Annotated in this window: 31 protein-coding genes; 8 read left to right on the top strand and 23 right to left on the bottom strand. The window is 46.7% G+C overall.

Annotated features, from left to right (window positions below; translation table 11 throughout):
• Nucleotides 1-1112 precede the first annotated feature (1112 nt).
• From QZ323_RS14460 to QZ323_RS09770, 8 genes are all read right to left on the bottom strand, one after another.
• Complete coding sequence (locus QZ323_RS14460) at nucleotides 1113-1367, bottom strand: BF3164 family lipoprotein (RefSeq protein ID WP_363174940.1); 255 nt, start codon at nucleotides 1365-1367, stop codon at nucleotides 1113-1115.
• 318 nt (nucleotides 1368-1685) lie between these two features.
• Entirely contained in the window at nucleotides 1686-2867 is a 1182-nt protein-coding gene (uxuA, locus tag QZ323_RS09800; RefSeq protein WP_294634471.1) for a mannonate dehydratase, read from the bottom strand.
• A gap of 72 nt (nucleotides 2868-2939) precedes the next feature.
• Entirely contained in the window at nucleotides 2940-3749 is an 810-nt protein-coding gene (locus QZ323_RS09795; RefSeq protein ID WP_294634470.1) for an SDR family oxidoreductase, read from the bottom strand.
• 202 nt (nucleotides 3750-3951) lie between these two features.
• Nucleotides 3952-6315, bottom strand: coding sequence for an alginate lyase family protein (locus tag QZ323_RS09790; protein ID WP_294634469.1), 2364 nt, complete (start codon nucleotides 6313-6315; stop codon nucleotides 3952-3954).
• 18 nt (nucleotides 6316-6333) lie between these two features.
• The gene (locus tag QZ323_RS09785) at nucleotides 6334-8979 is read right to left on the bottom strand and encodes a glycoside hydrolase family 2 TIM barrel-domain containing protein (RefSeq protein ID WP_294634468.1); all 2646 of its coding nucleotides are present in this window, start codon (nucleotides 8977-8979) and stop codon (nucleotides 6334-6336) included.
• A gap of 41 nt (nucleotides 8980-9020) precedes the next feature.
• A complete protein-coding gene (locus tag QZ323_RS09780) occupies nucleotides 9021-9650 on the bottom strand; it encodes a hypothetical protein (RefSeq protein WP_294634467.1) in 630 nt (209 codons plus the stop codon).
• Between the two features lie 41 nt (nucleotides 9651-9691).
• Nucleotides 9692-11347 carry a RagB/SusD family nutrient uptake outer membrane protein gene (locus tag QZ323_RS09775; protein WP_294634466.1) on the bottom strand — a complete coding sequence of 552 codons (1656 nt, stop codon included), beginning with the start codon at nucleotides 11345-11347 and terminating at the stop codon, nucleotides 9692-9694.
• Nucleotides 11348-11390: 43 nt separating this feature from the next.
• Nucleotides 11391-14504: a TonB-dependent receptor gene (locus QZ323_RS09770; protein WP_294634465.1), complete on the bottom strand. Its 3114-nt coding sequence runs from the start codon at nucleotides 14502-14504 to the stop codon at nucleotides 11391-11393.
• A gap of 345 nt (nucleotides 14505-14849) precedes the next feature.
• Between QZ323_RS09770 and QZ323_RS09765 the strand changes: the two genes are divergently transcribed.
• Nucleotides 14850-17723, top strand: coding sequence for a transcriptional regulator (locus QZ323_RS09765; RefSeq protein WP_294634463.1), 2874 nt, complete (start codon nucleotides 14850-14852; stop codon nucleotides 17721-17723).
• Nucleotides 17724-17858: 135 nt separating this feature from the next.
• Here the strand turns inward: QZ323_RS09765 and QZ323_RS09760 are convergent, their stop codons facing one another.
• From QZ323_RS09760 to dapB, 4 genes are read right to left on the bottom strand one after another with little or no spacing between them, the layout of a single operon-like run.
• Nucleotides 17859-18491 carry a WbqC family protein gene (locus QZ323_RS09760; RefSeq protein ID WP_294634461.1) on the bottom strand — a complete coding sequence of 211 codons (633 nt, stop codon included), beginning with the start codon at nucleotides 18489-18491 and terminating at the stop codon, nucleotides 17859-17861.
• Nucleotides 18492-18522: 31 nt separating this feature from the next.
• Nucleotides 18523-19455 carry a signal peptidase I gene (gene lepB / locus QZ323_RS09755; protein WP_294634459.1) on the bottom strand — a complete coding sequence of 311 codons (933 nt, stop codon included), beginning with the start codon at nucleotides 19453-19455 and terminating at the stop codon, nucleotides 18523-18525.
• A gap of 20 nt (nucleotides 19456-19475) precedes the next feature.
• Entirely contained in the window at nucleotides 19476-20948 is a 1473-nt protein-coding gene (locus QZ323_RS09750; RefSeq protein WP_294634457.1) for a S26 family signal peptidase, read from the bottom strand.
• 33 nt (nucleotides 20949-20981) lie between these two features.
• A complete protein-coding gene (gene dapB, locus QZ323_RS09745) occupies nucleotides 20982-21743 on the bottom strand; it encodes a 4-hydroxy-tetrahydrodipicolinate reductase (RefSeq protein ID WP_294634455.1) in 762 nt (253 codons plus the stop codon).
• 96 nt (nucleotides 21744-21839) lie between these two features.
• Between dapB and QZ323_RS09740 the strand changes: the two genes are divergently transcribed.
• The gene (locus tag QZ323_RS09740; protein ID WP_294634454.1) at nucleotides 21840-23114 is read left to right on the top strand and encodes a DUF2851 family protein; all 1275 of its coding nucleotides are present in this window, start codon (nucleotides 21840-21842) and stop codon (nucleotides 23112-23114) included.
• Between the two features lie 897 nt (nucleotides 23115-24011).
• Nucleotides 24012-24590, top strand: a complete 579-nt coding sequence (locus QZ323_RS09735) for an epoxyqueuosine reductase QueH (protein ID WP_294634453.1) — start codon at nucleotides 24012-24014, stop codon at nucleotides 24588-24590.
• On the opposite strand, the gene QZ323_RS09730 is transcribed toward QZ323_RS09735, so the two are convergent.
• Entirely contained in the window at nucleotides 24581-25831 is a 1251-nt protein-coding gene (locus QZ323_RS09730) for a pitrilysin family protein (protein WP_294634451.1), read from the bottom strand. The genes QZ323_RS09735 and QZ323_RS09730 overlap by 10 nt on opposite strands.
• Before the next feature lie 300 nt (nucleotides 25832-26131).
• Between QZ323_RS09730 and QZ323_RS09725 the strand changes: the two genes are divergently transcribed.
• The 4 genes from QZ323_RS09725 to QZ323_RS09710 all read left to right on the top strand — a co-directional run bounded on the left by QZ323_RS09725 (nucleotide 26132) and on the right by QZ323_RS09710 (nucleotide 30803).
• On the top strand, nucleotides 26132-26737 hold the full coding sequence (locus QZ323_RS09725; RefSeq protein WP_294634450.1) for an SIS domain-containing protein: 606 nt from the start codon (nucleotides 26132-26134) through the stop codon (nucleotides 26735-26737).
• Nucleotides 26725-27654: a carbohydrate kinase gene (locus QZ323_RS09720; RefSeq protein ID WP_294634449.1), complete on the top strand. Its 930-nt coding sequence runs from the start codon at nucleotides 26725-26727 to the stop codon at nucleotides 27652-27654. Before QZ323_RS09725 ends, QZ323_RS09720 begins: the two co-directional genes overlap by 13 nt.
• 101 nt (nucleotides 27655-27755) lie before the next feature.
• On the top strand, nucleotides 27756-28823 hold the full coding sequence (locus QZ323_RS09715) for a tyrosine-protein phosphatase (RefSeq protein ID WP_294634447.1): 1068 nt from the start codon (nucleotides 27756-27758) through the stop codon (nucleotides 28821-28823).
• Between the two features lie 75 nt (nucleotides 28824-28898).
• Nucleotides 28899-30803: a DEAD/DEAH box helicase gene (locus QZ323_RS09710; protein ID WP_294634445.1), complete on the top strand. Its 1905-nt coding sequence runs from the start codon at nucleotides 28899-28901 to the stop codon at nucleotides 30801-30803.
• 224 nt (nucleotides 30804-31027) lie between these two features.
• Here QZ323_RS09710 and QZ323_RS09705 read toward each other — a convergent pair whose 3' ends face one another.
• From QZ323_RS09705 to ruvB, 9 genes are all read right to left on the bottom strand, one after another.
• A complete protein-coding gene (locus QZ323_RS09705) occupies nucleotides 31028-31159 on the bottom strand; it encodes a hypothetical protein (protein ID WP_294634443.1) in 132 nt (43 codons plus the stop codon).
• Between the two features lie 23 nt (nucleotides 31160-31182).
• Complete coding sequence (locus QZ323_RS09700; protein WP_294634441.1) at nucleotides 31183-31521, bottom strand: hypothetical protein; 339 nt, start codon at nucleotides 31519-31521, stop codon at nucleotides 31183-31185.
• Nucleotide 31522: 1 nt separating this feature from the next.
• A complete protein-coding gene (locus QZ323_RS09695; RefSeq protein WP_294634439.1) occupies nucleotides 31523-31876 on the bottom strand; it encodes a putative Ig domain-containing protein in 354 nt (117 codons plus the stop codon).
• A 66-nt stretch (nucleotides 31877-31942) separates the two neighbouring features.
• Nucleotides 31943-32119, bottom strand: coding sequence for a hypothetical protein (locus tag QZ323_RS09690; RefSeq protein WP_294634438.1), 177 nt, complete (start codon nucleotides 32117-32119; stop codon nucleotides 31943-31945).
• A 150-nt stretch (nucleotides 32120-32269) separates the two neighbouring features.
• Nucleotides 32270-34408, bottom strand: a complete 2139-nt coding sequence (locus QZ323_RS09685; RefSeq protein WP_294634437.1) for a S46 family peptidase — start codon at nucleotides 34406-34408, stop codon at nucleotides 32270-32272.
• Between the two features lie 20 nt (nucleotides 34409-34428).
• A complete protein-coding gene (locus QZ323_RS09680; protein ID WP_294634436.1) occupies nucleotides 34429-35793 on the bottom strand; it encodes a TIGR00341 family protein in 1365 nt (454 codons plus the stop codon).
• Between the two features lie 41 nt (nucleotides 35794-35834).
• Nucleotides 35835-37280: a lipopolysaccharide biosynthesis protein gene (locus QZ323_RS09675; RefSeq protein ID WP_294634435.1), complete on the bottom strand. Its 1446-nt coding sequence runs from the start codon at nucleotides 37278-37280 to the stop codon at nucleotides 35835-35837.
• A 4-nt stretch (nucleotides 37281-37284) separates the two neighbouring features.
• On the bottom strand, nucleotides 37285-38118 hold the full coding sequence (locus tag QZ323_RS09670) for a hypothetical protein (protein WP_294634434.1): 834 nt from the start codon (nucleotides 38116-38118) through the stop codon (nucleotides 37285-37287).
• A gap of 78 nt (nucleotides 38119-38196) precedes the next feature.
• A complete protein-coding gene (ruvB, locus tag QZ323_RS09665; RefSeq protein WP_294634432.1) occupies nucleotides 38197-39246 on the bottom strand; it encodes a Holliday junction branch migration DNA helicase RuvB in 1050 nt (349 codons plus the stop codon).
• Between the two features lie 161 nt (nucleotides 39247-39407).
• On the opposite strand from ruvB, the gene QZ323_RS09660 reads away from it, so the two are divergent.
• Nucleotides 39408-39617 carry a hypothetical protein gene (locus tag QZ323_RS09660; protein ID WP_294634430.1) on the top strand — a complete coding sequence of 70 codons (210 nt, stop codon included), beginning with the start codon at nucleotides 39408-39410 and terminating at the stop codon, nucleotides 39615-39617.
• Between the two features lie 107 nt (nucleotides 39618-39724).
• Here QZ323_RS09660 and QZ323_RS09655 read toward each other — a convergent pair whose 3' ends face one another.
• Nucleotides 39725-40393 carry a TonB family protein gene (locus QZ323_RS09655; protein ID WP_294634428.1) on the bottom strand — a complete coding sequence of 223 codons (669 nt, stop codon included), beginning with the start codon at nucleotides 40391-40393 and terminating at the stop codon, nucleotides 39725-39727.
• Between the last annotated feature and the right edge of the window lie 184 nt (nucleotides 40394-40577).

The raw sequence follows: 40577 nt of genomic DNA, 5'->3' as shown, positions 1-40577 counted from the left end.
GTCCGACTTATACCCCCAAATTTGATGTTTTCAAATTTTTGTCATCTACTTAAGTCATTCTTAAATCGTCAAGTCTCACTATAGACCGTGGTGAATACGCGGAACCAACGTGCCGGGTACAGCAAACCACTACGTTGCTTTCCCACAAGATGTTTCACCATAAGCACCTGTGTAACAAACAATTGATAGACAAGTGAAAGATATGAGGGGTAAAATATGGTACTTATTGGTTCTTCGTCACTTTTGGGGCAGTTCATGTGTTAAAGCTAGTAAATTTATTGCCTAACAAGGTAATGCTTGTCCTATTGAACATGTGTCTTTTGATAGCTTTAATTTTATTCCCTTAAATAAGCTGGTATAGTCTATAGATAAAGATGTTTAGTATATTTTACTGCCCCAAAAGTGACGAAGAACCTACTTATTTTTGATTGTTATCTTAGTTCGGAGAAGTGTATCACCATACAAAGAAGTAAAAATAAGAAGTAATGCCGGATATCATTACATTACTTGTTATACTTCATAACATTACTTGTTATGCTCCGTTACATTACTTGTTATGCTCCATTACAAGTAATGTAATGTACACAAACTTCTATCTAATTAAAGCTAAGGTTAGCATGGTAGAGCTAAGGTTTAGCATGACAATGCTAAGGTTTAGCGACATAAACGTGAACTTTGGCATGCTTACACCTACATGTAAAAAATACCAATCCGGACATATCCTATCATATAAATAAACAGGCTGCAACTAAATGAACCTTCTTTCAGCCGAATATTTCAGTATAAATCATTATGGAACAAAAGTTTAAGCACTGCCTAAAACTACTGAATACTTTTTGATACCGGTACAAATTCATAGAACCACTTACCCTATTATAAATACTTACCATAGGACAAGTAGTTCTAAAAAGAAGATTTTTGATTCCCTTTCAATTAACTCATGAAGCAGGTTCACCTGGAACCTGTATCATTCCAATGGAATAATCTGGTGTTGCCATGACGCAATAGAATGTAGAATCAGTTTCATCAATACAGAAAGATTCAATCCGGACATCTGCCAGAATCTTTCGCACCGGTCTCCCTTCCCAGTCGAAAACTCAAATCTCACTGTTCTACGTCTCTTTTCTTTTAAGTTCAGCGTTCAATAATTCATAATCTTCTACAAGCCCTACAGCATAAATCATACTATCATTAGGCGAAACACAGATTGTTGTCAGGTCTGTATTGCACATAATTTTTCTCTGTAATGTTCCTCCCCAATCAAATACGTAAATTATATTTCCTGTAAAAGTGGATAATCCAGATTCTTCTATAGATCTTCCTGATAACAATGCATAAACATATCTATCTGTTACTGCAATATCAATATAACCTATAAGAATTATAATAACGTAAACTCATAATACAGGATATGAAAGGATTTGCTTCAAGAAAACACTCCCCGATCTTACTTTCTCAGAGTATTCCCTATCCTTGTGAAATCTTAATCAAGCGGTATGACTATAGATGAAGGAAATCGAATAGCTTACTTTGCCCCCTCAAACCCCTAAAACAAATTTTTCCTGTTTGACTATCACATAATACAGACCCGGCAATCGGAAGAGTAAGTATAGTGAATAATACTACTTCTCCGATTGCCGGGTCTTATTGTTTTTTGAACCGCCTCAAGCGATTCTTAATGCATCTTAGTGCGAGTCACAAAAAAGAGATTTGGCAATACCCATTTCCAATCCGCGAAGCTCTGCCAATCCACGAAGGCGCCCGATGCAAGAATAACCAGGATTGGTCTTCTTCTTCAGGTCGTCCACCATCTGATGACCGTGGTCGGGACGCATGGGGATGGAAACTCCGCGACGTTGCTGCATTTCGAGGAAAGCCTTCATAACGTGATACATGTCTACGTCGCCTTCCAGGTGATTAGCTTCGTGGAAGTTACCTTCTGCATCACGTTGCGTGCTACGTAAGTGAACGAAGTTGATGCGGTCGGCAAACTGCTGCATCATGGCAGCGCAGTCATTGGCACTGCTTACACCGAGTGAACCGGTGCAGAGGCACAGACCATTGCTCTTGTTGGGTACAGCATCGATCAAAGCCTGGAAATCGGCTGCACAACTCATGATGCGTGGCAAACCGAGGATAGACATAGGGGGATCATCCGGATGAATAACCAGTTCTACACCTGCTTCGTCAGCTACAGGGCAGATCTCTTGCAGGAAGTAGATCAGATTGGCACGCAGTTTCTCCGGAGTGATGTCCTTGTAGCGATCCAGTTCATGCTGGAACTGTTCCAACGTGAAACTCTCTTCTGAACCGGGCAGACCGGCAATCATGTTACGCACCAACAGTTGCTTGTCGGCTTCCGACATTTGCTCGAAACGGACTTTGGCTTTAGCTTTCTCTTCGTCAGTATAGTCGTTTTCAGCACCGGGACGACGCAACAGGAAGAGGTCGAAAGCCACGAAGGCGGCACGCTCAAAGCGCAGGGCACGGCTACCGTCGGGCAATTCGTAGGCAAGGTCGGTACGCGTCCAGTCCAGTACGGGCATGAAATTGTAGGTCACGATGCTCACGCCGCATTTACCGAGATTACGCAGGCTCTCCTTGTAGTTGTCGATGTATTTCTGGAAGTCTCCCGTCTGAGTCTTGATATGTTCGTGCACAGGCACGCTTTCCACTACAGACCAGCGCAGGCCGACAGCTTCGATCATCTCTTTGCGTTTCATGATTTCTTCTACCGTCCACACTTCACCGTTGGGTATGTGATGCAGGGCATTCACGATACCGGTTGCTCCGGCTTGCTTGATATCCCACAGGCTGACCGGATCATTAGGACCGTACCAGCGCCAGGTTTGTTCACATAATATCATTGTTGTTTGAATTTTTAATGTTCTGTTCTTAATTGTTTTGTTTTCAAATGTCGGGCTTCTACTTCAAAAAAATTAGATGGAGAAAGCATCGAAACCGCCATCTACTACTGACAGGGCACCTGTCACGAAGCTGGAAGCCTCGCTGATGAGGTAGTGGATAGTTCCGAACAGTTCTTCCGGTTCAGCAAAACGTCCGCACGGAGTATGGGCGATGATCGTCTTTGCACGATCAGTATATGAACCGTCCTCGTTAGTCAGTAGGGCACGATTTTGGTTGGTCAACAAGAAGCCCGGAACGATGGCATTCACACGGAGTTCAGGACTGAACTTAGTGGCAAGTTCAGTTGCCATGTAGCGAGTGTAATTGGCAATGGCAGCCTTAGCTGAACCGTAACCTACCACACGGGTCAACGGACGCAGAGCAGATTCGGAACAGAAGTTAACGATAACACCTTTCTTGTTTTTAGCCATTACGTCCACAAATACCATTGTGGGCAGTACGGTGCCGAAGAGGTTCAGGTCTACTACTTTCTTGAAGGCATCCACTTCCAAGTCGAGGATGGTCTTGTCCGGAGCAATAGTGGCACCTGCCATGTTTCCGCCGGCTGCGTTCAGCAACACGTCGATGGTGCCGAAGCGTTCCAATATAGCTTTCTTGTTTTCTTCCAGTACTTCTTTGTTCAGCACGTCCGTTTTCAGGAACATGGCTTCCGTCTTCTGGCTGAGTTCGTCCTCCAACTCTTTACCAAGTTCTTCTACACGGTCCAAGATTACGATTTTAGCACCTTGCTCTGCGAGATAGTTGGCAATGCCTTTTCCTAAGATACCGCAACCGCCAGTTACGATAATTACTTTGTCTTTAATGTCGAATAAGTTTCTCATCTCTTTTTCTTTTTTATAAAGTTATTCTAAATCTCTATGCTACAAAAATAATAGAAAAGTAGTTTGCTCACCATACAAAACGTCTCAAAAAGATGAACTTCTGTCTCAAAAAAAACGATTTGGATCGAATCAATGGTGACAATCTGCCCTTTTCCGCATGTTTATGAATCTCGTGTCCCGAATTTCCATCAACTTTCGTTATTTATGGACGGAAAGCTCTTTTTCTTGTCAATGCTTCCAAATAATAATAGTCGGCATAGTTGAGCGGAACATCAATTTCGCTGCCTGCCGGATGGTGCCCGGTGGAATGAAGCAGAAGGAATCCGTAGGTCGTTCCCGATTCAGCGCGATAATGCTGATTGAGGCTGTCCACTATTTTGTCTGCGATGGCCCGATAACGTTTGCTGTCTTCTGTCGAAACGTAACCGCAAAGTTCGTACAAGGCAGATGCCATGATGGCTCCGGCTGAAGCGTCGTGAGGAACGTTAGGGATGCCGGGAGCTTTCATGTCCCAATAAGGGATCAAATCCTCGGGCAGGTTAGGCAAGCCAAAAAAGAAGTCAGCAATGTGACGTGCCTGTTGCAGATAGGCAGGATTCTTGGTGAAACGATAACACATGGTATATCCGTACAATCCCCATGCTTGTCCGCGGCTCCAGAAAGAGTCGTCGGCATAGCCTTGTGCAGTCTGACGGGCACGGACCTCACCAGTCTCCGGATCATAGTCTACAACATGGAAGGAAGAGTAATCCGGACGGAAGTGATTCTTCATTGTTGTATTGGCATGGTTGACGGCTATCTTCCAGAAGATGGAGTCGCCAGTCTCCTGAGTTGCCCAAAACAGCATTTCCAAGTTCATCAAGTTGTCGATGATGACAGAGTATTTCCATTTGTCACGGTTGTGGTCCCATGAGCGGATACTCTTCACCTTGCTACTGTAGCGGGTTATCAACGTCCGTGCACTCTGCAACACGACATCTTTATAAGAACGTTCGCCAGTCAACTGATAGGCTTTACCGAAACTGTTGTTCATCATGAAACCGAGGTCGTGGGTACCTTTGTGCCACTTGGATTCTTCTATCAGCCAAGTGTTGCTGATGGCTTGCTGACGCCAGAAGTCATCGTGTGTATAAGCATACATCTGCCACAATGAGCCAGGGAAGAAGCCTGAACACCAGTCATGGGGATGTATCATCGCCAGCGAACCGTCTTTGTTGATGCTGCGGGGCGTAACGCGGTGTTTGCATTGATTATCTCCTTCTTTCCTTGCCTTGTCGGCACATTGCAGGGCAAACTGCAATTGTCCGCGGGCAAAAGCATACGCGTTGTCTGTTTCGGTCGGCTGCATATAAAGCAGATTGAAACGGTCATTCGGAGTGAGGATGCGGTTATCGTCGTACAAGCGGAGATACAGTTTGTTACGGGCACTCTTTTCGGGCGTGCTTTCTGAATTTCCAATGTAGATAGCAGTACGGTATAGGTCCTTGCAAAAATTCTGTTGGGCTTCCGTCCAGTTGCCAATTTCCTGATAGGGCCATTCAGCCAAAGGCTTTCCGGTGTATCCTGCCATATAATCCATGGCTTTGTAGAAGTTACGTCCGTCTGCCGAAGTAGCGTTATCCAAATAGATACCTAACTTCTGCGCCATTGTCATAATGTCTATGATATGGGTCAGGTTGTATTGCGAATAGTGGAAGGCACGGGTACGACGTAGTTCACGTGGCATTGTGCCGTCTGGTTCTATCTGTTTGAACAGACGTTTCTCGGGCAGCGCATTAATGATGTCCCGCGCTACATTCAGATTTCCTACATAGAGTGCGAATGAGATGGCTTGCGCATCGAAAGCAATGCTATGGTTGTTGGTAGCTGCGGCTTCGTCTTTACCTTGCTGACTGGTCAGGAGCCAGTCGAGCAGTTTGCCGAACCATGCTTTCAGTTGCTTGGAATCTTTCGAGGTGAACGCTTTAGACTGTTCCAGCAATTGTACGGCGTCCAGCATCTCTATGAAAGAATATGTGTCGATAACCCCGAAGCTCCGGCCTTTGTTATTGTTGTGTCCCATAGCTACCTGAGCATATTCCAAGTGTGGGTTCATGCGCGTATCCTTATTAAAGAACCATACCCGAATCAGTTCAGTCGCCTTTTGAGCATATCTCTCATCGCCGCTGAAGTACCATGCCAAAGCAAGAGTAGTAACACGTCCGGCAGTCTCTCCCAAACGGTTACGGTCGTATTTATCCAACTCAGGATTCGACTCGCCGTCGCGAGTGATATAAGGAAGTCCGTCCGGTTTAGTCGGATCGGGCCAGAAATAACGTGCCAGACTCATGTAGTCGTGTTTGTTTCCGCTGGCGGGCGCTTTTTCTTTCAACATGACGGAAACCGGTTGTACATCCAACAGTTTGTCCGCTTCCAATTTCAGTTCCTGATAGGCCGTTGCATAGAACGGACTTTGTAATGATTGTTTCACTTCCTCCAGATGTGCTTTGTCCCAGATGGACTGTGCATGTATGTTGCTTGCTGCAAACATCAGACTGGCGATAAATAAGCAGATTTTAGCTTTCATGGCATTTTTATTTTGAAGTTAATAAAGTTTTCTGAGTTTTACACCGTTCAAGAAGCTTTTTCCATTCCGGGTAGAGAAACGTATTTCAATTTTATTTCGAAAGTTTGTAATATTGTATCTTTTCCGCAAAGCATGGAAATAACCGCTCTCACGACAAGGGGAAAAGTCTTCTTCGACAGTTTCATCATTAATGATTATGCTGAAACAGTTCTCGCGGCTTTCTACATCAGAATTTCGTCCCAATTGATACGCTGTGGCAGCATTCTCTCGGAACACATCTGTAAAAAGAAATTCTATTTCATAGACTCCGTTGGGAACGTCGAAGCAATAGCTCTCAATGTCGTTGCGAAGAGTTTGAAACAAGGGACCGTCGTTGGTATTCTCAACCTGCGTCTGACTGTTCTTGCTTTCTCCGCCTACATATCCCCAACTGCCCTTCGTATAGGGTTGGTCAGGTACCCAGGTAAGCTGACTTTCATCGGAAGTATAGAAACAGTTGCTACCTACATTGACGGCAAGCTCCAGACTACGTAAGTTGATCCCGTTCAGTTGCGCAGGAACCGGTGTGAAGCTGAGGTGGATGCCGTCTTCGATGATACAGCCACTTCCAGCAATCTCTCTATTCTCAGCTTTGGCGGAAACATAGTGTTCTTTATGGCTGAACGGCATGTCGAAGATAGCGGTGTAGTTCGTTACTTTTTGTTTGCCCAAAGATTTTCCATCGATGAAAAGTTCCACCTCCGGAAGGTTAGTATACACCTTGATCGGTAGCATTACCGGAGTTTCCCCCTGCTGTATACCGGCACGACGGGTCCAATCGCGGCTGGCAATGTGCAACACGGGGATATCCTTTCGCCAAGCTGCCTTGTAGTAATAGTAGACATCCTTCGGAGTACGGTCTGAGTAGACCAGTCCTTTGTTATTGATGCGCGGCATGGACTCGTCACGTAGGGCAGAAGAGAAATCGATGAAATTCCAGTGCGTTCCACCGCAAACGTAAGGTGTCCCTTCCAACACCGGCAGGTAATGCTCCAGATACTTCTGCTGATACTCTATGCTGAAATCGAAGGCTTGCGGTCGTAACGAATGCAGACGTTTGTCAGAACCTGCACCATATTCGCTGACAATCATGGGATGCGAAGGATACATCTTGTGCTGTTCTTCCAAATACCGTTCGAAGCCCGTAAGATCGCCGCCATACCAGCCTTGATACAGATTCCAGCCAACAATATCGGTAATACTGCCCAGTCCGACTTCATTGTAGCTGTTGCTACCATGAAATGCCATCGTGCTGGCACGGGTACTATCTTCCTCTTTCAACACCTCCTCCAGACGTTTGGCAAGTGCCAGTGTACGCTCCAATACAGGTTTCAGCTCTTCTTCTTTCTGGTAACGCCGTTGGGTGACGAGCAGAATTTCGTTCATATATCCCCATGTGATGATGGAGGGATGGTTGTAGTGCTGACGTATCATCTCCCGCAGGTTACGTTCACAGTTCTCTGCATATCCGGGAGTGTCGGGCACGATGTCGATGATGGGTATCTCTTCCCAAGCCAGCATGCCGAGCTTGTCGCACTGTTCCAGCAGGGCATCGTCTTGAGGATAGTGGGAGATACGGATGAAATTGGCACCCATTTCCTTCATCAGTTTCATGTCGCGACGGTGCATCTCGTCCGTCAGTGCTACGCCGATGGGGTTCTGGTCCTGATGGCGGCAGATGCCACGCAGTTTGTAGGGCTTTCCGTTGAGGCTGAAACCTTGTTCGCCGTCAAAACTGAACCAGCGGAAACCGGTGTGGTGATTGCTCCGATCGAGAATGGCTTTTGTCTTTTTATCGCGCAGAATACTTTCTATCCGATAAAGGTAAGGTGTCTCCGGTGTCCACAACAGGGGGAACGCGATGGGAGCAGTCTCGGTACGAAAAGCGTATAATTCTCCGGCCTTTATCTGTACAGACTGTTTTTGGGTCTGGATAACTGTGTCGTCCGGACCATATAGGATATGTTCCAGTTCAAGTACGGCTTTCTGGGGAGCATCATTCTTTATTTCTCCCCGGATAAGTATGGTTCCTTTTTCTTCGGACACCTGCGGGGTACTGATGAAGATTCCGTCCGATCCGTGGTTGGTCAGATGGAAATGCTGTTTGGGGACTGCCGTGAGCCATACATCTCGGTAGATACCGCCAAAGAATGTAAAGTCCGCCGAGATGGGGGGCACGTCCTGCCTGGCATTATCCACGCGGATGGCAAGGGAGTTTGGAGAATCGAACGAGCAAAACGAAGTGATATCGAATGTACAGGCAGTGTATCCGCCTATGTGTTCACCAACTTCCTTCCCATTGATAAAGATAGATGCCGCCTTGCTGGCGGCATCTATCTTTAAGAAAACCTGTTTTCCGTTCCACGTTGAAGGCAGATTCAACGTCCGGCGATACCAGCATACCCCTCGATAATAATCCTTATCTGTATAAGCATCAGTATTCCAGGTATGGGGCAAGTGGACATCCTCCCACTCTCCGTTGTCGGGAGCGATGTCCGGTGCCGTAACACAATCTGCTTTCAGAAACTTCCAACCATCGTTGATGGTACAGGTCTCATGTTGTGCATATATGGGAAGGGAAAAAGATTGTATAAAGACTACAAACAATTTGAAAAATGTAGTCATTGTATGAATGCATTTATTCCTTCTCATGTCGGTATAGCGTATTATTTAATAACTACTGTCACACGATAGTTTTGCGTAAAAATACGCACTGTATACTTATCGGTCTTGTTCTGAACAGTACTTTCCACATCCTGGTTTGACGGTTTGGTTTCCGAATTCGGGTTTGCCGTCAGCAGGTTGAATGCGCCTTTCTTACCGTTCAAAGCCTTTATATAGATGTTCTGGACTCCTTTCTTGGCATTAGGCCATGCCATAGTATAGGCTCCGTCGGAGTTGGGAGAGAGCTTGTTGCCTTGGGCATCCACTATCTCATAGTCTACCCCACACACCAGTTCCGTGCCGTCGTAAGTAATCTGATCCTTGTTGACCTCAGGAGTGGAATAGTATTTCTCTCCTGCCGGTTTCGGGGCTGTATAATAGAATGTCTCTACATCGTAACTGCGTACAAACTCACACCAGAACTGCATCGGGATTTCTATCTTTTCACCCTGATTTACATTATAAGTAACCACATTATTGTTGCCAAGCTTGCTTCCGTCGTATCCCCATACCTGAGGGCCGAAGAAATAGACATGTTCTTGGCTGTGATCGTAATCCCAATCATCGTCTCCGCAAGAGACACATGACAGACAGCACATCATTGCTACAAGTATATTGAATATCTTTTTCATTTGAACTTTTCTTTTTAAAGTTTATACATTAATCACTTTACTTATTTCCAACCGGGGTTCTGAGTTACATTGTTTCCGGAAAGAGTAATTTCTTGCAAGGGAACCGGATAGAGATAATCTTTGGCAGGATCAAACTTACGGTTTTCGGCAAATTCCAGCACATACATGTCATCCTCCTCATAGCGTTGCTTGTTGTTCAGCATGCCACCATTACTGGTAAGACGGTTCTGCAAGTCTTCTTTATCCTTATTTGCTTCCGATGTGTATTTGGCTCCTATGATATCTACGGGTAATACCTTCTCGGCAATTTTCCAACGGATGATATCGTCATACCGCTTGTTTTCGTCAACAAACTCGATAGTACGTTCGCGATGAATCTCTTCCAATATGTTCAGCCCGTTAGCCTGTGCAAAAGCATTGGTCAACTTGGCAGGCATGCCGGCACGTGCACGCAACGCATTGACCGTCTTGTCCAACTGATCATCGCTAATGCTTCCGTTGTATTCGTACAGGGCTTCAGCATACGAAATCAGGATTTCGCCATAACGGATAATCATCTTGTCGGTATACTCCTTGCTGTTAGTTCCCCATTGTACCAAGTCGAAACCTTTTTTCAGATTATAACCATAACGGAATGCGAAAGGAATAAACGCACCTTTATAGGCTTCTTCGCCCACTTTGTAGATAGTCATACCCAGGCGCGGGTCACGGTCAGTGAAGATATCATCATAGCTGGTTTCCGGTGAAACTTTCAACGGAGATTTCTCGCGAGGCAAACCATCTGTATAGAGGAACAGGTCTACGATGTTGCGGGTCAATGAGGCTGCATTCTCCATCTGGCGGCTGTTTCCGTGAGTAGTACTTGCAGCACTTCCATTAGGGCCATACACTTTGACAAAGATATTTTCCTTGTTCTGTCTGCCTTCGGCAACCACTTGGAACAATTGTTCGAAATCAGGATACAAATCGAATTTGCGGCTGTTCATCAGAGATTCCGCTGCATCGATACTCTTTTTCAGATGAGCCTTATAGTCGCAATTAGGCAAGTTATGGTATTTTCCGAAAGTTCCTTCATACAGTCCAACACGTACAATCATAGCTGTAGCAGCCTGTTTAGCTACGTGACCCCAGTTGGAAGTAATCTCACTGGCATCAATGTCCGGTAACCATGTTGCGGCAAATTCCAAGTCTTCGTACACTTGTTTCATGACCTCTTCGCGTGGAGTACGCGGCATTTCCAAGCTTGGGTCTTTGGTATTGTTTACGGCTTTCAGCATCAAAGGTACATCACCGTATTTCTTTACCAATTCAAAGTAATAATAAGCGCGGAAGAAGCGAGCTTCTGCCTGATAACGGTTCAACACGCTCTCGGTCACGTCGGCTTGAGCAGATTTCTCCAAGATGTTGTTGGCTATGAAAATACGCCAGTAAGCATCGGTCCAGGTGCCGCTGGTGGAAGGAATGGTCCAGCTTCCGTCACTTGTACTGTTAGCTGCGCCGTTATTATTCAACTCGTCCGAACGATAATCGTGAGCAAATCCTCCGCCTAAAGCATTATTACCATTCAATTGTTCATAGAAACGGTTGCAGGCACCGCGCAAGTCGTTTTCTGATTTCCAATAGGCCGCATCGGTCATTGTACTTTCGGGAACCAGATCCAGATTACAGCTTGCCATCATCAGGGCAACGGTCCCCATTCCTATTATATGTTTTGCTATATTTTTCATTTACTGTCTAAGATTAAAGAGTGATATTTAAACCGATTGTCCAAGTGCGGAAGAACGGATAGTAATTAGCCGAAGGCTTGTTGCCTACTTCCGGGTCGAATACTTTCAGCATGTTGGTATGTTCCCAAAGGTCATTTCCGTTCACATAAATACGACACTGGTCGATCTTGAATTTCTTCAAAGGAATCGTGTAACCTAAAGAAAGGTTTTTCAGACGGATGTAAGAGGCATCTTGTACCCAACGGTCTGAGGGGTTGTAGTTGAACGTATTGGCACTGAACAGACGAGGCCAGTATGCGTTGGGGTTGTCTTCTGTCCAATAGTCGCGATGGATAGTCCACGGCATATCGGCAGTTCCTGCAAACGGAGCCAGCTGACTGGCTTCGATTAACACTTTACGCTTAGCTACACCCTGGAACATAATTGAGAAATCGAATCCTCTCCATTTCAATCCGAGATTGAGACCGTACATATAACGTCCGTTTGATGAACCCAAATAAACCAAGTCGCCTGGATTATCAGGAGTACCACCTCCAGCGCTAACGGTATGGCATCCGTCGCCTTGTGCCAGATACTTCACGTCACCGCCCGATACTTTCGCATCGTTGAATGACTGGTAACCCGGATGAGCTTTCTTATAGGCTTCATATTCTTCGCGACTCTGCCACAAACCATCGGTCTTGTATCCCCAGATTGTGTTCAAAGGATATCCTTCCAGAATGTCTACCGAACCTGCCGAAATGGCATTTTTTCCGTCGTAATGAGTTACTTTGTTATCGCTGTCGCTCAAGTTGAAGGTGACGTTGTATTCCAGGTCTTTAAACTTATTACGGTAAGAAATTTCAAATTCCCATCCCCATGTCTTCAGGGTTCCTACATTGGATTTCGGTACAGTGATACCTACAATATGCGGCAATGTCACGTCGGCAAGCATGTTGTCGTTCTTCTTCCAATAATAGTCGGCGGTAATGTTCAGTTTATTATTGAACAATCCCATATCCAATCCGACATTGGTAGAGGTGATGATTTCCCAAGTCTTGTCTACAGACGCCATCTCACTCTGATAATAACCGGCTTCACCCATATTGAGACCGCGTGAGATTTTGGCAATGTAGTCGTAAAGTCCTAAGATGGCACCGTTACCCAACTGTCCCCAAGATGCACGAAGCTTGAAATTGGAGATTACCGGCACATCAAACCATTTTTCTTCGTTCACGCGCCATGCAGCGGAGAATGAAGGGAAAGCGTGCCAACGTTTATCCGGAGCCAGACGTGAACTACCGTCATAGCGGACATTGGCTTCCAACAGATAACGGTCGGCAAAATTATAATTGATACGTCCGAAGTAAGACATAATGGCCCATGTCTCAATGTTATCGCTCACCGTTGTGTTAGTAGCTTCTGAATTGTCATAATAGTTAAAGGAGAAGAAATCGTTGTTATTGAGATTCTTCACTGTTCCAGACATTTCATCCTTGCGATAGCGCTCATAAGAAGTACCCGCCATTGCGTCCACTCCATGCTTTTTGAAGTCTCCGTGGTAAGTCAGAAGGGCTTCAAAATTGTCATGATAGTCATTGTTCTTCTTGCGCTCCATCGAGTTGGGGTTGTTGTATTGGAAACGTACAGTCGTACCCAAACGGTCGTTCCAAACTACTGTACGTCTGTTTATGGTCTGGCTATAATAGCCGGCACGACGGCTTGCACTCAATTTCAGACCCAATCCTTTGATGAAATAGTCCTTGATATTTAATTCACCTTTACCTGTGAACGATTCATATTGGCTTTTCGTGATTCCACCGTTTTTCATCAGGTCGATGGCATTCTGCTGCAAGTCACCGTTGTAGGGACTGTCGTTGATATCTTCTTCCGGGTTGTAGATAGGCTGGCGGCCGCGAACACGGAAGAGACGACTCAACAGCCATTTGGAACCGTTCGGGTTCTGCTCCAGGAACTTTCCTTCGTAGCTGGCAAGCATGCTGAGTGAGATGTGTTTGTTCAGTTCAGAATTGATTTTCATGCGCAGGTTGTAACGGTCGTTGCTGTCCGGACCATACTTCAAGATACCGTTCTTGGTATAATATCCTGCCGAAAGTAAGTAGTTCAATTCCTTCTTTCCTCCACTGAGGCTGACATTGTGGCTTTGTTGGGTTGTGAAGTCACGTGTACCCTCTGCCACCCAGTTGGTAGACTGGAAGAGATCCCAACGTCCGTTTGTATTATTCGGACGGTAGTTGAAGTTCGGGTTACCTACCCATGAACTTTGTTCGGGATTCCATTCCGGATTTCCGTTTGCTTGTCGGCGGCTTTCGTTAATCATTTCCTGCTCTTCCCATGCAGTGACACGTTCGGGCATGGCACCGGGGAGGTTGAAGCCTACATAACCGTTATAGTTCAGGCGGACTTTGCCCTCGCTTCCGTTCTTGGTGGTTATCAATACGACACCTGCAGCAGCACGTGCACCATAGATGGCACAGGCGGCAGCATCTTTCAGCACGGATACGGATGCGATGTCGTTGGGATTAAGCAACGTCATGTCGCCTTCCACACCGTCAATCAATACCAATGTAGAGGTTGAGTTTGCCGAAGAGAAACCACGGATACGCATACCGCTTGTTTCAGCTCCCGGCTCACCACTGCTACGCAATACTTGCAAGCCCGGCACTTCGCCTTGCAATGCGGTAAGTACGTCGGTAGTCGGTTTGTTGGCAATCTTGTCCCCTTCGATGGCAGACACGGCACCCGAAAGATTCACTTTCTTCTGTACACCATATCCCACGACCACTACTTCTTGTAAGGTTTTGGAATCTTCAGACAACTTGATGAAACCTTTCACTTCAGAGGCTTTCATCTCCACAGATTTGTATCCTATATAAGAGAATACGACAGTAGAACCTGAAGCCACTTGCAATGTAAAGTTTCCGTCCATGTCTGTGATGGTACCGTTGGTTGTACCCTTTTCCAAAATGGATACGCCAATAAGCGACTCTTGGTTTCCCGCATCCACCACCTGTCCTTTAATGGAGATGCTGTTCTGAGCGAGTGCTCCTAAGCTTGAGAAGAAGAGCATGCAACATATAGGTAATAGTAGTTGCATCATCCTCCAAGAAAAAAAAAATTTTCTCATAATACATAGATTTTAATTAATACTGTTGCGCTTTAAGCACGGACAAAATTAATCGTTTTGGCATTGGATAGAACAAAATCAGCTACATCACAAATTTCTCAAGGAGTATTCTCGACTACATCAGGGTAAAGCAAGCCACGAGCATACATCATTGATTAACAAAGTATTACTAGTTTCAAATTGATACATCAAGCCCTATTTTCCAACCCTTCTTTTTTTATGGAGGAAAATATTGTTTTATGCAAGACTACAGTCTTCTTTACACCATCCGAATAATTTTTCTTTTGTTTTTTTGAATGAAATATTCTATTTTTGCTTCTTACTAAGAATAAAATGTTAACTACTATGATACAAAAACTCTTATGCTTTTATATTCTTCTCATTTTTATATCTCCCGCAAATGCCGGATGGCAACGGCCTGTGAGTAATTATACGCGTCATGTTTATAAAGCAGGCAATCAGAATTGGGACATCCAGCAACACGATAACGGTTGGATCTATTCGGCAAATAATAACGGATTGTTGGAGTTCGATGGTGTGGAGTGGAACATATATCCGATTCATAATGCCAAGACGCGTGCGGTAAAAGTAGGCGACCGTGGAAGGATTTACATCGGTGGAATGGAGCAATTCGGCTATTTCACCCCGAATCATCTGGGTGGACTGGAATACACTTGCCTTTCCGACAGTTTGTCTCCCGATGTGAATGTGGGGATCATCTGGAATATCCTTGTAGACAGGGATCGGGTCTATTTTCAGTCGGACCGGCACTTCTTCTATATGGAAGAAGACGTGATAAAGAAAATCAGCTGTTCATCGAAAATTTACACGTCACTGATATTACATAATAAACTGTATATCGTGACCGACGAAGGTCTATTGGCACTGAATGGAACTGAATTTAGGAAAGTTTCAGAAAGTTCAGGGGTAGGTACTGTAGTCAGAATAGGGGGATTATTGCCTTATAAAGACAGGATGTTGGTTGTAACCTGTGATAATGGACTTTTTCTCTATGACGGCACATCTTTCAAGAAATATCCCACAGTGGCCGAAGAGTTTTGCCGCAAGAATCGGGTATTTTGTGCAGCATTGCAGGATTCACTGCTGGCATTGGGCAGCATTCAGGGTGGAGTGTGCCTGTTGAATCTGGAGACAGATGAAATGGAGGTGATATCTACGGAGAACGGCTTGCAAAACAAAACGGTGTTAAGTATGATGTTTGATAAGGCTGGCAATCTTTGGTTGGGCTTGGACAACGGTATTGACTGTATTCATTTGGATGCGAAGATCACCTCTCTTTATGGGGGCAAGCCGGTGATAGGTTCGGGATATGCTTCCTGCAGTTACAAAGGTAAATTCTATTTTGCTACCAATCAAGGGCTTTACCGTTCTGACCTTCCCGAACAATTGAGTCAGAATAGTTCCATAGACTTTGTACCGGAAACGAGTGGTCAGGTGTGGTCGCTCTATCCTTATGACGACAAACTTTTCTGTTGTTCGAACAACGGTATCTTCATCATGGATGGCGAGCATTTGGAACATCTCAGCAATCCGAAAGGAGTATGGGGAGTGATACCGGTAAGTGCTCGGAAAGATGTATTGATAGCAGGAACATACAGTGGGTTATATCTGTTGATGAAGAAGGGAGAGAGGTGGATTATGGAGAGTTACATCAAAGGCTTTGTCCGCTCATGCAAAGATATGCTGATGGAAGATGCAACCCATACCCTGTGGGTGGGAAACAAGCAGGACGGCATTTCGCGTCTTATCCTGTCGGAAGATTTACGAACGGTAGAAAAGGTAAAAGACTACAACCACACAGACTTCCCACGCGGCTACAATGCCTGCCTGTTGCGTGTGAAGGATGAAATAGTCGTAGCTTCGCACTATGGTCTGTGGCGTTATGACCAGAACCGCGACAGCCTGGAGCCGTACACCTGGCTGGAGCAACTGCTGGAAGGGAAGACTGACTATACCTACATGAAGATAGATTCATTACAGAACATCTGGTATGTGACGGATGGCAGTTTGAAGGTGTTGCATTATGATTCGACAAGAAAAGAATATCGCCGTCTGAACGATGAATTGTTCTTGAAGGGATTACTGATAGAAAACTTTGAAGATGTCTATCTTTATAATGCAGACCAGGCAATTGTAGGAACAGAAGAGGGATTCACGCTGATAAAGACCGACAGCCTACCCTCGCAACGCGCACCGCTGACCTTACAAATCAGAAAAGTATATCTGACGGGGCTGCGCGACTCGCTGATCTATGGACGCAGTTATTTGTATGATACGGCTCCGGTAGTGATTCCTTACGCTCAAAATTCGTTGCGAATAGAGTATAGTGCAAACAATTACAATAAGGCACGAACAGTCTTATATTCATATCGGTTGAACGCGAACGGCGAGAAGGAAGTATGGAGCGAATATAGCGAAAACAACATAAAGGAGTTCACCGGTTTGCACGAGGGTAAGTATGTATTCAGCGTAAAACTACTGACCGATGGAGACCAGGAACCAATAGAGACCTCTTTTGCCTTTGAAATCCTTCCGCCATGGTATCGCACGTGGTGGAGTTATCTTGCCTATTCGATGCTGGTGTTGCTGATGTTCTTCTATATGTACTACCGCATTCAGGAGAGCCGCAAGAAACTGTTGATGCAGAAAGAGTTGGAACTTTACCGACAAGAGCAGAAGTTCCGGGAAGAGAGTGAACTGAAAGATAAGAAGATAGATATCCTGAAAGAAGAGAACCTGCAGGCGGAACTGCGCCATAAGTCGGAAGAGTTGGTTCGTACGACACTCAATATCGTACGTAAAAATGAAATCCTGTTGGACATCAAGAAAGAAGTAGTGGGCATCTCACATGCCATCAATGAAGAGAATCTTATTGCCCTCCGACGGAAGACACTCCGACTGTTGGGGCAGATTGATACGAACATAGGACACGACAATGATTTGCAGGCGTTTCAGAATACATTCGATTCGGTACATCACGATTTCTTCAAGAGATTGGAGAAGGAGTTCCCCGAACTAAACAACAAGGAGAAATTACTTTGTGCCTATATCCAAATGAACCTGATTTCTAAAGAGATTGCGCCACTGTTGAATATCTCTTTACGCGGAGTGGAGATCAGCCGTTACCGCTTGCGGAAGAAACTGAATCTGGAAGAAGGGGAAAACTTGGCTGAGTTCTTACAGAAGTTCTCGAAATAGCTTTTTGAATTTATAAGTTGGTGAATTTGTAAGTTGGTAAGTTGATGAGTTTGTAAGTTGGTGTACTAATAAGAATAACTTAAAAACTTAAAAGCTTAAAAACTCACAAACTCAAAAGCCTAAAAGCTTAAAAACTCAAAGTCTCCCCTTCAACACCAGCACGCTTTCCGGTCCCATGTTGAACAGCAGGTCAACGATACTGAGATTAGGCAAGAAGCCGAGGCGTTCCTGAAAGACCTGATAATAGGGTTGCGGCGTAAACTGTGGATCTTCTTCACGGAAGTTTTTCTTTGGGTGGATGCGTTCGCGGAAGTCATCCTCATTGGCGGTGAAAGAGGTCTTGTAGGCCGTGGTACGCTCCATATCGGGTTGTATGTCTATCAGTGAACAGACAAGGCGGCACAGGTCTTCGTTGAAATCAACCAAGAACTCATACTTCTTCTCATAGAAGGGGCAGAAGTCGTCTTTGTAGTATTCAAAGAAAGGGGTATGATTATAGGCAGATGATAAGGCATTCCAGTGAAGATGGCGCCAGTTGCCGTGGTCGGAGATGCGTATGTCGCGTAGTGGGCACTTGGGCGTATCGGGCTTCACGGTAGGAATGGAAAGAGCCAATTCACCGTCGGGCGCGGCGATGGTGCAACGATTGCGGTAAGTTTGCTTCACGTAATGGTCGTGTTGTTCGATAAATATTTTATCATAGCCGAGTAGTTTGGTGTAATACTCTATCGGGGCGAGATAGGCAGAAGAAAGATATACGGTTTTCATTTTATTCGGATTTTGGATGATTATTCCTCTTTTACTTTACGGGAGTGAAAAAACGTTTCCACCGGTAACCGCTGAACCAGCCCGAGTCTTTCTCTTTGGAGAACCAAATGAAAGATGCCTTGCCGATGATATGGTCTTTCGGAACGAAACCGAACAGCCGCGAATCGGAGAGATTGATGGAATTGTTGGCACCTACCCAGTAGTAGTCCTTGGTAAAACGGCAATACTGCACGGGCTTACCTTCTATGTATAAGGTGTCATTCTTGACCTCGGCATGCTTATGCTCATGCAATACAAGCGTGTTGCGTAGCAATGTCCGGTTCCAGGAACATACGCGTATCGCCTTGCCCTTACCGGGAATAATGAGCGGACGCAACACTTTGGCGGAATCTTCCTCGTTCAGCAGTTCTATACGGCACTCTTCGCTCATGGCTTGCTCCAACAGATAGATCTCGTAGCGACTGAAGCTACGTGCGTTCCGGTTGCTGTCCTGTCCCATCAGATGGTTGTTGCGTATGGAAAGGACAGCAAGCAGGGAATCGAGCTGTTGCTCTTGGCTCCGCGGATAGGTGTACAGGAACTTCTGGTCGGGGGCGTTCTTCCCCGAAGGGACCACGGCAAACAGGGAATCTACCAGCAGGGTATCTCCCGGCAGTCCGATGCAACGGCTGATGAATACCTCACGCCGGTCTATGGTAGATGTCGAAAGATTGGCGGGATTGTTAAAGACGATGATGTCCTCCTTTGGCACGGGACTGTCTTTCCAGCGATGATAACCCCACAGCGACATGAAAGGAAGGCGCAATCCATAACTCCATTTGTTCACCAGGATACGTTCTCCCCGGAACAGGGAGTTTTCCATGCCCGAAGAAGGGATAAGGTAGGAAGTCACAGCACAGCCCCGGAGTAACACTATGACCAGTATTATTCCGACGACTGTTCCTGCTATTTTCCAACCTTTCATTCCTGTTGCCTTTCTTGTGTTTATCCTACCCACTTGAACAGGCGGTTCCAGCGGATCTTTCCGTCAAACCAGCTGCGATCTTTGTCGAGCGACAACCATACGACAAGCGGCTTGCCCACTACATGGTCTTCGGGCACGAATCCCCAAGAACGGGCATCAGCAGAGTTGTGACGATTGTCGCCCATCATCCAGTAGTAGTCCATCTTGAAGGTATATTCGTCGGTCTTCTCGCCATTGATGTAGATGCCATCTTCTTTCACTTCCAACCGGTTACCTTCGTAGGCTCTGATGGGGCGTTCGTAAATAGGCAGGTTATCTTCGGTCAGCTTGATGGTAGCTCCCTTTTTCGGAATCCAGATAGGACCGTAGTTGTTGCGGTCCCACTTGGTATAGAGGTTAAGCGGGTACATCTGTCCGGAGAAGAGTTCCGGTTCCATGATGATGTGGCTGACCAGTTTCTTGTTTCCTGCGAGAGCCTCGTACATCCGCTTCGTCAAAGGCAAGTCGTACGTAGGAGCAAGGCGTCCTTGGGCATCACGATGGTTCAGTCCCAATTCCACAAGCAGACCTTCGTTGGAGATCAGCGCCTGGTCATCCTTGCTGATACCGAGTTCGCGGAACATCTCTTCGGTGATGTACGGGCCTGTGGTCTGTACCAAGTAGTTGAGCTGCATCTCTTCGGGATTTTCAAGGGGTTTGCCGTCAATGTAGACTTGGGCGTCTTTGATTTCCAGTGTATCGCCCGGCAGTCCGACACAACGCTTCACGTAGTTCTCGCGGCGGTCTACGGGACGGACTACAATATCGCCGTACATGCGGGGATTGGAACGTATCAGGTTTCTTCCGGCGTTGTAGTAAAGGTCGTAGACGGCACGTTGCTGCTGACGGGTCAAACTATCCATGTTCACGGGATTGGGGTAGAGACGCTGTCCCTCAGTATAGGCAAGGGTATAGAAGTCCGTCTGCTGGAAGTTGGTGGCTACGGTATCTCCGGCAGGAAAGTTGAAGACGACGATATCATTCCGCTTCACTTTCCCTAAACCCGGCACACGTTTGTATGCCCATTGTGGCCATTCGATGTATGATTTCGTATTCAGCACGGGCAGGGTATGTTGTGCCAAGGGCATGGAAAGCGGCGTGTTCGGCACGCGCGGACCGTAGCTCAACTTGCTTACGTAGAGGTAATCGCCTACCAGCAACGATTTCTCCAATGAAGAAGAAGGGATCTGGTAGTTCTGGAAGATATAGATATTGACGAAGTAGACAGCCACCAGTGCGAACACGATGGCATCTATCCAGCTCATAATGCTACGTACGGTGGGGTTCTTGGCTTCCTTCCAGAAGTTCCAAGGAATCTTCTTGCTGATGTAAGCATCGAAGATGAAGGGCAGGACAATCAGTCCCAACCAACTTTTCACCCATATCAGGAAGGCAAGGTAGAGTACGGTGACAACTGCAAACTTAATCCATTGGGTGCGGGTTGCTTTTCTCATTTTCAGTTTGATCTTTATGATGGTTTGGGTTCATTATTTCAAGAAAGGGAACAGGTCGTCCATACCCAGATAACCTTCCTTGTCGGCTGTATATTCAGCAGCCAGAACGGCGCCCAGCGCAAAGCCTTTGCGGTTCTTGGCATCGTGGGTCAGGATGATGTTGTCAGCTTCCGATTCGTAACGGATGACGTGAATGCCCGGCACTTCGCCTTCGCGAATAGAACTTACGGGCAGTTCGTCAGCTGCACATTCCGCAGAGCCTGACATACTCCCGTCAGGTGCTTGCAGCGTACCTTTCACCCAACGCTCCTTACGGTCCAGATTCTCAAGTATCTGTTCGGCAAGCGTGATGGCAGTTCCGCTCGGTGCATCCAGCTTGTGGATATGGTGCGTTTCGCTCATCGTCACGTCGTAGGCAGGGAACTGGTTCATGATCTTTGCCAGATACTTGTTGACGGCAGAGAAGATGGCGACGCCCAGGCTGAAGTTAGAAGACCAGAACAAGGTCTTTCCGCCCTTAGCACAGAGCTCTTTGATTTTATCTCCGTGTTCGTTCATCCAGCCCGTACTTCCGGACACGACCTTCACTCCGGCATTGAAAGCCTTCATATAGTTACCGTATGCCACTTGCGGATTGGTGAATTCTATGGCAACATCGGCACTCTTGAATGCCTCCGAGTTGAAGTCTTCCTGATTGTCTACGTCGATAATGCTTACGATCTCATGTCCGCGGCTGAGGGCAATCTTTTCTATCTCCTTGCCCATCTTTCCGTAACCGATTAATGCTATTTTCATTGTTTCCTTTGTTTTTTATTCAGTTTATCAACAAACTATAGGACGCAAAGGTAATGTTTTTCTTACATTTGCGGATAATATTAACGTCTTGTTAACATGGAACAACTGTTACACTACGTCTGGAAGCATAAAATCTTCCCTCTGGAGATGCTTCGGACCACGGCCGGCGACCCGGTTGAAGTGATAGATGCCGGACTGCCGAACAGGAATGCAGGTCCCGACTTCTTCAATGCCAAACTGAAAATAGGCGATACCCGCTGGGTGGGTAACGTCGAGATACATACCTCTTCGTCCGACTGGCTGAAGCACGGGCACAACAAGGATGAGGCTTACAACAACGTCATCCTGCACGTGGCGGAAACCGTAGACTGCGAAGTGTTCCGTGCCAACGGAGAGAAAGTGCCGCAAATGCAACTCTCCTGTCCCGAATCCGTCCTCCGCCGTTACGAAGAGTTGCGCCATACGGAGATTTATCCCCCTTGCTACTCCATACTGCCGTCACTGTCGAAACTAACAGTGCATTCCTGGCTGTCCGCCCTCCAGGTGGAACGCTTCGAGCAGAAAGCCCGTGCCATCACCGAACGGCTGGAGCGTTTCAACCGCAATTGGGAAGATGTCTTCTTCATCACCCTCTCGCGCAACTTCGGCTTCGGACTGAACGGCGATGCTTTCGAGGCTTGGGCAGGTCGTCTTCCTTTCCGTGCGGTGGACAAACATCGCGATGATCTCCTTCAGGTAGAGGCTTTCTTCTTCGGTCAGGCGGGCTTGCTCGACGAGGAACTGCCGGATGCAGACGAGTATTACCGGACGTTGCAACGTGAGTTCCGCTATTTGCAGCATAAGTTCAGTCTGCCCGCTCCTATGCCTGCTTCCCAGTGGCGCTTTCTTCGCCTGCGTCCCGGCAATTTTCCTCATGTCCGCCTGGCACAGTTGGCCAATCTTTACCATAAAGAGCGTTCGCTCTTCTCCCGCATCATGGAGGCGGAGACGCTGGAAGATGTCCGGAAGATACTGGCAGTCTCGACTTCCCCGTACTGGAAAGAGCATTTCACGTTCAGCAAGACTTCCCCCCCGCAGGAAAAGCAGGTAGGAAAGAATGCGCTAAACCTGATTGTGATCAATACGGTTATTCCTTTCCTCTATGCCTATGGCCTGCACAAAGCGAATGAAGTGCTTTGCGAACGCGCCACGCGTTTCCTCGAAAGTCTGAAAGCGGAGGACAACCACATCATCCGTCATTGGAACGGAGCGGGATTGCATGTCTCTACTGCTGCCGACTCGCAGGCTTTGTTGCAGCTCCAGAAAGTGTATTGTGACAGAAAGGATTGCTTACGTTGCCGCTTCGGGTATGAGTTTTTGAAGCAGAAATAACATTATTTGTTATGTCTCATAACAAGTAATGTTATGGAGCATAACAAGTAATGTAACGGAGCATAACAAGTAATGTAATGGAGCATAACTAATAATGTTATGATACCTTCCATTACTTCTTTTGTACGTGATGTATTCTCCGAACCCAAACAACAATCGAAAATAAATGGTTCTTCGTCACTTTTGGGGCAGTTCATGTGTTAAAGCTAGTAAATTTATTGCCTAACAAGGTAATGCTTGTCCTATTGAACATGTGTCTTTTGATAGCTTTAATTTTATTCCCTTAAATAAGCTGGTATAGTCTATAGATAAAGGTGTTTAGTATATTTTACTGCCCCAAAAGTGACGAAGAACCAAATAAATACCATATTTCACCCTCACATCTTTCACCTATCCGTTAATCACATAGAAAACAGCAGCTTATGGTGAAACATCTTATAAAAGGAAGAACTTATTTACCCGTGCTTCCGTCCGTGGTTTATCGCCCCCTTCCACGTTGGTTCCGCGTATTCATCACGGTCTATAGTTGTAGGCATGTACACAAACTTTGTAGTACATACAAACTCTATCAGGCCAAAGCTAAGGTTTGACATGACAATGTTGAGGTTTGGCATGATAATGTTGAGGTTTGGCATGATAATGTTGAGGTTTAGCATGACAATGTTAAGGTTTAGCGACACAAACGTGAACTTTACTTTAGCCACTCCAAAATTCCCGGATACGTGATATTTCAATTCTGCCAAAGAATAAGATAAGATAAGATAGGAATAGAATAAAATATATACTGATTCCATTCCGCCAAAAGGTATATTCCGTATATTTGCAGTCACCAAATTTCAATTATATCCGAGTAATGAATATCTGTTTTTTTAAGTCTATATTGAAATTTAAAGAACTATGCTGAAACTTCAGACTCCCAACAATGAGAACAAAGTATTGCTGCACTCCTGTTGTGCTCCTTGTTCTTCTGCCATCATCGAATGCTTGCTTGCCAACGACATCCGCCCGACCCTGTTCTACTATAACCCCAATATCTACCCCCAAAAGGAGTACGAAATACGGAAAAACGAAGCCATCCGTTACACCCGCGACCTTGGACTTGATTTTATCGACGGCGATTATGACTACCGGCAGTGGCGTTGCTCCATGCAAGGCATGGAAGATGAACCTGAACGTGGTAACCGTTGCCTGCAATGCTTCACCCACCGCCTGACAGAGACCGCCCGTTATGCCTCGGGACATGGTTTCAGCCTGTTCACCACTACCCTCGCCTCTTCCCGTTGGAAAAGCCTCGACCAGATAAACGAAGCAGGACGCCGTGCCGCCGCCCTCTATCCCGGCACCATCTTCTGGGAACAGAACTGGCGAAAAGGAGGATTGCAAGACCGGCGAAACCAGCTCCTTAAAGAATATGGATTCTACAACCAGCAGTATTGCGGATGTGAGTTCAGTATGCGCAGACTCAATCAGCAATAAATCAGCGTCGAAAGATAATCTTCCGCAAACATCTCATTGGCCACTTCCAGCAAGTTTTCCGGAGTGAGTTGTTCGATACGTTCACAGACATCTTCGGGATCCTCGTATTTATCATAATGCAGGAATATCTTCGCCATGCTGAGCGCATTGTTTTCATTGTTATCCGAAGCCACGCCAATCTGTCCTATCAGTTGCTTCTTCGCTGCGGCAAGCTGCATTGAGGTCATCTTGACATCGCGCATCCGTTTCAACTCCTTCATCAACAGCCCGATACAAGTATCCACATCCTTCTGGTCGCAACCAAAATAGGTACAGAAGACTCCGGTATCCGTATAGGAAGTCAAATTGGACTCTACATTGTAAACCAGACCGCGGCGCTCGCGCAAGGCAAGGTTCAGACGGCTATTCATGCCGGGACCGCCAAGGATATTGTTCAGCAGATAAAGTGCGGTACGCTTGTCATCGTGTGCATCATACCCCCGGCTACCTATCATCACATGGGCCTGATGGGTATCTTTATGCACGACAAGCCTTTCAGGGACATAAAGGGGCGGAGGCGTACGGCGATTGTCGACCGACACAGCGGGCACGTCGGCAAGAAGCCTCTTTGCCAAACGGATAATAGGATCGATATCCAAAGTCCCCCATACGAAAAAAATCATATTTCCCGGATGATAGAAACGGGAAGTAAAAGCCGCGGCGTCCTCGCTACGGAAAGTTTTCAGATGTTCAGGATTACCCAGGATGTTACGTCCCAACGGATGTCCGCGGAAAATCATATTCTCGAAATCGTCGAAAATAAGTTCGGAAGGGTTATCTTCGTACGACTGTATTTCATCAATAATCACATCCGTTTCTTTTTCAATCTCACGCTCCGGAAACGTGGAGTGAAATACAATATCTACCAGTAACTCGAACGCACGTCCTAAATGCTCATTTAGAAATGCCGAATAGATAACGGTCTCTTCCTTATTGGTATAAGCATTCAGGTCGCCACCCACATTTTCCATGCGGTTGAGTATGTGCCAAGCTTTCCGTTTCCGGGTTCCCTTGAAGATAAGGTGTTCTACGAAATGCGCCATGCCCTGTTCATGATCCAGTTCGTCACGCGTGCCCGCATCAACAGCAAAGCCACAATAAGTTACGTCCGAAAGGCTCGGATAATGAATGATGCGCAAACCATTGGCAAGTGTATGCAGATTAGGTCTCCCGTAGGGGAGAATTTTGGGTTTCTTTGTCATATCTGAATTTTTAAAAGTGATTGAGAGTGCAAATATAGTGGAAATAGCATACCTTGTTCTCTTATCTGTATGAAAAAGTGATGGAAAATGCAACTTATCTTATTTAAAGAGAGCAAGAACGGGGTTTACAGAAAATTGAAATTGACTTTAAAGAAAGTGGGAACTGACTTTAAAGAAAGCGGAAACTGATGAATCTTGTCCCTATTTGCCTCCAAAAAAAATACAATAAAACCTATTGCCATTTATGGAAAATTACAGATATTTGTAGGCTATAACCTAACTACTAACAAAAATAGTATAATGATTGCATCCATTCAAGAGCTTTTGCAGAAAGAGGCGCAAGCCGTGTTGAACATCCCCATAACGGATGCCTACGAACGTGCTGTAGGACTTATCGTAGAACAAATCCACCACCGGAAAGGCAAGCTGGTGACTTCGGGCATGGGAAAAGCTGGTCAAATCGCCATGAACATCGCCACGACATTTTGCTCTACGGGCATCCCGTCCGTATTTCTGCATCCCAGCGAAGCGCAACACGGAGATTTGGGTATCTTGCAGGAGAATGACCTGTTGTTGCTGATATCCAACTCCGGGAAGACACGTGAGATCGTAGAACTCACGCAGTTGGCCCGCAATTTGAATCCTGACCTCAAGTTTATTGTTATCACCGGAAATCCGAATAGTCCGCTGGCCGACGAATCAGACGTATGCCTCAGCACCGGAAAACCGGATGAAGTATGTGCACTGGGTATGACCCCCACCACTTCGACCACTGTCATGACGGTCATTGGCGATATTCTTGTTGTGCAAGTAATGAAAAAGACCGGATTTACCATCGAAGACTACTCCAAACGTCACCACGGCGGTTATCTGGGTGAAAAATCAAGAAAATTATGCGAAAAGTAATCGGTATTGGCGAAACCATTCTCGACATCATCTTCCGCAACGGACAGCCGACTGCTGCCGTACCGGGTGGTTCAGTATTCAACGGTATCGTGTCATTGGCACGAGCCGGAGTTCCCGTAAGTTTCATCAGTGAAACAGGTAACGACTGGGTGGGTAACACCATCTTGCAATTCATGCAGGAAAGTGGTATGTCTACCGACCATGTCAACGTGTTTCCCGACGGCAAATCGCCCGTGTCGCTGGCACACCTCAACGAACAGGGCGATGCGGAATACATTTTTTATAAGGATTATCCCAAGCAACGTCTGGATGTAGCTTATCCGAAGTTGGAGGAAGATGACATTGTGGTCTTCGGTTCCTACTTCGCCTTGAATCCGGTGTTGCGCGACAAAGTGCTGGAACTGCTGGAGCAGGCGCGCGACAAGAGAGCCATTGTCTATTACGATCCGAACTTCCGCTCCTCGCACAAGAACGAGGCACTGAAGCTGGCTCCTACCATTATCGAAAACCTGGAGTATGCCGACATTGTGCGGGGTTCTGTCGAAGATTTCTTCTATATGTATAATCAGAAGGATGTGGACAAATTGTATAAAGACAAAATCCACTTCTATTGCCCTAACTTTCTCTGTACTGCCGGTGCCAAAGAAATCTCGTTGCGCACGGACAGTGTCGTCAAAGACTATCCGGTCGCTCCGTTGGAAGCAGTCAGCACCATCGGCGCAGGCGACAATTTCAACGCCGGCATTATCTATGGATTGTTGAAATACGACGTGCGATACCGTGATTTGGGCAGAGTGGATGAAGCGACATGGGACAAGATCATCCGTTGCGGAACCGAATTTGCGGCAGATGTGTGCCGAAGTTTCAACAACTCCGTATCGATGGAATTTGCCCGGCAATTGCCTCGCATTAACTAAATCCCCGTTAAAGGAGAAAAAACTCTGTGAAACTCTACGGCCGAGAGTGACGAAAGTCAGCAGAATACATATCTTTGCAGTATATGCCAGATAATCAAACTATGTATCGAAATCTGTTGAATTTGCTAACATGCATGTTGCTGCTGCCCGCTTGCAGCGGCACGACGCCTCACATTTCTGTCGTTTGCGAAGAGAACAACGTAGGAAACAGTATCGTGAAATGGGAAATTACGCCCCTCATCCAAGGGGGCGTAAAAGTATATGCATCGACCGATCCTGACAATATCCCCGAAAGTTCGCCCGTAGCTATGGCAAACATAGCCGACCAGCGCATGACAATTGTCACCACCGACCCGGCACGACGTTACTACTATATGCTGGTATTCAACGACAAGTATCGTGTAAAGCTGGCTACCCGTAATGTCAATATTCCCGGCATACAAAACTTCCGCGACTTGGGCGGATATCCGTCATATCCCACCAAGAAACGGGTGCGTTGGGGCATGCTCTACCGATCGGCGCAAATAGACAGTCTGGAATACTATTCGCGCAGAGAACTGAAGAACATCGGCATCAAGACGATAATCGATCTCCGGTCGGAATCGGAACTGAAGGACCGCGCCACACTGCAACCGGGATTTAACGTCGTCCATATCCCCATTAAAGCGGGAGACATGGAAGACATCCTGCAAGGAATCCAAGAGCAAACGATAAAGAGCGACACCGTCTACCGCATGGTGGAACGAATCAACCGCGAATTAGTGACGAACTACCGCAAAGAGTTCCGGCAGATGTTCGACATCCTGCTGGACAGCGACAACTATCCCGTCGTCATCCATTGCTCGTCCGGCAAAGGACGTACCGGCATTGCCGCAGCACTGATATTGGCTTCGCTCCGCGTGAACGACGACATCATTATGGAGGATTACCGCCTCAGCAACGATTACTTCAACATCCCCAGCGCTTCCCGATACGCCTACAACCTGCCTGCACGCTCGCAAGAAGCCATCACCACCATCTACTCGGCAAGGGAAGACTTCCTGAACGCCGCCAAAGAGGAGATAGAGCGTACGTACGGCGATATGGATACTTATCTGCAAATGGCCATCGGACTGAGTAAAGAAGAGATAAAGAAATTGCAGAAAATCCTGCTGGTGAAGAACGATTAGGAGCCAAGTCTGCTGTGTATCTCAGCATTTATTCCTATCTTTGCGCCCTAAATATAAAAGAGATACAAAGATTTAATGAAGAATTTTGAAGAGCTCGGTGTGTCGCCGGAGATACGCCGCGCCATTGAAGAAATGGGATATGAGAATCCCATGCCGGTGCAAGAGGAAGTAATCCCCTACCTTTTGGGTGAAAATAACGATATCGTAGCACTTGCACAGACAGGAACAGGAAAGACCGCAGCATTCGGACTACCGCTTATCCAGAAGATAGACGTAAAACAACGGATTCCACAGTCGCTTATACTTTGTCCTACACGTGAACTCTGCTTACAGATAGCAGGCGACCTGAGTGATTATTCCAAATACATCGCCGGTCTGCGGGTATTGCCCGTATATGGCGGTTCGTCCATCGACAGCCAGATACGCGCACTAAAACAAGGCGTGCATATCATTGTAGCCACTCCCGGACGATTGATTGACCTGATGGAACGAAAAACCGTGTCGCTCGCCACCATACAGAACGTAGTAATGGACGAGGCCGACGAGATGCTCAATATGGGATTCACCGACAGCATCAACGCCATCCTTGCCGACGTGCCGCAGGAACGCAACACGTTGCTGTTCTCCGCCACGATGAGTCCGGAGATAGCACGCATCTCCAAGAAATACCTCCGCAATGCAAAAGAAATCACCATTGGCCGGAAGAACGAAGGTACCAGCAACGTGAAACACGTAGCTTTCTGCGTTCATGCCAAAGACAAATATGCGGCACTGAAACGCATCGTGGATTATTATCCGCAGATATATGGCATTATCTTCTGCCGTACACGCAAGGAGACACAAGAGATTGCCGACAAGCTGATGCAGGAAGGATACAACGCCGACTCACTGCATGGCGAGCTGAGTCAGGCGCAGCGTGACGCCGTAATGCAGAAATTCCGCATCCGAAACCTGCAAATATTGGTTGCCACGGACGTTGCCGCACGCGGTTTGGACGTGGACGACCTGACACACGTCATCAACTATGGCCTGCCTGACGACACCGAAAGCTACACCCACCGTAGCGGACGTACGGGACGAGCCGGAAAGACGGGTACCTCCATCGCCATCATCAACCTGCGCGAGAAGGGGAAGATGCGCGAAATAGAACGTACCATCGGCAAGAAGTTCGAACAGGGAACAATGCCCACCGGCAAGCAAATCTGCGAAAAGCAACTGCTGAAGGTGATCGACGACCTGGAGAAAGTGAAAGTGAACGAAGAGGAAATTGCCGACTTCATGCCCGACATTTACCGCAAACTGGACTGGTTGTCGAAAGAGGACCTGATCAAGCGTATGGTTTCGCACGAGTTCAACCGGTTTCTGGATTATTACCGCGACCGCGAAGACATCGAGATACCTGCCGACAGCCGCGCCGAACGCCAAAACGGCAGCAACCGGAAAGGCAGCAATGCCAACGCCCGAAAAGCGGAACCGGGTTATACTCGTCTTTTCATCAACCTGGGCAAGATAGACAACTTCTTCCCGCACGAACTGATCACCCTGCTGAACAACAATACCCGTGGAAGAGTGGACTTGGGCCGTATCGACCTGATGAAGAACTTCTCATTCTTCGAAGTGGACGAGAAGGAAGCGAAAAACGTCGTGAAATCACTGAAACGTGCCACTTGGAACGGACGCAAAGTCAACGTCGAGATTGCCGGCGAAGAAAGTAAGGAGGCTACTACCCAAGGAAAACGCAGAAACGATAGCAGAAACGACAATGGTAGCCACGGCAAAAAGGAAAAGAACAACTCCAAAAGCACTCCTGCCGAAAAGAAAAAGAACAAACCGAGCCGTGCAGAACGGGGATATACCCATGCACGCGGCAGAAAAGACGACTGGAAACAGTTCTTCCAAGGAAACAACAAGGAGTTCCGCGACAATGAACCCGACTTCACCGAAGAAGGATGGGCCAAACGGATTTCCAAGAAGAAATAACAGCACAGATAACATCCCGCAGAAGAAGCAAAATCATCTCGTGGGATGAAAAAAATAGTCTCATGAGATGAATTTATTCGTCTCACGAGATAAAAAAACCGTCCCACGAGACAAATTTATTCGTTTCGTGGGACGGTTTTTATGATCTTATCGCATTGTTTTGGCAAACCCTATATCAGAACAATAGAAGCTACCTGCAAAACGCGATATAACAGCATTTTACTTTATTTACCTAAAAGTACTCGGCAAATCTCTTCCGCAATCAGTTTCGCCCCGTCCGCATCAGGATGTACGCCATCTTTCTGGAAACATTCACTATGCCCCGATACTACGGTATAGATGTCAATCAGTTCCATATTTCTCTCCTTAACCACCTCTTTTAAAACAGGAATGACACCTCCCGAAACAACCTCGTCAGTAATTCCATAGTTGCACCACTGAAGACTTTACAAGGAGTACACATAAAGACAGCCTGCGTAGAAGACAGCTTTTCGAACTGCTCAATCAGATAATTGGTGTCATCCTTAAACTCCCCCTTATGCCCATCCCAGTTCATAGGTTTCGTATCGTTAGTACCCAGTTTGACAACTACAATATCCGGTTCAAAGTCGATAGCCTTTGTGTACTCAGCCTGTTTCACATAAGGTCTGTCACCATTTCTCAACATAGTGGCACCACTCTTACCGAAATTGCCTACATCGAATCCTTCGCCCAACATATTACTCAGGTTGCGCCGGATAACAGTCTTTCACCCGATTGGACAACATGGAACCAAATGTGATGCTATTGCCAACACAAGCCACTTTGACCGTTTCCTTTATCTTTAATGAGAAATTCTGTTTAGCCACGATGTTGTTGTTGGTTGCAGTAATCTCAATTTCGTCGGTTTGTACGGCAGACACTTTGGGAGTCGTCCCTGACAGGAGAGCCGTTCCGTCGCCATTATCCTTCAGGGTCAACCAAGAAGGTAATTTTTCCGCTTTGATTTGCGTGTCTCCATCAGCCTCTTCTACAGTTGTCCTGATCGTGTAATTGAATGCATATCCACTGGGAAGCAGCACCGGTACACTCACAGGAACGATGCTGACGACAGTCGGTTTGGGCGTGTATGAAACATTCAGCTTGAATGACTGGATATCTTACGCACCGTTGTTTGTCGCACGGATGACAATGTCCGAAGTGGAAGCGGAAGCCGGAGCCACACCTTCTATCTCTGCCATACCATTACCGGCATCACTGAACGTGACCCATTCGGGTACTCCCGTAGCCGTAATGACAATAGGGCCATCCGGATTAACCGCTTTCGTAGTAATCATATAATAATAAGATTTCTTCCCCTCTACAGCAGTAACCGGAGTGGAAGTAATTGAAATAGTAGTTTCCGACTGTAATCCGTAGTGAATCGGATACCCCTCTTACTTATACTTCTTTCTAAAATCATTTGTCTGTATTGCCAGAAGTGTCTACTATTCGCCGAACTTCAGTTCTCTGACCAGATGCTCCGCCTTTCCGTACTTCTCCATCATAAACAAAATGTAACGCACATCCACTCCGATGGTACGTTGCATGTTCGGATCATAAAGGATATCGCTACTCATGGCCTCCCAATTACCATCGAACGCCAGTCCTAAGAGTTCGCCTTTATCATTGAACATGGCACTGCCCGAATTACCTCCGGTAATGTCATTGTTAGAAATGAAGCAGACCTTCATTTCGCCCTTTTCATCGGCATATTTGCCGAAATCACCGGACGAAAGCAAAGAAAGAATCTCCGGCTGTACTTCAAAATCCACATCACCGGCATGTGCCCTTACTTTCTCCAAAATGCCTTTGGTTGTAGTGTAATAATCATATTCCGCTCCATCGAAAGGCGTATATCCGCATACTGTACCAAAGCTCAGACGCATCGTAGAATTGGCATCGGGATAGAAGTTGCGTGAGGCATACATCCTCCGGATAGCGCTGTTCAGCAAACGTTCCCCTTTGGTTATCTCCGAAGTTGGCAGCTGCATCTGCATATTCATGTCGAACAGCATCGTCAACATATCTATCCCCAACGAGATGGCAGGGTCTTCTAAAATATGAAAAGTGGTATCCTGTTCGAGGAAACGTTTCAAACCACGGGTAGTAACCAGTTCGGAATGAGCATACAGGCTGTCTACGTATGCCTTCTCACTTCCATTATATTGTTGCGCTATGGTACGATAAATGTCCGGAAGGAAAGTGTCGTCATCCACCTTCGAACGGTATTCCTTCAATACTGCAACGAATACCTCTTTATCAATCTCCAAATCCAAGTTGGAATACTGCTCCACAATGTTCTTCAGACCGGCTATCACATTCTTCTCTTCACCCTCAAAGTCAAAGTTCAAGATTTTCAAGGCTATCTGTATCAGTTCCGGGGCATATAGGAACGACTCGACAAAATAAGCCTGAGCGCGATTCACAGCCCGGCGATTCTTATAATTCAGTTCCAAGTCTGTGAACAACTGAAGCAACGTCTCACGCTCTGCCGGATTCTGCTGTATCCAGCGACGGACTTCCTGCTCCATTTCGCGCTTCTTCTCCAAAATGCCCAGTTTACGGATGGCACGGTTCATCCCGATACTGTTCTTCCAATAATTGGAACTTTCATCGTATTTGGAGGCATACTTGATGCGCACACTGTCATTGGAATCCATCTCACGCTTCCAGATGGCCTGCTTTACACCACGGATATCTATCTGTGCCTGATTGGAGTTATTCATCATCTCTTCGATGCCGTATGAGGAAAGGTAACGCTCCGTACTTCCGGGATAGCCCAGTGTCATACAGAAAGAGCCTTCCTTATAACCGTCCAGAGAGATCGGAGCCACGTATTCCGGATGGTAAGGAACATTGGAAGGAGAATATTCGGCAGGCCGGTTATTACGGTCTGCATAGATACGGAATACACAGAAATCTCCTGTATGCCGAGGCCACATCCAATTGTCCGTATCCCAGCCAAACTTACCGACCGAAGAGGGCGGTGCAAAAACCAGCCGTACGTCGTTGAAATCGCGATAAACGGAAAGCCAAAACTCATTTCCGCCATAATAAGCATCGACAACACCTATCAGCGTAGAATCCTTGCGGGAGACCTCTCCGCCTATCACCATCATCACAGAATCCACCGCGCTGGAACGTTCCATCTCGTTCATCGAAGGTTTGACAGCTCCCAGTACGCGCTTCGTCACATCTTCCGTGCGCAACAGGAAACGGACATAAAGTTCCGGATTCGGAAGCTCTTCCTCACGGCTACGCGCCACAAAACCGTTCTTCAGATAATCGTGTTCCACTGACGAATGTTGCTGCACACTACTGAAACCACAATGATGGTTAGTAAACACCAACCCATCCTCGGACACGACCACACCGGAACAGAAACCTCCGAAACTGACCACCGCATCTTTGAGAGAAGGGCGTTTCGGACTATATAGTTTATCGGCAGGCATCTGCAAACCAAGTTCTTTCATTGTCTTGCGGGTCTGTTTGTTCAGGTTACCCAGCATCCACATACCTTCGTCTGCCCGCCCTGTCCATGTGCAGAAGCAACAAACTGCAATCAGGATATACTTTAGCTTCATACTCTTTCAGATTTTCGTCATTATTCTGCTATCAATCTCAACCGTTTCGCCCCTGTCCGTGCTTTTAGCCACTCGGTGATTTTCTCTTTCTCCTGCACACCGGGATGCTTGCCGAATTTCAGTACAGCAAGCGTAATGGTATCCTGCCGTACCGAATCGACCGACAGTTCTATCGCATGGGATAGGGAGATCGTCTTCACCGACGGATAGAGCACCTTCAGTTCGGGAACGATAGTCCTTCCCAATTCGTCAAAAGACTTATATTTCGCGAGGCTCTGCTCCAAGGAAGCGATTTTCTGCGTCTGCTCCATCAGGCGTTCCTCACTGTTCTTGTAGAAGTCTTCCATCACCATAGCGCGAATGGAAGAGATGTCCAACGACTCATTGTTCATACCCTGGAGGATGGTCAGTTTCGTTTCACCCAGCTTATAGTCTTTCATCTTCGCCCGGGCAATGGCAATGGAAGCTTCGGGTACCTCCTGTCCTATCAAGACAATGCGTATCTCGTTATCTTTGGTACCGCGATAATAGATCTTCTTATCCAGCACTTGCGTATTCTCAAAAGAGAGCTGTTCGGCAACAAACCGGTTGGCGGCACCTTCATAGAAGGTACCTTGGATGATGCCTATGGTCAGATAGACAGCCGGACACATCGTAAGCACCGCAATGAGTACGATGTATTGGCGTACTTTCTTCTCCCGCTTTTTGTCTACAAACTCCTTGCGCTGAAAATGCATCACGCGCACTCCGACAAACGTGGCAAGACTGATGAATACCGAATTGATAAAATAGAGATAGAAAGCCCCGAGAAAATAGACCAGATTTCCCGTTGCCAATCCGTAACCTGCCGTACAGAGCGGCGGCATCAATGCCGTAGCGATAGCAACACCGGGAATCACGTTCCCTTTCTCCTTGGTAGAGAGAGCAACCACACCGGCCAAACCACCCATCAGTGCGATGAATACATCATAAATCGTAGGCGAAGTACGTGCCAGCAGCTCCGACTGCCCTTCGGCGACGGGACTTACCAGAAAGAACACAGTGGCCGTGGTCACACTGAACAGCGTCGTGATCAGGAAGCTCTTCAATGAGCGTTTCATCAGTTCAAAGTCGTTCAAGCCGACAGAAAGCCCCACGCCCATGATAGGTCCCATCAACGGAGAGATAAGCATAGCACCGATAATTACGGCAGTCGAATTGACATTCAGCCCCAATGAAGCCATGAATATGGCAAATATCAGAATCCAAAGGTTGGCTCCTTTAAACTCTACTCCTTTACGAATGGACTCTACTGTTTCAAGTTCGTTATCCTTGTCCTTGCGCAGGTCAAGATACTCCTTCAGGAACTTTTTGATAGCAAATGTATTTCTGTTCTTGGAATCCATGATATCTATTATTTAAAATTTAGCGGTTCAGATCGGATTGATTATCTCTTTACCAGTTTGTTGATGACGGGTATCTGGCTGAGCGGCATGTCCCGCTTCACGATATAAGCCACGAAAAGCAGGAGCAACACCGTGCGATATGCCAAACGCAGGTAAATGTTCTCTATTGGTACAAACTCGGCAGCTGCATAAAGCACGGCGGCAAGCAGCACATAACCGCCTATCGCCTTCAGGTCGTACTGGATGGGATACTTCTTCTGTCCCACGAAATAAGACAACAGCATCGCCACACCATATCCGCAGAAGCCAGCCCAAGCGCACGCCATATAGCTGAACTTAGGTATCAGAAGCACATTCATCAGTACCAATACAGTGCACCCTATCAGCGAGAAATAAGCTCCCCAACGCGTCTCGTCAATCAGCTTATACCAGAAGGAGAGATTGAAATAGATGCCCATAAAGATTTCAGCAGCCATGACGATAGGCACTACCCGTAGTCCCGGCCAGTAGTCCCGTCCGATAAGATAGCGCAAGACATCCAAATAGAACATCACTGCCAGGAATGCTAGCAACGTGAAGATGATGAAGAACTTCATGGCCTGTGCATATACCTGCTTATTGTCTTTGTCGCGGCTCTTGCCGAAGACAAACGGTTCGTAAGCATAGCGAAACGCCTGCGTAAGCATTGCCATCACCATAGCAATCTTGCTTGCTGCCCCGTAGATACCGAGTTGCACGGTAGCCCCAGCCTCGTCGGGATAGACAAAGGGAAAGATAATCTTATCGGCAACCTGATTGAGAATGCCGGCCACGCCCAGCACAAGCAGCGGCAGGCAATAGGCAAGCATCCGGCGCAGCAGCTTACGGTCCAGCACATAGGCAAAACCGCGTAACTCCGGAATCAGGCAAAGCATAATGGTAGAAGTACATATCAGATTGAAGAGGAAAGCATACGCCACGTCGTCACCCTTCAGCCAGACATAATAAATCAGGTTCAGAGTGATGTTCAGGAAGATGAACAGCAGTTTGAGTGCCGCAAACTTGATGGGGCGTTTCTTGTAGCGCAGATAGGCGAAAGGAATACTCTGGATGGCATCCATCGCCACCACTATCATCATCATGCCTATGTACCAAGGATGCTCTCCATATTCCAGCCAATCGGCAATGGGCTGGAGGAACAGCAATCCTAATGTAAGAAATGTCAATGCACCGATACCGACACTGAGCAACGTCGTAGAATAGACCCGCATCGGATCATCCTCTCCTTTATTGGCAAAGCGGAAAAAGCCGGTCTCCATGCCGCACGTCAGCAGCACAAGCAACAGGGCTACCCACGCATAAATGTTTGTCACAACACCATACCCGCCCGACTGTGCCGACAGGGCAGTGGTATACACGGGCACCAACAGATAATTCAGAAAACGTCCTACAATACTGCTCAGCCCGTAAATGGCAGTATCCTTTGCCAAAGATTTCAGTCCCGCCATATTATCAATGATTAGGCCTTATCCATTCATAAAGTTGGTTCTTGTCTATAGTCTGACGATTCACATAGTAGGTCTCGTCGCAGCCGTTCAGCACAATCTGGTCGGCAGTATGGGAAACATACGACCAATAGATGCTGCCGTCCGGGCTGAAATTGCAACCATCGGCCTTGAATGCGCCCATATCCACCTCCAAGTCTCCCAATACGACATCCTTGTTGTCCGGCACAAAATGAATGGTATTCTCACCCGTATTGGGGTTCTTCATCACCCGGATGTTCTGGAAGAAGAGCGTACCTTTAGGAGTATTGGCAATCCTTGCCGCACGCACATAGTACATCCCGTTCACAATGTAATAGATAAACATGTTTTCGGAAGTATTTGCTTCCACTAAAATGCTGTTTGTCTCCACATCGAAACCGGCTGTCACTCCACACCGCCACTCCGTGAGGCAGTCGGCTACAGATGACACATCGGTAAGGGACGGCATATCGTATGGGGGGCAAGTCGTTACTTCCTCCGCCTTGGTCAGGCTCTTTCCATTGACTATGATCGTGTTTCCTGTAGCTTCCCCTACCTGAAATTCAGCAGGTATCGGACTGCGAAGCACTGTGTCACGCTTGAAAAAAGCGTAATCTTCTGCCAAGCCCTTTACCTTTACCACGCCCAGTACCGTACTGTCCGGTTGTCTCTCAAAATAGAGCATCACGCTGTCCGTAAGCAGCAGTTCCGCATCATTGCTCACCCATACACCTGTCTGCGAGCGAGTCGTTGTATGCGAAGTATGGTTACAAGCAAGGAACATACTCACACATAACCCTAAAACCAAAAGTTTCTTCATAAAATCTCAACTGTTTACTTATTCCTAATCCTTCCACTAAAACCATGCCGACCACTAAAACCATGCCGACTCTCCTTCTTACCACTCTTTGCCACTGAACAGTCCTCCCTGTCCACTATTGCCGTACAAGTTCCTGCCCAGATGCTTATAGGCCAATTCCGTCACTTCGCGTCCGCGGGGAGTGCGTTTCAGAAATCCTTCCTTTATCAGGAACGGTTCGTACACCTCCTCTATCGTACCGGCGTCCTCGCCCAAAGCCGTAGCAATGGTGGTCAATCCCACCGGACCGCCCTTGAACTTGTCGATGATGGTACAAAGTATCTTATTGTCTATCTCGTCAAGGCCATACTTGTCGATGTTCAATGCTTCGAGGGCAAACTGCGCGATCTCCGTATCAATGCTTCCGGAACCTTTCACCTGGGCAAAATCGCGTACACGGCGCAACAACGCATTGGCGATACGCGGCGTACCACGGCTGCGCGAAGCGATTTCCGTTGCTGCCCTCGTAGAGCAAGGCACGTCGAGAATGCCTGCCGAACGGCGGATGATACCGCTCAGTATATCGTCGTCATAATACTCCAAGTGCAGGTTGATGCCGAAGCGTGCACGCAACGGGGCCGTCAGCAAGCCGCTACGCGTGGTTGCTCCCACCAGTGTAAAAGGATTCAGGTCTATCTGTATGCTCCGTGCCGAAGGCCCTTTATCGATCATGATGTCAATGCGGTAGTCCTCCATGGCGGAATAGAGATACTCCTCCACTACAGGGCTTAACCGGTGTATTTCATCAATGAAAAGCACATCGTTCGGCTCCAGGCTGGTCAGTATGCCCGCCAGGTCGCCCGGTTTGTCGAGCACCGGACCGGAAGTAATCTTGAAGCCTACCCCCAGTTCGTTGGCTATAATGTTGGAAAGTGTAGTCTTTCCCAAGCCCGGAGGCCCGTGAAGCAACACATGATCCAATGCTTCGCCACGCAACCGTGCCGCTTTGACGAAGATGCGCAAATTGTCCACCACCTTATCCTGTCCGCTGAAGTCCTCAAAATTCAGCGGACGAAGGGCGTTCTCAAAGTCACGCTCCTTGCCGGATGCCAGCTGCTGGTTTCGTATATCAAAATCTTCTTGTTCCATCAGTTTACTTATCGCTTATATTCAGCCCTTTGCACAGTCTGCCGGGCTGTCAGTTTCTTCTTTTTCCGCAAAATAACTAATTTATTTTGATATAAGCTCTATTCTACAAGTTTATATTTCCGCAAATAGGATAATACAAAGTTTTTTAGTTTCCTTTGTCAATGCATGATATACAAGTAAAATCAGAAGACATCGTCATACTTCGAGACAAGATTTATACCGTACATGAGGAAAGAAAAACAGAAGACAGGACAGAAGTGTCAAGCCCCGATATCCCCCGTAATCCGAATAGTTTAGACATCTCCATTGGTATCATTTCCCAAGCCATCGGTTGGTCCGAGGAAGAAACCAAATACCACTCTATAACATAAACAAAAAAGAGATACCCAAATCATGTTTCATCTCCGGTATCTCTTTCTTATGGATGGAGCACTTTATTCTGAATTCAGAGCTCGCATGAACATCAACTTACTGCAATCTAAAGTTTACAGACACTACATAACTCACATTGACCGGTTTTCCTTTCACTGTACCAGGCGTCCAACGAGGCATTAAACCGACCCACACGTAGCGCTTCTTTATCCAAGCCGGCATTTATACCCTTCTCGATACGTGCATTATAGACAACACCATCTTTACCTATAATGAATTTCACAAGTACTTTCCCTTGTATCCCATTTTCTGAGCACTCCTTGGGATATTCCATATTCCGAGAGATAAAACGTAGCATTTCTACCGTTCCTCCCGAATATTCAGGCATAACATCCACATTGTCATAAACTTTATCGGCATCAGTATCCTCCTCTTCCACCACATCAACCGGAACGTATTTTACAATCTCATCCTCCTCTTCCGTTTCCATAGAGCCGGATGCCGGTTCTGAATCATCTACAATTTCATGGTCCTCTTCCTTTTCACTATCAAGCACTTTTTTAGAAATATCCCCCATTGCATTTTGAGGAGGAGATGTCATATTCGCCTGGTTCAAATCGGAAACTACACAACCCGTTATTCTTAAAGTAAAAGTAAAGGGTTCCTCACGATGCGGCATCTTCCAAGTGCCTGTAATCTTATCGGCAATAGTTCCCTTTATTTCTTCATTTTCATCATCAATAATGAACTTATCACCGCTGATATACCCATACATACTGTTTTCCGTTTCCGAGCCATTCAGCCCTGAATAGAAGAACAAAACATGCATATCCCCATTAACAAAGAAAGGAAAGGAAACAAAACAATAAAGGCAACCCCATCAATCTCTTCATATATTTCAAAAATCCGTTGGCGGAATTAAAATATGTATCCGGAAATTTTGGAGTGGCTAAAGTTCA

Origin of the sequence: uncultured Bacteroides sp. (genome assembly GCF_910585845.1) — a bacterium.
GTDB lineage: Bacteria > Bacteroidota > Bacteroidia > Bacteroidales > Bacteroidaceae > Bacteroides.
The sequence above is the reverse complement of the archived record's forward strand: the minus strand, read 5'-3'. Positions and strand labels throughout refer to the sequence as shown.

Bases quoted from the DNA above. Each gene is read 5' to 3' on its own strand.
- QZ323_RS09795 (WP_294634470.1), bottom strand. From the start codon at position 3,749: ATGAGAAACTTATTCGACATTAAAGACAAAGTAATTATCGTAACTGGC.
- lepB (WP_294634459.1), bottom strand. From the start codon at position 19,455: ATGAAAGGTTGGAAAATAGCAGGAACAGTCGTCGGAATAATACTGGTC.
- QZ323_RS09765 (WP_294634463.1), top strand. From the start codon at position 14,850: ATGATACAAAAACTCTTATGCTTTTATATTCTTCTCATTTTTATATCT.
- dapB (WP_294634455.1), bottom strand. From the start codon at position 21,743: ATGAAAATAGCATTAATCGGTTACGGAAAGATGGGCAAGGAGATAGAA.
- QZ323_RS09670 (WP_294634434.1), bottom strand. From the start codon at position 38,118: ATGAAGAAACTTTTGGTTTTAGGGTTATGTGTGAGTATGTTCCTTGCT.
- QZ323_RS09775 (WP_294634466.1), bottom strand. From the start codon at position 11,347: ATGGGGACCGTTGCCCTGATGATGGCAAGCTGTAATCTGGATCTGGTT.
- QZ323_RS09690 (WP_294634438.1), bottom strand. From the start codon at position 32,119: ATGATTACTACGAAAGCGGTTAATCCGGATGGCCCTATTGTCATTACG.
- ruvB (WP_294634432.1), bottom strand. From the start codon at position 39,246: ATGGAACAAGAAGATTTTGATATACGAAACCAGCAGCTGGCATCCGGC.
- QZ323_RS09735 (WP_294634453.1), top strand. From the start codon at position 24,012: ATGCTGAAACTTCAGACTCCCAACAATGAGAACAAAGTATTGCTGCAC.
- QZ323_RS09760 (WP_294634461.1), bottom strand. From the start codon at position 18,491: ATGAAAACCGTATATCTTTCTTCTGCCTATCTCGCCCCGATAGAGTAT.
- QZ323_RS09725 (WP_294634450.1), top strand. From the start codon at position 26,132: ATGATTGCATCCATTCAAGAGCTTTTGCAGAAAGAGGCGCAAGCCGTG.
- uxuA (WP_294634471.1), bottom strand. From the start codon at position 2,867: ATGATATTATGTGAACAAACCTGGCGCTGGTACGGTCCTAATGATCCG.
- QZ323_RS09770 (WP_294634465.1), bottom strand. From the start codon at position 14,504: ATGAGAAAATTTTTTTTTTCTTGGAGGATGATGCAACTACTATTACCT.
- QZ323_RS09700 (WP_294634441.1), bottom strand. From the start codon at position 31,521: ATGTTGGGCGAAGGATTCGATGTAGGCAATTTCGGTAAGAGTGGTGCC.
- QZ323_RS09710 (WP_294634445.1), top strand. From the start codon at position 28,899: ATGAAGAATTTTGAAGAGCTCGGTGTGTCGCCGGAGATACGCCGCGCC.
- QZ323_RS09730 (WP_294634451.1), bottom strand. From the start codon at position 25,831: ATGACAAAGAAACCCAAAATTCTCCCCTACGGGAGACCTAATCTGCAT.
- QZ323_RS09715 (WP_294634447.1), top strand. From the start codon at position 27,756: ATGTATCGAAATCTGTTGAATTTGCTAACATGCATGTTGCTGCTGCCC.
- QZ323_RS09740 (WP_294634454.1), top strand. From the start codon at position 21,840: ATGGAACAACTGTTACACTACGTCTGGAAGCATAAAATCTTCCCTCTG.
- QZ323_RS09705 (WP_294634443.1), bottom strand. From the start codon at position 31,159: ATGGAACTGATTGACATCTATACCGTAGTATCGGGGCATAGTGAATGT.
- QZ323_RS09675 (WP_294634435.1), bottom strand. From the start codon at position 37,280: ATGGCGGGACTGAAATCTTTGGCAAAGGATACTGCCATTTACGGGCTG.
- QZ323_RS09660 (WP_294634430.1), top strand. From the start codon at position 39,408: ATGCATGATATACAAGTAAAATCAGAAGACATCGTCATACTTCGAGAC.
- QZ323_RS09720 (WP_294634449.1), top strand. From the start codon at position 26,725: ATGCGAAAAGTAATCGGTATTGGCGAAACCATTCTCGACATCATCTTC.
- QZ323_RS09685 (WP_294634437.1), bottom strand. From the start codon at position 34,408: ATGAAGCTAAAGTATATCCTGATTGCAGTTTGTTGCTTCTGCACATGG.
- QZ323_RS09655 (WP_294634428.1), bottom strand. From the start codon at position 40,393: ATGTATGGGTATATCAGCGGTGATAAGTTCATTATTGATGATGAAAAT.
- QZ323_RS09790 (WP_294634469.1), bottom strand. From the start codon at position 6,315: ATGAAAGCTAAAATCTGCTTATTTATCGCCAGTCTGATGTTTGCAGCA.
- QZ323_RS09785 (WP_294634468.1), bottom strand. From the start codon at position 8,979: ATGACTACATTTTTCAAATTGTTTGTAGTCTTTATACAATCTTTTTCC.
- QZ323_RS09750 (WP_294634457.1), bottom strand. From the start codon at position 20,948: ATGAGAAAAGCAACCCGCACCCAATGGATTAAGTTTGCAGTTGTCACC.
- QZ323_RS09780 (WP_294634467.1), bottom strand. From the start codon at position 9,650: ATGAAAAAGATATTCAATATACTTGTAGCAATGATGTGCTGTCTGTCA.
- QZ323_RS09680 (WP_294634436.1), bottom strand. From the start codon at position 35,793: ATGGATTCCAAGAACAGAAATACATTTGCTATCAAAAAGTTCCTGAAG.